Annotated in this window: 55 protein-coding genes and 1 pseudogene (2 of these 56 running past the window's edge); 26 read left to right on the top strand and 30 right to left on the bottom strand. The window is 70.6% G+C overall.

Translation table 11 applies throughout. The annotated features are described in order from the left end of the window. The 3 genes from RLT59_RS05650 to RLT59_RS05660 form a co-directional block, all read right to left on the bottom strand. On the bottom strand, positions 1 to 614 hold the 5' portion of the coding sequence (locus tag RLT59_RS05650) for a YfcC family protein (protein ID WP_311302360.1). 973 nt of this gene lie to the left of the window's left edge; only the first 614 of its 1,587 coding nucleotides appear in the window; its start codon is at positions 612 to 614; its stop codon lies beyond the left edge, outside the window. Further along, on the bottom strand, positions 611 to 865 hold the full coding sequence (locus RLT59_RS05655; RefSeq protein ID WP_311302361.1) for a hypothetical protein: 255 nt from the start codon (positions 863 to 865) through the stop codon (positions 611 to 613). Before RLT59_RS05655 ends, RLT59_RS05650 begins: the two co-directional genes overlap by 4 nt. 89 nt (positions 866 to 954) lie before the next feature. Beyond that, entirely contained in the window at positions 955 to 1,950 is a 996-nt protein-coding gene (locus tag RLT59_RS05660; protein ID WP_311302362.1) for a fibronectin type III domain-containing protein, read from the bottom strand. Between the two features lie 172 nt (positions 1,951 to 2,122). On the opposite strand from RLT59_RS05660, the gene RLT59_RS05665 reads away from it, so the two are divergent. The 3 genes from RLT59_RS05665 (at position 2,123) to RLT59_RS05675 (ending at position 4,673) form a co-directional block, all read left to right on the top strand. Beyond that, a complete protein-coding gene (locus RLT59_RS05665) occupies positions 2,123 to 2,728 on the top strand; it encodes a TIGR03086 family metal-binding protein (protein WP_311302363.1) in 606 nt (201 codons plus the stop codon). Positions 2,729 to 2,817: 89 nt separating this feature from the next. After that, a complete protein-coding gene (locus tag RLT59_RS05670) occupies positions 2,818 to 3,660 on the top strand; it encodes a chitosanase (RefSeq protein ID WP_311302364.1) in 843 nt (280 codons plus the stop codon). A 152-nt stretch (positions 3,661 to 3,812) separates the two neighbouring features. Beyond that, positions 3,813 to 4,673, top strand: coding sequence for a chitosanase (locus tag RLT59_RS05675; protein ID WP_311302365.1), 861 nt, complete (start codon positions 3,813 to 3,815; stop codon positions 4,671 to 4,673). 79 nt (positions 4,674 to 4,752) lie between these two features. Here the strand turns inward: RLT59_RS05675 and RLT59_RS05680 are convergent, their stop codons facing one another. From RLT59_RS05680 to RLT59_RS05725, 10 genes are all read right to left on the bottom strand, one after another. Further along, positions 4,753 to 6,144 carry a nucleobase:cation symporter-2 family protein gene (locus tag RLT59_RS05680; protein WP_311307622.1) on the bottom strand — a complete coding sequence of 464 codons (1,392 nt, stop codon included), beginning with the start codon at positions 6,142 to 6,144 and terminating at the stop codon, positions 4,753 to 4,755. A 281-nt stretch (positions 6,145 to 6,425) separates the two neighbouring features. Beyond that, positions 6,426 to 7,823, bottom strand: coding sequence for an 8-oxoguanine deaminase (locus RLT59_RS05685; protein WP_311302366.1), 1,398 nt, complete (start codon positions 7,821 to 7,823; stop codon positions 6,426 to 6,428). 42 nt (positions 7,824 to 7,865) lie between these two features. Further along, on the bottom strand, positions 7,866 to 9,263 hold the full coding sequence (locus tag RLT59_RS05690) for a nucleobase:cation symporter-2 family protein (protein WP_311302367.1): 1,398 nt from the start codon (positions 9,261 to 9,263) through the stop codon (positions 7,866 to 7,868). A 67-nt stretch (positions 9,264 to 9,330) separates the two neighbouring features. Further along, positions 9,331 to 10,263 carry a factor-independent urate hydroxylase gene (gene pucL / locus RLT59_RS05695; RefSeq protein WP_311302368.1) on the bottom strand — a complete coding sequence of 311 codons (933 nt, stop codon included), beginning with the start codon at positions 10,261 to 10,263 and terminating at the stop codon, positions 9,331 to 9,333. Positions 10,264 to 10,270: 7 nt separating this feature from the next. Beyond that, positions 10,271 to 10,663, bottom strand: coding sequence for a hydroxyisourate hydrolase (uraH, locus tag RLT59_RS05700; protein WP_311302369.1), 393 nt, complete (start codon positions 10,661 to 10,663; stop codon positions 10,271 to 10,273). A 27-nt stretch (positions 10,664 to 10,690) separates the two neighbouring features. After that, a complete protein-coding gene (uraD, locus tag RLT59_RS05705) occupies positions 10,691 to 11,200 on the bottom strand; it encodes a 2-oxo-4-hydroxy-4-carboxy-5-ureidoimidazoline decarboxylase (RefSeq protein ID WP_311302370.1) in 510 nt (169 codons plus the stop codon). 177 nt (positions 11,201 to 11,377) lie between these two features. After that, the gene (locus RLT59_RS05710) at positions 11,378 to 11,755 is read right to left on the bottom strand and encodes a helix-turn-helix domain-containing protein (protein ID WP_311302371.1); all 378 of its coding nucleotides are present in this window, start codon (positions 11,753 to 11,755) and stop codon (positions 11,378 to 11,380) included. Beyond that, positions 11,752 to 12,003, bottom strand: a complete 252-nt coding sequence (locus tag RLT59_RS05715; protein ID WP_078617694.1) for a YkoF family thiamine-binding protein — start codon at positions 12,001 to 12,003, stop codon at positions 11,752 to 11,754. The genes RLT59_RS05710 and RLT59_RS05715 overlap by 4 nt, the downstream gene beginning before the upstream one ends. An 85-nt stretch (positions 12,004 to 12,088) precedes the next feature. Further along, entirely contained in the window at positions 12,089 to 13,258 is a 1,170-nt protein-coding gene (locus tag RLT59_RS05720) for a lactonase family protein (RefSeq protein WP_311302372.1), read from the bottom strand. A gap of 173 nt (positions 13,259 to 13,431) precedes the next feature. Continuing rightward, positions 13,432 to 14,271 carry a GntR family transcriptional regulator gene (locus RLT59_RS05725; protein ID WP_311302373.1) on the bottom strand — a complete coding sequence of 280 codons (840 nt, stop codon included), beginning with the start codon at positions 14,269 to 14,271 and terminating at the stop codon, positions 13,432 to 13,434. 258 nt (positions 14,272 to 14,529) lie between these two features. On the opposite strand from RLT59_RS05725, the gene RLT59_RS05730 reads away from it, so the two are divergent. The 8 genes from RLT59_RS05730 (at position 14,530) to RLT59_RS05765 (ending at position 24,407) form a co-directional block, all read left to right on the top strand. Beyond that, a complete protein-coding gene (locus RLT59_RS05730; RefSeq protein ID WP_311302374.1) occupies positions 14,530 to 15,798 on the top strand; it encodes an extracellular solute-binding protein in 1,269 nt (422 codons plus the stop codon). Between the two features lie 49 nt (positions 15,799 to 15,847). Continuing rightward, positions 15,848 to 16,837 (top strand): carbohydrate ABC transporter permease, encoded by a 990-nt coding sequence (locus tag RLT59_RS05735; RefSeq protein ID WP_311302375.1) that lies wholly within the window; start codon positions 15,848 to 15,850, stop codon positions 16,835 to 16,837. Beyond that, on the top strand, positions 16,834 to 17,673 hold the full coding sequence (locus RLT59_RS05740) for a carbohydrate ABC transporter permease (RefSeq protein WP_311302376.1): 840 nt from the start codon (positions 16,834 to 16,836) through the stop codon (positions 17,671 to 17,673). Before RLT59_RS05735 ends, RLT59_RS05740 begins: the two co-directional genes overlap by 4 nt. Before the next feature lie 30 nt (positions 17,674 to 17,703). Further along, positions 17,704 to 19,293, top strand: a complete 1,590-nt coding sequence (locus tag RLT59_RS05745; RefSeq protein WP_311302377.1) for a beta-N-acetylhexosaminidase — start codon at positions 17,704 to 17,706, stop codon at positions 19,291 to 19,293. A gap of 39 nt (positions 19,294 to 19,332) precedes the next feature. Next, on the top strand, positions 19,333 to 20,784 hold the full coding sequence (locus tag RLT59_RS05750; RefSeq protein ID WP_311302378.1) for a cellulose binding domain-containing protein: 1,452 nt from the start codon (positions 19,333 to 19,335) through the stop codon (positions 20,782 to 20,784). A 177-nt stretch (positions 20,785 to 20,961) separates the two neighbouring features. Next, complete coding sequence (locus RLT59_RS05755; protein ID WP_311302379.1) at positions 20,962 to 21,804, top strand: TIM barrel protein; 843 nt, start codon at positions 20,962 to 20,964, stop codon at positions 21,802 to 21,804. Positions 21,805 to 21,848: 44 nt separating this feature from the next. Then, on the top strand, positions 21,849 to 22,748 hold the full coding sequence (locus RLT59_RS05760) for a 2-hydroxy-3-oxopropionate reductase (RefSeq protein ID WP_311302380.1): 900 nt from the start codon (positions 21,849 to 21,851) through the stop codon (positions 22,746 to 22,748). Positions 22,749 to 22,949: 201 nt separating this feature from the next. Further along, positions 22,950 to 24,407, top strand: coding sequence for a catalase (locus RLT59_RS05765; RefSeq protein ID WP_311302381.1), 1,458 nt, complete (start codon positions 22,950 to 22,952; stop codon positions 24,405 to 24,407). Between the two features lie 257 nt (positions 24,408 to 24,664). Here RLT59_RS05765 and RLT59_RS05770 read toward each other — a convergent pair whose 3' ends face one another. The 4 genes from RLT59_RS05770 to RLT59_RS05785 all read right to left on the bottom strand — a co-directional run bounded on the left by RLT59_RS05770 (position 24,665) and on the right by RLT59_RS05785 (position 27,229). Further along, positions 24,665 to 25,057 (bottom strand): hypothetical protein, encoded by a 393-nt coding sequence (locus RLT59_RS05770; protein WP_311302382.1) that lies wholly within the window; start codon positions 25,055 to 25,057, stop codon positions 24,665 to 24,667. Between the two features lie 365 nt (positions 25,058 to 25,422). Next, on the bottom strand, positions 25,423 to 25,776 hold the full coding sequence (locus RLT59_RS05775; RefSeq protein WP_311302383.1) for a hypothetical protein: 354 nt from the start codon (positions 25,774 to 25,776) through the stop codon (positions 25,423 to 25,425). Continuing rightward, the gene (locus RLT59_RS05780; protein WP_311302384.1) at positions 25,773 to 26,507 is read right to left on the bottom strand and encodes a hypothetical protein; all 735 of its coding nucleotides are present in this window, start codon (positions 26,505 to 26,507) and stop codon (positions 25,773 to 25,775) included. The genes RLT59_RS05775 and RLT59_RS05780 overlap by 4 nt, the downstream gene beginning before the upstream one ends. A gap of 143 nt (positions 26,508 to 26,650) precedes the next feature. After that, a complete protein-coding gene (locus RLT59_RS05785) occupies positions 26,651 to 27,229 on the bottom strand; it encodes an ATP-binding protein (protein ID WP_311302385.1) in 579 nt (192 codons plus the stop codon). 190 nt (positions 27,230 to 27,419) lie between these two features. Here RLT59_RS05785 and RLT59_RS05790 point away from each other — a divergent pair, with 190 nt between their 5' ends. From RLT59_RS05790 to RLT59_RS05820, 7 genes and pseudogenes are all read left to right on the top strand, one after another. Then, positions 27,420 to 28,706 (top strand): NsdA family TPR-like regulatory protein, encoded by a 1,287-nt coding sequence (locus tag RLT59_RS05790; RefSeq protein ID WP_311302386.1) that lies wholly within the window; start codon positions 27,420 to 27,422, stop codon positions 28,704 to 28,706. 9 nt (positions 28,707 to 28,715) lie between these two features. Continuing rightward, a pseudogene (locus RLT59_RS05795) lies at positions 28,716 to 29,239 on the top strand (GNAT family N-acetyltransferase). Between the two features lie 754 nt (positions 29,240 to 29,993). Continuing rightward, entirely contained in the window at positions 29,994 to 31,232 is a 1,239-nt protein-coding gene (gene fxlM, locus RLT59_RS05800) for a methyltransferase, FxLD system (protein WP_311302388.1), read from the top strand. 63 nt (positions 31,233 to 31,295) lie between these two features. Then, complete coding sequence (locus tag RLT59_RS05805) at positions 31,296 to 31,496, top strand: FxLD family lanthipeptide (protein ID WP_311302389.1); 201 nt, start codon at positions 31,296 to 31,298, stop codon at positions 31,494 to 31,496. Positions 31,497 to 31,586: 90 nt separating this feature from the next. Continuing rightward, entirely contained in the window at positions 31,587 to 34,652 is a 3,066-nt protein-coding gene (locus RLT59_RS05810; protein ID WP_311302390.1) for a lantibiotic dehydratase, read from the top strand. After that, the gene (locus tag RLT59_RS05815) at positions 34,649 to 35,797 is read left to right on the top strand and encodes a lanthionine synthetase C family protein (protein WP_311302391.1); all 1,149 of its coding nucleotides are present in this window, start codon (positions 34,649 to 34,651) and stop codon (positions 35,795 to 35,797) included. Before RLT59_RS05810 ends, RLT59_RS05815 begins: the two co-directional genes overlap by 4 nt. Then, positions 35,794 to 36,753 carry a thiopeptide-type bacteriocin biosynthesis protein gene (locus RLT59_RS05820; RefSeq protein WP_311302392.1) on the top strand — a complete coding sequence of 320 codons (960 nt, stop codon included), beginning with the start codon at positions 35,794 to 35,796 and terminating at the stop codon, positions 36,751 to 36,753. The genes RLT59_RS05815 and RLT59_RS05820 overlap by 4 nt, the downstream gene beginning before the upstream one ends. Positions 36,754 to 37,043: 290 nt before the next feature. Here RLT59_RS05820 and gcl read toward each other — a convergent pair whose 3' ends face one another. Then, positions 37,044 to 38,819, bottom strand: a complete 1,776-nt coding sequence (gene gcl / locus RLT59_RS05825) for a glyoxylate carboligase (RefSeq protein WP_311302393.1) — start codon at positions 38,817 to 38,819, stop codon at positions 37,044 to 37,046. Positions 38,820 to 39,113: 294 nt separating this feature from the next. On the opposite strand from gcl, the gene RLT59_RS05830 reads away from it, so the two are divergent. The 3 genes from RLT59_RS05830 to RLT59_RS05840 all read left to right on the top strand — a co-directional run bounded on the left by RLT59_RS05830 (position 39,114) and on the right by RLT59_RS05840 (position 40,739). Next, positions 39,114 to 39,848, top strand: a complete 735-nt coding sequence (locus RLT59_RS05830) for a hypothetical protein (RefSeq protein ID WP_311307623.1) — start codon at positions 39,114 to 39,116, stop codon at positions 39,846 to 39,848. Between the two features lie 35 nt (positions 39,849 to 39,883). After that, a complete protein-coding gene (locus tag RLT59_RS05835) occupies positions 39,884 to 40,420 on the top strand; it encodes a GNAT family N-acetyltransferase (RefSeq protein ID WP_311302394.1) in 537 nt (178 codons plus the stop codon). A 76-nt stretch (positions 40,421 to 40,496) separates the two neighbouring features. Then, positions 40,497 to 40,739, top strand: a complete 243-nt coding sequence (locus RLT59_RS05840; protein WP_311302395.1) for a hypothetical protein — start codon at positions 40,497 to 40,499, stop codon at positions 40,737 to 40,739. 13 nt (positions 40,740 to 40,752) lie between these two features. On the opposite strand, the gene RLT59_RS05845 is transcribed toward RLT59_RS05840, so the two are convergent. Continuing rightward, on the bottom strand, positions 40,753 to 42,360 hold the full coding sequence (locus RLT59_RS05845; protein ID WP_311302396.1) for an AMP-binding protein: 1,608 nt from the start codon (positions 42,358 to 42,360) through the stop codon (positions 40,753 to 40,755). Then, positions 42,357 to 44,033, bottom strand: a complete 1,677-nt coding sequence (locus tag RLT59_RS05850) for an AMP-binding protein (protein ID WP_311302397.1) — start codon at positions 44,031 to 44,033, stop codon at positions 42,357 to 42,359. Before RLT59_RS05850 ends, RLT59_RS05845 begins: the two co-directional genes overlap by 4 nt. 138 nt (positions 44,034 to 44,171) lie before the next feature. On the opposite strand from RLT59_RS05850, the gene RLT59_RS05855 reads away from it, so the two are divergent. Continuing rightward, positions 44,172 to 45,014: a helix-turn-helix transcriptional regulator gene (locus RLT59_RS05855; RefSeq protein WP_311302398.1), complete on the top strand. Its 843-nt coding sequence runs from the start codon at positions 44,172 to 44,174 to the stop codon at positions 45,012 to 45,014. A 62-nt stretch (positions 45,015 to 45,076) separates the two neighbouring features. Here RLT59_RS05855 and RLT59_RS05860 read toward each other — a convergent pair whose 3' ends face one another. Then, a complete protein-coding gene (locus tag RLT59_RS05860; RefSeq protein ID WP_311307624.1) occupies positions 45,077 to 46,231 on the bottom strand; it encodes a winged helix DNA-binding domain-containing protein in 1,155 nt (384 codons plus the stop codon). A gap of 192 nt (positions 46,232 to 46,423) precedes the next feature. On the opposite strand from RLT59_RS05860, the gene RLT59_RS05865 reads away from it, so the two are divergent. Beyond that, positions 46,424 to 47,305, top strand: coding sequence for a DMT family transporter (locus tag RLT59_RS05865; protein WP_311302399.1), 882 nt, complete (start codon positions 46,424 to 46,426; stop codon positions 47,303 to 47,305). A 63-nt stretch (positions 47,306 to 47,368) separates the two neighbouring features. Here the strand turns inward: RLT59_RS05865 and RLT59_RS05870 are convergent, their stop codons facing one another. Genes RLT59_RS05870 through RLT59_RS05880 form a run of 3 tightly spaced genes read right to left on the bottom strand, consistent with a single transcriptional unit; the run spans position 47,369 to position 48,447 of the window. Continuing rightward, on the bottom strand, positions 47,369 to 47,953 hold the full coding sequence (locus tag RLT59_RS05870; RefSeq protein WP_311302400.1) for a TerD family protein: 585 nt from the start codon (positions 47,951 to 47,953) through the stop codon (positions 47,369 to 47,371). 26 nt (positions 47,954 to 47,979) lie between these two features. Then, positions 47,980 to 48,186, bottom strand: coding sequence for a hypothetical protein (locus RLT59_RS05875; protein ID WP_311302401.1), 207 nt, complete (start codon positions 48,184 to 48,186; stop codon positions 47,980 to 47,982). Positions 48,187 to 48,216: 30 nt separating this feature from the next. Continuing rightward, entirely contained in the window at positions 48,217 to 48,447 is a 231-nt protein-coding gene (locus tag RLT59_RS05880; protein ID WP_073735208.1) for a DUF6296 family protein, read from the bottom strand. A 273-nt stretch (positions 48,448 to 48,720) separates the two neighbouring features. On the opposite strand from RLT59_RS05880, the gene RLT59_RS05885 reads away from it, so the two are divergent. The 3 genes from RLT59_RS05885 (at position 48,721) to RLT59_RS05895 (ending at position 50,628) form a co-directional block, all read left to right on the top strand. Continuing rightward, complete coding sequence (locus tag RLT59_RS05885) at positions 48,721 to 49,173, top strand: DUF5709 domain-containing protein (protein ID WP_311307625.1); 453 nt, start codon at positions 48,721 to 48,723, stop codon at positions 49,171 to 49,173. A 117-nt stretch (positions 49,174 to 49,290) separates the two neighbouring features. After that, entirely contained in the window at positions 49,291 to 50,133 is an 843-nt protein-coding gene (locus RLT59_RS05890) for an alpha/beta fold hydrolase (protein ID WP_311302402.1), read from the top strand. 129 nt (positions 50,134 to 50,262) lie between these two features. After that, positions 50,263 to 50,628: a nuclear transport factor 2 family protein gene (locus tag RLT59_RS05895; RefSeq protein WP_311302404.1), complete on the top strand. Its 366-nt coding sequence runs from the start codon at positions 50,263 to 50,265 to the stop codon at positions 50,626 to 50,628. Between the two features lie 45 nt (positions 50,629 to 50,673). Here RLT59_RS05895 and RLT59_RS05900 read toward each other — a convergent pair whose 3' ends face one another. From RLT59_RS05900 to RLT59_RS05925, 6 genes are all read right to left on the bottom strand, one after another. Further along, a complete protein-coding gene (locus tag RLT59_RS05900; protein WP_311302405.1) occupies positions 50,674 to 52,059 on the bottom strand; it encodes an LLM class flavin-dependent oxidoreductase in 1,386 nt (461 codons plus the stop codon). Further along, positions 52,043 to 52,852 (bottom strand): ABC transporter ATP-binding protein, encoded by an 810-nt coding sequence (locus tag RLT59_RS05905; protein ID WP_399124883.1) that lies wholly within the window; start codon positions 52,850 to 52,852, stop codon positions 52,043 to 52,045. Before RLT59_RS05905 ends, RLT59_RS05900 begins: the two co-directional genes overlap by 17 nt. After that, positions 52,828 to 53,730 (bottom strand): ABC transporter permease, encoded by a 903-nt coding sequence (locus RLT59_RS05910; protein ID WP_311302406.1) that lies wholly within the window; start codon positions 53,728 to 53,730, stop codon positions 52,828 to 52,830. Before RLT59_RS05910 ends, RLT59_RS05905 begins: the two co-directional genes overlap by 25 nt. Then, the gene (locus RLT59_RS05915; RefSeq protein ID WP_311302407.1) at positions 53,727 to 54,794 is read right to left on the bottom strand and encodes an ABC transporter substrate-binding protein; all 1,068 of its coding nucleotides are present in this window, start codon (positions 54,792 to 54,794) and stop codon (positions 53,727 to 53,729) included. Before RLT59_RS05915 ends, RLT59_RS05910 begins: the two co-directional genes overlap by 4 nt. 13 nt (positions 54,795 to 54,807) lie before the next feature. Continuing rightward, positions 54,808 to 55,356, bottom strand: a complete 549-nt coding sequence (locus tag RLT59_RS05920; RefSeq protein WP_311302408.1) for a flavin reductase family protein — start codon at positions 55,354 to 55,356, stop codon at positions 54,808 to 54,810. A gap of 338 nt (positions 55,357 to 55,694) precedes the next feature. Continuing rightward, on the bottom strand, positions 55,695 to 56,789 hold the 3' portion of the coding sequence (locus RLT59_RS05925) for an ROK family protein (protein WP_311302409.1). It continues 264 nt past the right edge of the window; 1,095 of the gene's 1,359 nt are visible here — the last part of the coding sequence; its start codon lies off the right edge, out of view; it ends in the stop codon at positions 55,695 to 55,697.

Raw genomic sequence — 56,789 nt, forward strand, 5'->3', positions numbered from 1 at the left:
GAGCAGAGCACGCCGACGCCCGCGCCGAGGATGATCGTGCCGGTGGCGACCATCCGGTCGTAGCCGAGGGCGAGCATCAGCGGGACGATCAGCCCGTAGAAGCCGAGGGTCTCCTCCGCGAAGCCCTCGACCGTGCCGAGCAGCGAGAAGACCAGCATCACGCCCGCGATGAGCAGTGCGCCGCGCTCGCGCAGCCGGTGGGCGAGGCGGCCGATACCCAGGTCGAGCGCGCCGGTGGCGAAGACGACGGTGATGAAGGCGCCGATCGCGATGACGAAGAGGAACACACCGGCGCTGCCGTACAGTTCGCCGGCCAGGTCCGGGCCGACCTGCCCGGTTCTGGCGTCCTGCACCCCGTACAGGCCGTTGACCGGGGAGAGGAAGAGGTCGTTCAGCCGGTCGACGACGCTCCGGCCGGAGGGGACGCGGTGGTACGTGCCCTGGATCGGCGCACCGTCCTTGGTGCGGTCGTACGCGCCGGACGGGATCAGGAAGGCCAGCGCCCAGACGGCGAGCGTGACGACGACCAGCACGGTCAGGGCGCTGGGGAAGACGAACTTCCGCCCCTCCGGCGGCTTCTCCTCCGTCGGGGTTCCGGTGTCGAGCGTGCTCACGCGGCGCTCCCGTCACGGTGCGGGGTGACGGTGAGCGGGATTCCGGACGGGCGCGGTGCCTCCAAGTGGGTGACGAGCAGCCCCAGCGCCTCCTCGGCGTCCCGCTCCGGGTGGAATCGCGGGTTCGGCTCGGCGCGCCGTACGGGTTCGGCGGAGGAGCCGGGGAACGCGGCGGACGGGATGGCCGTCAGCCGCTCCGGGTCCGCGGTGAGCCCGTCCATCAGCGTGTCGACGCGGGAGCCCAGGTCCATCGCATCCCCTGTTCCTCGCGGAGTCCGTCAATGAGGTTCTGGGGTCAAATGGATCATATGGGGCGGCCACTCGCACGCCTGAGGGCCGGTCAGCCGCCCAGTACCACCGTCCGCGAGGCGGAGAAGTCCCCCCATTTGCCGTCCGGGAGCTTGGCGCGGATCTTCATCGCGTAGCGGGTACCGCGCGGGTCGCTGACGGTCAGCCGGTAGCTCGCCCGACCTGCGGGCGGTTTGCCTCCCCAGACGATCGTGGTGGTCAGCCGGCCGTCCAGGTAGAGCTGGTAGGCGGGGATCTCGCCGCCGGTCCTCGGCTGCTTCCAGTCCAGGTCGACGGCGTACTCCTTGCCCTGGGCGGTGTTGGTGATCCGCAGGTCCGTGGGAGCGGTGGAGGCGGGCGCGCCGGGGGCGGACGCGGTGGTGAGGTCGAAGGAGTCGCTGTCCTTGGACGAGGTGTCGGCGGCGTCCCGGGCGCGGACGGTGAAGGTGTAGACCGTGCCGGGCCGCAGCCCGGTCAGGCGCACGGTGGTCCGGGTGCCGGGCACGGTGTGGATGCGCGAGCCCTCCTGGTAGATGTCGTACGAGGTGACCCCGATGTCGTCCGTGGAGCCGCCCCAGGACAGCGTCGCCGCCCGGCTGCCGTCGGCCTTGCCGCGCAGTCGCACCGGCCGGGTGGGGGCCTCGTGGTCGGCCGGGCTCTGCTCCGGGGTGGTGACGGTAGCGGCGGCGCTCGGCGCGGAGAGGTTTCCGGCGGCGTCGCGGGCGCGGACGGTGAAGCTGTAGGCGGTCGAGGCCGTCAGCCCGTCGATGTCGATCATCACCCTGGCGGCCGGAACGGTCTTGACCTTCTTGACCGCCTCGGCCTTCTCGTCCTTGCGGTAGATCTCGTACGCGGTGACGGCCTCGTCGTCGGTGGCCGCCTCCCACATCACGTGTGCCGAGGTGGCGCTGCCGGCCTGCACCGTCACCCCGTGCGGCGCCGTGGGGCTGCTGGTGTCGGCCTCCGCGTCGGAGCCGCAGGCGGTGAGGGTGGCGAGGAGCAGGGCGGCTGAGCAGGCCAACGCGGCGGTTGCGTGGGGGCGTTGCACGGTCTTGCCTTCCGTCCGGCAGCAATGGTCCAGACCTGTATCGCACGGTGTGGGGGTCCCCGACAAGGGGACGGAGCGGAACCTTCCGCAATGTGCCGGTGTGCACCGCGCTCCCGCCCCTCCGGCGCGTCACCGGGCGATGAGTTCGGGGCGCCCGGGGAGTCTGCACTGTATGGACAACGAGACGAAGACCGCTCCCCCGCAGGACCTGGCACCGGCGGCCCGGCAGATCGCCGGACGGCTCGACGCGGTGGACGACACCCGGCTGTCGGCACCGACCCCCTGCCCAGGCGTCACCGTGAGCGCCCCGCTCGCCCACATCGGCGGGCTCGCCGTGGCCTTCCGCGATGCCGCGCACAAGGAGCTGGGGCCGACGACCGACACGGCGCCCTCGGTGGAGGAGATGGTGCTCGCGGACGACTGGCGCGGCACGCTGCCCCGGGCACTGGACGAGATGGTCACCGCCTGGCGCTCCCCGGACGCCTGGCAGGGCATGACCCGGGCGGGCAGCGTGGACCTGCCGGGCGGGACCGCGGGCATGGTCGCGCACAACGAGCTGGTGTTGCACGGCTGGGATCTGGCGAGGTCGACCGGGCAGCCGTTCCGGGCGGAGAAGGCGCATCCGGACTCCACGCTGGCGCTGCTGGCAGAGCTGGGCGACAGCCCGCCGGCCGGTTCGCCCTTCGGCCCGCCGGTCCCGGTGCCGCAGGACGCACCACTGCTGGACCGGGCCGTCGCCCGCAGCGGCCGGCACCCCGACTGGCAGCCGGGCGGCTGACACCGCGGCCCCGGGGACACGGTCACCTGACCAGCTGATGAACGCCGCGAACGGGACGTATCGCTCCCCCGACCTGGCAGTCTGGAGCGGTGAAGCTCAGCACACGTTCCCTGATCGCACCGGCCGCCGTCCTCGCCCTGGCCGCGGCCGTGCTCTCCGGCTGCTCCGGGGCCGGTCCGGGCGCCGCGTACGGCAAGGGGTCCTCGGCGGCCGGACTGGACGATCCGGCGAAGAAGGACATCGCCATGCGACTGGTCTCCAGCGCGGAGAACTCCACCCTGGACTGGAAGTCCCGGTACAAGTACATCGAGGACATCGGCGACGGCCGGGGCTACACCGCGGGCATCATCGGCTTCTGTTCCGCCACCGGCGACATGCGCCGGGTCGTCGAGCGGTACGCGAAGGCCCGGCCCGGGAATCCGCTGGAGCGGTTCGGGCCGGCGCTGCGGAAGGTCGAGGGCAGCGACTCGCACGCCGGGCTCGGCCGCCGGTTCACCGAGGCCTGGGCGGACGCGGCCGGTGACGCCGCCTTCCGCTCTGCGCAGGACGCCGAACGGGACGCGTCGTACTTCGGCCCCTCGGTCGCGCAGGCCAAGGCGGACGGGCTCGGCACGCTGGGCCAGTTCATCTACTACGACGCCTACGTGATGCACGGTTCCGGCGACGCGGAGGGCACGGTGGGCTTCCGCACCATGCGCCGCCGCGCGCTCACCGAGGCGCGTCCGCCCGCGCGGGGCGGCGACGAGAGGACGTATCTCGACGCGTTCCTGGACGTCCGGGTCGCGGCGATGCGCGAGGAGGAGCCCTCGCACACCGACACCAGCCGGGTCGAGACGGCCCAGCGGGTGTTCCTGAGGAAGGGCAATCTGAGCCTGGATCCGCCGCTCGACTGGAAGGTGTACGGCGACAGCTACCGGATCGACGGCCCGTAGCCGGCCGGATCCCCGGGCCCGAGCGGCCCACGGACCGATTTCCGGGACGCGCCCAACTCGTATGCGTCACAGGGGTGTACGACACTCGTTCGACTCTGATAGGAAAGCTTCCTAACAAAAGAGTCGGAACGACGAACTCCCTTGGAGGACTGGTGAACGCTCCCCACAAGCGCACCGCACGTCTCAACACCCGTACGCTGCGCGTCGCGCTCGTCGCGCTCGGGCTGACACTCACGACTGTTCCCGCCACCGCATTCGCCGGCACCCCCGCACCGCCGGCCGTTCACCACCAGGAGGCCGCCGCGACCGGGCTGGACGATCCGGCGAAGAAGGACATCGCCATGCAGCTGGTCTCCAGCGCGGAGAACTCCTCGCTGGACTGGAAGTCCCAGTACCGCTACATCGAGGACATCGACGACGGCCGCGGCTACACCGCGGGCATCATCGGCTTCTGCTCCGGCACCGGCGACATGCTGGACCTGGTGGAGCTGTACACCCAGCGCGAGCCGGGCAACCCGCTCGCGGAGTACCTCCCGGCCCTGCGCGAGGTGGACGGCACCGACTCGCACGACGGGCTCGACCCGGGCTTCACCCTGGCCTGGGAGACGGCGGCGGAGGATCCCGCGTTCCAGCAGGCGCAGAACGACGAGCGCGACCGGGTGTACTTCGATCCGGCGGTCAGCCGGAGCAAGAGCGACGGACTGGGCACGCTCGGCCAGTTCGCCTACTACGACGCCATCGTCATGCACGGCGACGGCGGCGACAGCACGAGCTTCAGCAGCATCCGCAAGCGCGCCCTCGCGAAGGCGAAGCCGCCGGCCCAGGGCGGCGACGAGGTCGGCTACCTCAACGCCTTCCTGGACGCGCGCGTCTGGGCCATGCAGCAGGAGGAGGCCCACTCGGACACCAGCCGGGTGGACACCGCCCAGCGGGTCTTCCTGAAGAACGGCAATCTGAACCTGGACCCGCCGCTCGACTGGAAGGTGTACGGCGACAGCTTCCACATCGGCTGACGGTTCCGGGCACGGCTGTGGCGCGTACGGCTCCCCCTCGCGGGCGGGGCCGTACGCGCCACAGCGCTGTGACGGTACGTCAGTGCACGTTCACCGGAGCCGCGTTGGCCAGCTCCTCGGTCACCGTCTCGGCATCCTCCGCCTCGTCCGGCTTGCGGCCGAGGTGGTTGAAGGCCAGGTTGAGGACGATCGCCACGACGCATCCGGTGGATATCCCGGAGTCCAGCACGACGAGCAGGTCCTTGGGGAACGCGTGGTAGAAGTCCGGCGCGGCGATCGGGATCAGGCCTATGCCGACGGCCGCGGCCACGATCAGCGCGTTCTCGCCCTTTTCCAGAGCGGCGGTCGCCAGGGTCTGGATGCCGCTCGCGGCGACAGAGCCGAAGAGCACGATGCCGGCTCCGCCGAGCACCGGCAGCGGTACGAGCGCGATGACGGACGCGGCCACCGGGACCAGTCCGAGCACGATCAGGATGCCACCGCCCACGGCCACCACGAAGCGGCTGCGGACCTTGGTCATCGCGACGAGCCCGATGTTCTGGGCGAAGGCGCTGCACATGAAGCCGTTGAACAGCGGGCTGACGGCACTGCCCAGGGTATCGGCGCGCAGACCGCCCTCGATGGTCCGCTCATCGGCCGGGCGGTCGACGATCTTGCCGAGGGCCAGCATGTCCGCGGTCGACTCGGTCATGCAGACCAGCATGACGATGCACATCGAGACGATCGCGGCGATCTCGAACTGCGGCGCCCCGAAGTGGAACGGGGTGGGGAAGCCGACGACGTCGGCGTCCTTGATGGCACCGAAGTCGGTGATGCCGACCGGGATCGCGATGAGGGTGCCGGCGATGAGTCCGAGCAGGATCGCGATCTGCTGGAGGAAGCCGCGGAGCAGCTTCCTCAGCGCGAGGACGATCACCAGGGTGACCGCCGCCATGACGATGTTGGTGGTGGAGCCGTAGTCGTCGGCCGTGGCGTTGCCGCCCTGGGACCAGTTGAAGGCGACGGGCAGTAGGGAGACACCGATCAGGGTGATGACCGTGCCGGTGACGACGGGCGGGAAGAAGCGGACCAGTTTGCAGAAGTAGGGCGCGAGGACGAAGCCGAGGAGGCTGGCGACGATGATCGCGCCGAAGATGACGGCGATCCCTTCGTGCCCCCGGTCCTTGCCGATCGCCACCATGGGTGTGACCCCGGCGAACGAGACGCCGTTGACGAACGGCAGCCGCGCGCCGATGCGCCAGAAGCCGAGGGTCTGCAGGAGGGTGGCGATGCCCGCGGTGAACAGGCTCGCCGCCACCAGGAAGGCGGTCTCCTTCGGGGTGAGCCCCACGGCGGGGCCCACCACCATGGGCGGGGCCACCACACCCGCGTACATCGCGGCCACGTGCTGGAGGCCGCTGGTGAACATCTTCAGTGGGGGAAGGGTCTCGTCGACCGGATGAGTGCTGCCGGACTGGGCCGGCTCCGATATGCCGGCGTCGGATGCTGCGTCTGCGTCATTGCGAAACCTGGGCGTAGCTGCCACGGCGGTTCCTCCGGTCGGGTACACGTCTGCGGCGACGTGGGTATCAGGGAGGTGGAGCGTTGGTGCAGGTCGTGCAGCTGGTGCGGGCAGCTTGGGTTCAGCGGTACGGGGGCGCGTACGTATGTGGGTACGCGCCTCCCGTACCGGTTGCCGTGGGCCCCGCTCGGGTCCACGGCGGCCGGTCGAGGGCCGTCCCCCTCGGCCGGCCGGTCGGAGGGGGCCGGGCGTCAGGCTCCGGCGGCGATCTGGGCGAGGCGGCGGGCCTCGTCGCGGGTGGCGCGGGCGATGGTGTCCTCGTCCACGGTGGTCAGGTGGTTGCCCTCGACGACCGGCTTGCCGTCGACGAGCGAGAGCGTGACGGGGGCCGCGGCGCCGAACACCAGGGCGGTCACCGGGTCGGCGATGGAGGCGTGGGCGATGGTGTCCAGCTTCCACAGGACCAGGTCCGCGAGCTTGCCGGGCTCCAGGGAGCCGATCTGGTCGGCACGGCCGAGGACCTGGGCGCCGCCGTACGTACCCAGGCGCAGCGCCTGACGGGCGTTCAGGGCGCGTTCGCGGTGCGGGCCGAGGCGGTTGATGAGGAGGGCGTTGCGCAGTTCGGTGTGGAGTTCGCCGGACTCGTTGGACGCGGTGCCGTCGACGCCGAGGCCGACCGGGACGCCGGCGGCGAGCATATCCGGGACTCGGGCGATGCCCGCGGCGAGCCGGGCGTTGGAGGACGGGCAGTGCGCGACGCCGGTGCCGGTGCGGGCGAAGGCGGCGATGTCGGAGTCGTTCATGTGGACGCAGTGCGCCATCCACACGTCTTCACCGAGCCAGCCGGTCGACTCGAAGTAGTCGGTCGGGCCCATGCCGAACAGCTCGTGGCAGAACTTCTCCTCCTCCACGGTCTCCGAGCCGTGGGTGTGCAGCCGCACTCCGCGACGGCGGGCCAACTCGGCGCCCTGCCGCATCAGTTCGGTGGAGACGGAGAACGGGGAGCAGGGTGCGACGGCGATCCGGGTCATCGCGTCGAAGGAGGCGTCGTGGTGCGCGTCGATGGTGGCCTCGGTGGCGGCGAGCGCGCCTTCGAGGGTCTCCACGGCGAAGTCCGGCGGCAGCCCGCCGTCCTTCTCGCTGCGGTCCATGGAGCCGCGCGCGAGGGTGAACCGCAGGCCCGTCTCGCGGGCGGCGCCGATGATCGCGCCGGACAGGTCGCCGGAACCCTCCGGGTACACGTAGTGGTGGTCCATCGCGGTGGTGACACCGCCGCGGGCCAGCATGGCGAGCGAGCCCTGCGCCGCGGCGCGGGCCATCGGCTCGTCGATGCGCGCCCAGGTCGGGTACAACGCGACCAGCCACTCGAAGAGGTTGTGGTCGGTCGCCAGGCCGCGGGTGATCCACTGGTAGAAGTGGTGGTGCGTGTTGATCAGGCCGGGTGTGACGAGATGGCCGGTGCCGTCGATCCGGCGTACGACGTTCTCCAGGCCCTCCGGTGCCCGGCCGGCGCCGACCGACTCGATGCGGTTGCCGGCGACGACGACATGGCCCGAGGCGTACTCGGTGTCGTCGGCGTCGACGGTGGCGATCGAACAGTTCTCGATGACGATGCGTTCCACGCGCTCGGTCGCTGCCTGTGCTGCCATGGTGCTTCCTTCTCTCATCAGCGATGTGGGCACGGCAGGACCCTAGGAGGATTTGAGTGCCACGGCCGAGCGGCTGTGGGTGCCGAGATGGTGGAAGAAGAGATTGAGCAGGACCGCGACGAGTGCCCCGGCGCTGATGCCGGAGCCCAGGACGGTCTGCGCCCAGGACGGGAATCCCGCGTAGAAGCCGGGCGCGGCGAGCGGGATGATGCCCGCGCCGAGCGCCACGGCGACCAGGATGATGTTGGAGCTGTCGTCGAGCCCGGCCTCGGAGAGCGTACGGATGCCGCTCACCGCGATCGAGCCGAACAGGACGATGCCGGCGCCGCCGAGCACGGGCATCGGGACGAGCGAGACGACCGCGCCGAGCACCGGGAAGACGCCGAGGATCAGCAGGGCGCCGCCGGCGGTCGCGACGACGTACCGGCTCCGTACCTTCGTGAGGGAGACCACGCCGACGTTCTGGGCGAATGCGCTCGTCGGGAAGCCGCCGAAGACCGGTCCGACGAGGGTGGCGATGCCGTCGGTGCGCAGTCCTCGGGTGATGGTCCGGCCGTCGGCGGGCCGGTCGCAGATCTCGCCGAGGGCCAGCATTCCGGCGGACGACTCGGTCATCAGGACGAGCATCACGATGCAGAGGGAGAGGATCGCGGCGGGCTGGAACTCCGGTGCGCCGAAGGCGAAGGGGGTGGGCAGCGCGGCGAGCGGAGCGGAACGCAGGGCGGAGAAATCCGCCAGGCCGAACGGGATGGCGGCCAAGGTACCGATCAACAGCCCCATCAGCAAGGCCACTTGCTTGAGGAAGCCACGGCCGAACCGCTGGACGGCCAAGATGACCGCCAGCGTGAAGGCGGCCAGCGCGAGGTACTTCATCGCGCCGAAGTCGGCGGCGGTCTTGTCGCCGCCCTGCGCCCAGGAGACCGGTACCGGCATCAGGGTGACGCCGATGAGCGTGATGACGACGCCGGTGACGAGCGGCGGGAAGAACCGGAGCAGTCTTCCGAAGAACGGACCGACGAGCAGGCAGAACACACCTGCGACGAGCACCGCGCCGTAGATCGCCGGGAGTTGGCGGCCCGGCGCGCTGGTCTCCGCGATGGCGAGCATCGGCGCGATCCCGGCGGAGGAGGCCGCGTTGACGAACGGCAGCCGGTTGCCGGCGAAGCCTCCGATGCCGAGGGTCTGCAGGATGGTGGCGCAGCCGGCGATGAGGAGGCTGGCCGCGATCAGCCGGGTCAGTCCCGCCGTGTCGAGGCCGACGGCCTGTCCGATGATGAGCGGAGGGGTGACGACACCCGCGTACATGGCGGCGATATGCTGGAGCGCGGCGGGCAGGAGCCGCGACGGGGCAAGCTTTTCGTCCACCGGATGGATTGGGCCGTCCGGCTGGGTGGAACACGGGCCTATCGCTGCTTCGGGCCCAAGTGCAGGCTGTACCATGGGAGTTCCCTCCGGCCCGGCCGTTCCCCGTCCGCTGTGGACGGACGGGGACCGGCGCGGCGCCGCGTCAGAGGTTGGTCATGTCGACCGGGATCTGCGGCTCGACGCCGTCCCGCAGCACGGTGGCTTCGATGAGCCCGTACGGACGGTCGGCCGCGAAGTAGACTGCTCCGTCGGCGGTATCGTTCTTCAGTCCGAACGGCTCCAGATCCACCAGGAAGTGGTGGTTGTTCGGCAGCGAGAACCGGATCTCGTCGATCTCGCTGCGGCTGTTGATGATGCGCGAGCCCATCTGGTACAGGGTCTGCTGGAGGGAGAGCGAGTACGTCTCCGCGAAGGCTTCGAGCATGTGCTTGCGCGCCTGCTCGTACGACTTCTCCCAGTTCGGCATGCGCGCTTCGTCGCTGGTCCAGTTGTACCGCCACCTGGCGGACACGTCGGTGGCCAGGACCCGGTCGTACGCCTCCTTGAGCGTCGTGTACTTGTCCTTGACGTAGCCCCAGAACTCGGAGTTGGTCGAGTTCATGACCGTGAGTTCCTTGAGGCCGGAGATGACCTCCCACTTCTCACCGTCGTAGGTGATCTGGGAGGTGCGGGTCTCCTGGCCCTTGCGCACGAAGGAGTGCTTGACCTCGTCGGCGCCGATGAACCGGGAGTTCCCCCCGGAGGTCTCGATGCGCTCCCAGGAGTACTCCTCGATCCGGATCCGGGCGGTGTGGATCGGCTCCTGCGACGACACGAAGTGCCGGGCGAGGTGGATGCCGAACTGCTCGGCGGATTCGATGCCGTGCTCCTTGGCGAACGCGTACACCGTGTTCTTGGTGGTGTCGGTCGGCAGGACGTTCGCGTTGGAGCCGGAGTAGTGGACGTCGTCCATGTCGCCGGAGAGGGCGACCGAGACGTTCAGGTCCTTGATGTGGTGGGTGTCGCCGTCCCGCGTGATCTTGACGACGCGGTTCTCCGCTTTGCCGTACTGGTTCTGGCCGAGAATCGTGGGCATGTGTCTGCTAGCTCCCTCGGTATACGGAGTAGCCGAACGGGTTGAGCAGCAGCGGTACGTGATAGTGCTCGCCCGGAGTGACGGCGAAAGTGATCGCCACCTCGGGGAAGAACGCACCGCTGTCCCTTACGCGGGGGGCGTCCTGCTGCGCCTCGGCTTGCTTCTTGCTGGCGAAGTACGGCTCGGTCTCGAAGTCGAGCCGTACGTGGGTGGTGCCCTCCGGCAGGGCCGGCAGGTCCTTGCAGCGCCCGTCCGCATCGGTCGCGGAGCCGCCGAGTGCCACCCACCGCGCGTCGCTGCCGGTGCGGGCCGCGAGCGAGATGGCGACGTCCGCGGCGGGGCGGCCGATGCTGGTGTCCAGGATGTGGGTGGACACCGATGCGGTGGCGAAGGTGCTCAAGACCTTCACTCTCCTTCGTTGCGAGTCTTACGCGTCTTCCGTGACGAGACGGGTCAGCCTGATGCGGTTGATCTTGCCCAGTTCGGTGCGCACATGTCCGCGCTCCTCCTCGGGCGAGTTTCCGGACCGGGTCTTCAGCGCGTCGCGCATCTGCTCACCGGTGGCCCCGGTGGCGCAGATCAGGAAGACGTGTCCGAACCGCTCCTGGTAGGCCAGGTTGAGTTCGAGCATTTCGGTCTTGAGCTCCTCGGTGGCGCCGGCCATCCCCCGCTGTTCGCGGGAGGAGGTCGGGTCCCCGGGCTTCGGGCGGCCGATCGGCGGGTGGCCGGCCATGGCCTCTGCCAGGTCCTGCGCGTCGAGGGCCGCCGTGGCGGTGTCGCTCGCGCGGAACAGGGCTTCGGCCGTGGTGTAGGGGCGCCCGGAGAGGATCGCTCTCCCCCAGGCCGCACTGGCACAGACCTCGTGCAGTACTGCGGCCGCCTCGCGGTCCGCCAGGGTGTTGAACCGGGCCAGGCCCGGTGTGGAGCTCGAAGTCACGGGAGCCTCCGTGGCTGTTTTTCGCTGTGCGTCGGTCGGGCTGCGGATAGCTAACGCCCTCCACAACACCACGTCAACACTTTGTTGAAATTACGTTCATGTAAAAGGCCGTCGCCCGATGATCCGGACGACGGCCTTCCGTGACACTGTGCGGACCCAAACCGGCCGCGGACCCAACTACTCGCTCTTTGGGCCGATATCCCTGTTCAGGTAGTTGTAGACGGTGAACCTGGAGACCCCCAGCGCCCCCGCCACCGTCTCCACACCGTGCCGCACGGAGAAGGCACCGCGTGCCTCCAGAGTCCGGACGGCCTCCTGCTTGGCCCTGCGGTCCAGCTCCGCGAGCGGCATCCCGTGGCGGCGCTCCATGGCGGCGAGAATGTGATCCAGCGAGTCCGAGAGCTGCGGCAGCCGGACCGCGATGACGTCCAGGCCTTCCCAGGCCAGCACGACGTCGTCGGAGAGCGCCTCCTCCGGACCGAGCAGCTCGGCGCCCATGGCGTCGACGAGCGGTTTGACCGCGGCGACGAGGGGGTGGTCCGCGGGCTCGGTCACTTGGAGTCCTCTCCGATCACGTTGACCTGAAGGGAGACCCGGGTGGCACCCGATGCCAGGGCCTTGCGCAGGAGGGAGTCCACCGCGGTGAGCACCTCGTCGGCGCCGCCCTCGGCCGTATTGCCGAAGGGGCCGACGTCCACGGCGTCCAGATCGGCCGACTGGACGATCTCGCGGGCGACGACGGCGTGCGCCGGCGCCTCGTCGAGATCGAAGGGCTCGGTGGTGAACTCCACTCTCAAGCGCACGGTGCCTCCATGGTGCGGGTCGCCGCGGCGGGGAACCCCCGCAGCTCGGGCACGACCCTAACGGACGGGCACCGACGCACCGGTCTCAGAGCGGCAGCACGCAGACCGCCGCCGGGGCGGCGAAGGGCGTCCCCACGGACTCCAGTGCGCCGCTCTCCGCGTCGACCCGGAACACCGTGACCGTGCCGGACTTCTGGTTGGCGGCCAGGAGCAGCGCCCCGTCCGGGGAGAAGGCGATGTGCCGGGGGAAGTCGCCGCCCACCGGCACGGTGTCCAGCAGCCGCAGCGTGGCCCCGTCGTCCTCGACGGCGTACCTGGTGAGGCTGTTGTGCCCCCGGTTGGCCAGATACGCGAAGCGGCCGTCCCCGGTGACCAGTAGCTGGGACGGGTAGCTGGTGCCGCTGCCCGTCCCGGTGGACTGCGGGGCGCCCGGGGTCAGCACGCCGGTGGCCGGGTCGTAGCCGCAGACCACGACCGTGTTGTCGAGCTCGCAGGCCAGGTAGGCGTACCGGCCGCCGGGGTGGAAGGTGAGGGCGCGCGGTCCGGCGCCGGGGCGCAGCGCGGCGTACGAGAGCTGCTCCAGGGTGCCCCGGCCCTCGTCGAGCCGGTAGGTGTACACCGTGTCGTTGCCCAGGTCGACGGCGAGGATGTGGCCGCCGTCCGGCGCGGTGATGATCTGGTGGGCGTGCGGCCCGTCCTGGCCCGGTCCCGGCGCGGGCGCGGTGTGGGCGACCACGTCGGTGCGCTCCCCGGGGCTGCCGTCGGCGGCGAGGGGGTGCACGGCGACGCTGCCGGAGGTGTAGTTGGCGCTGAGCAGCCACTTGCCGCCGGGGTGCACGGAGAGGTGGGCGGGTCCGGCGCCGCCGGTGTCGCGCGTCCCCAGCACCCGGAAGGTCCCGTCGGCGGCGAGCGCCACCGCTGTGACGCCGCCCTGCTGCTGCTCGTCGACGGCGTAGAGCGTGGAGCCGGTGGGGTGCAGCGCGAGGTACGAGGGGTTCTCGACGCCGGTCACGACGGTGCGGTCGGTGATGGTGCCGGCCGCCGGGTCGTACGAGGCCACGCCGATCCCGGTGCCTCCCGGCGTCGTCGAGGTGTAGGTGCCGAGGAAGAGCGTCGCGGTCCGGCGCGCCCCCTCCCCTGTGGTGCGCGGCGCCCGCCCCGGACGGGCGGAGCGGGGCAGCGAGGGGGCGGCGGCGAGCGCGCCGCCCGCCAGGAGTGCTCCGAGAAGGGTGCGGCGGCTGGTGGGGGTGGTCATGCGAGGCACCTCGTGGGGTCGGCTGCGTCGGATGTGTCAGCCACAGTGGCCTGCCCCGGTGACCGGCGCAAGACTCGCACCGGTCATTGCGCGGGGCGCAACGCGTGCGCGCACCGCACGGCAGCGGGGCGCAACGCGCGTATGGGCCGCGACGCGCACGGGGCCGCACGGCGTCAGCCGCCGGACTGGATGTCGCCGCGGGTGGACGAGGTGATCAGGTCCCCTTGGGCGAAGTCGCCCGGTGGGATCCCCGGGTGGTGTCCGCCCTCCACGGGCCGTACGGCCGCGGCGGGGCCGAGGGCCAGCCGGGAGACGATCCGGTAGCGGTCGCCCCGGTAGAGCGAGTGCACGTACTCCACGGGGCAGCCGGTGGTGTCCGAGGTCAGCCGCTCGAAGAGCAGGGCGGGGGACAGCTCTGGCACGTCGAGCAGCCTGGCCTCCGCGCGGGTCACCACGGTCGGCTCGATCGCCTGGACCGCTTCGTGGACGTGCACGTCATGGCGCTCGCGCAGGTGCTCGTAGAGGTCGCCGTCCTCCAGCTCCTGGGCGGACAGCCCCGGCACCAGCTCGGCCCTGATGTGCAGGTGCTCGATCGCCATCGGGGCGCCGTCGACCAGCCGCAGCCGGGCGACGTACACGATCTCGGCGGCCGGCGACATACGCAGCTTACGGCCGACCCGGGCACCGGCCTGGAGGGTGGTGAACTCCAGCAGCCGGCTCGACCAGGCACCCGCCGCCTGCGGAACGGACAGGGCCAGGTCGGCGGAGATCAGCTCCTGGGTGATCTTCGCGGGGGCGACGAACATGCCCCGGCCGTGCTCGCGCACGAGCAGCCCGGCGGCCACCAGCTCGTCGACCGCGGCACGCAGGGTGGGCCTGGAGACGCCGAGCGTGGCGCAGAGGGACCGCTCCGAGGGGATGGCGTCACCCGGCCGACGCGACTCGATCAGCTCCAGTACGGCGTCGCGGGCCCGTTCCCGTTTGAGCACCGTCCCCGGTGCGTCGGCGTCCATGCGATGCCCCTCCTGACACATTTCTCATTGACCAGTTGAACGACCAGTCGGACCAATCTCCCTACTGGTCAAGCGGATTGTAACCGCTGTCACGTGAATCCCGAGGAGCCGATTTCCCGGCAGATCGCCAGAACCCTTTGCTAGCAAGGGACTTGACGGCTCTATTGGCCTATGCCACCTTCATCCACCATCAAGAGGTGAGCTGTCCAGTGGACTTCACTGGTCAGGTGGTCAGGTCCTGTTCTCCAGAGGTGAACCGTGAAGTACCGCTTGCTTGCCGGTGGGTCCGCGCTTGTGATGGCCGCCGTTCTGAGTGCGTGCAGCTCCTCGTCCGACCCCGCCGGGAAGTCCGGAGACGGGCCGACGGACATCGACGTGTGGCTGATGCGCGACAGCGTCTCCGCCGAGTTCCAGCAGGAGTTCGTGAAGGGCTTCGAGGCCGCACACCCCACGATCAAGGTCCGGGTGCAGATCCAGGAGTGGGACGGCATCGGCGAGAAGATCACCGCCGCGCTGGCCAGCAACGACGCACCGGACGTCATCGAGAGCGGCAACACCCAGGTCGCGCAGTTCGCCCGGAGCGGCGGGCTGCTCGACCTCAGCGACAGGACCGACGAGCTGAACGGCAAGGACTGGCTCAAGGGGCTCGCAGAGCCGGGGGCGTACGAGGGCAAGCAGTACGGCATCCCGTACTACGCGGCCAACCGCGTCGTCATCTACCGCACCGACCTGTTCGAGAAGGCCGGGGTCGACGCCTCCGCGATCAAGACGCGCGAGCAGTGGCTCGCCGCCACCGCGAAGCTCAACAAGGGCGGCACACAGGGCATCTACCTGCCCGGACAGATGTGGTACGCGCTGGCCGGATTCATCTGGGACGAGGGCGGCGACCTCGCCACCGAGTCCGGCGGGAAGTGGCAGGGCGCCCTGGACACCCCGCAGGCGCTGCGCGGCATGAAGTTCTACGGGCAGCTCCAGGCCCTGGGCAAGGGCCCGAGGGATTCCGACGAGGACGATCCGCCCCAGGCCGACGTCATGGCCAAGGGACAGGTGGCCCAGGTGATCTCCACCCCGGGCGGCGCGAGCGTGGTCGTGGAGAAGAACGCGGCCCTCGTGGGGAAGCTCGGCTTCTTCCCGGTCCCGGGCAAGAGCGCGGACACCCCGGGGGCCGTCTTCACCGGCGGCTCCGACCTGGTGATCCCCACAGCCTCCGGTCATCAGGAAGCGGCGCTCACCTTCGTCAAGGAGCTCACCGGGGACGCCTGGCAGAAGAAGCTGGCCGTGGCCATGAGCTACGTCCCGAACCGGACGACCCTGGCCTCCGCGGTGGCGGACGACCCGGGTGCGGCGGCGATGGCGGCCGGCGCGGCGAACGGCCACGCGACGCCCAACACACCGGGCTGGGCGGCCGTCGAGGCGGAGAACCCGATCAAGGACTACTTGGCCGCCGTCCTCACGGGCGGTGACCCGGCGAAGGAGGCCGCCAAGGCCTCCGGCGACATCACCCGGGCCATGAACACCGCCTCCTGACGCTGCCGCTCCCCGCCCCGACCGTCCCACCACCGAGAGGAGGCGCGCCGTGCCCATCATCCGGGAACGGACCGCACCCCCCAGGCCCCGGCCCCGGCCGGCACCGCCCGCCTCCGCACCCGCCCGTCGGCGGCGTCGGCGGTCCGGGGAGCCGCGCGGCCCCTGGCCGTACGTGCTGATCGCACCCGCCGTCGGCGGCATGCTCTACCTGCTCCTCTACCCGCTGCTGCGGGCCGTGCTCATCTCGCTCCAGGACTTCAGGCTGCGCCAGCTGATCATGGGCGACGCGGAGTTCGTCGGACTGCGCAACTACCGCACGCTGCTGTCCGATCCACGGTTCTGGGAGGTGGTCCGGCGCACCTTCCTGTTCATGGCGGTCAACGTCGTCCTGATCATGGTGATCGCCACTCTGGTCGCCCTGATGACCGAACGGCTCGGCCGCTTCGGACGGGGAGTGGTCCTCAGCTCTCTGGTGCTGGCCTGGGCCATGCCGGTGATCGCGGCCACCACGGTCTTCCAGTGGCTGTTCCACTCCGAGTTCGGCATCGTCAACCGGCTGCTGACCGAGGCGGGCTTCACCTCGTTCGACCGCTACCCGTGGTTCGCGCACGGCACCGCGGCCTTCTCGATCCTGGTCCTGCTGATCGTCTGGCAGTCGGTGCCGTTCGCGGCGGTCACCATCTACTCGGCCCTCACCACCGTCCCCGCGGAGCTGTACGAATCGGCCCGGCTGGACGGGGCGAGCGCCACCCGGATCTTCCGCTCTGTCACCTTCCCGGTCCTGCGGCCGATCTTCCTGCTGGTCTTCTCCCTCGAAGTGATCTGGACGTTCAAGGCGTTCGTCCAGATCTGGGTGATGACGCGCGGCGGTCCCGGTGACGCCACCACGATCCTGCCCGTGTACGCGGTACAGACCGCACTCGCCGGACAGCGGTACGACCTGGGCTCCGCCGCCTCGATGGTCACCGTCGTCCTGATGTCCGGGGTGCTCGTCCTCTACTTCCGCCAGATGCTCCGCCAGGAGGACGAATCCCGATGAGTCTGCTGCGTCCGAGACCTCGGCGGATCCCGCTGAACGCCGCCGCCGTACTGACCGTCCTGGTCTGTCTGTTCCCCGTCTACTGGATGATCGCGACCGCGTTCAAACCGTCCCGCGACATCCAGTCCACCGATCCGGACCTCTTTCCGCACACCTGGACGCTCGACCACTTCCGCACGGCCGTACAGGCCGACGGCTTCGGGATGTTCTGGCGCAACAGCCTTCTGGTGACGGTCAGTTCGATCCTGCTGGCCCTGCTGGTCGCCATCGCCTCCGCCTACGCGGTGGCCCGGATGCGCTGGAAGGGGCGGCGGCAGTTCATGCTCATGGTCTTCATCGCCCAGATGGCGCCCTGGGAGTCGCTGATCATCCCGATCTACATCATCTCCCGCGACACGGACATGCTGGACCGGCTGCCGACGCTCACGCTCGTGTACTTCATGGTCACGCTGCCGTTCTCCATCGTGGTGCTGCGCGGCTTCATCGCCACCATCCCGCCGGAGCTGGAGGAGGCCGCGCAGGTCGACGGATGCACCAGGACCGGGGCCTTCCGGCGGGTGGCGCTGCCGCTGCTCGCGCCGGGCCTGATGGCGACCTCACTGTTCGGCTTCATCACCGCGTGGAACGAGTTCGCGTACGCCAACTTCCTGATCATCAAGCACCAGGACAGCCGCACCCTGCCGGTCTGGCTGTCGTCGTTCCAGAACACCTTCGGCACCGACTGGGGCGCCACGATGGCCGCCTCGACCCTGTTCGCCCTGCCCGCGCTGGTGGTCTTCCTGCTGCTCCAGCGCCATGTCACCTCCGGCTTCGCGGCCGGCGCCGTCAAGGGCTGACAGCCCGAGATCCGAACCCGGAGGCATCCCGTGCCCGCACCACGCCCCGAACACACACTCGTCCCCCGGCCCAGCAAGGTGTCGCCCCGCCCCGGCCGGTTCACCCTCGACCGGGAGACCACGGTCCGGGCCTTCCCCGGGGCGGAGAGCGCCGCCGAGCTGCTGCGCACGCTGCTCGCCCCCGCCACCGGGCTGCCGCTGGCGCCCTCCGCCGCCGGCCGGGTCGTGCTGGCGCTCGATCCTCAGCTGGGCGGCCTCGGCGAGGAGGGCTACGGGCTCACCATCGGCCCGGACGCGCTGCTGCTGCGGGCGGCGCACCTTCCCGGCCTGCTCCGGGGCGTCCAGACGATCCGTCAACTGCTGCCCGCCGAGGCGCTGTCGGGGGTGGCGCAGCGGACGGAGCGGTGGCTGCTGCCCTGCGTCGAGATCAGCGACGTGCCCGCGCACCCGTGGCGCGGCACGATGCTCGATGTCGCCCGGCACTTCCAGCCCGTCTCGTACCTGCGCCGGTACGTGGACCTGATGGCGCTGCACAAGCTCAACACCCTCCATCTCCACCTCACCGACGACCAGGGCTGGCGCATGCCCGTCGCCGCCTACCCCCGGCTGACCGGGATCGGCGGCCACCGTACGCAGTCGGCTTCCGGACCGCCGGGCGAACTGCCCGAGGCGTACGACGGCATCCCGCACTCGGGGGCGTACACCCGGCGGGAACTGCGGGAGCTGGTGCGCTACGCGGCGGGTCTCGGGGTGCGTGTGGTCCCGGAGATCGAGATGCCCGGCCATGTGCGCGCGGCCCTCGCCGCCTACCCCGAGCTGGGCAACGATCCCTCGCGGCGGCTGGGTGTGTGGACCCGATGGGGCGTCTGCGACACCGTGTTCGGCGTCCACGAGGAGGTCTTCGACTTCTGCCGGACGGTGCTCCAGGAGGTCATGGACGTCTTCCCGTCCCCGTACATCCACGTCGGCGGCGAGGAGTGCCCGACCACCGAGTGGGAGAACAGCCCCGCGGCCCGGGAGCGGGCCGCCGCCGAGGGGCTGCCCGACGCGCGTGCCCTGCACGGCTGGTTCATGGGCCGGATCGGGGCGTTCGTGGCCGAGCAGGGCAGGCAGCCCGTCGGCTGGGCGGAGACCGGGGCCGAACTCCCGCTGGAGTTCACGGTGATGACCTGGCGCTCCCCGGCCCACGCGCGCGCCGCCGCCCGCCGCGGTCACCACGTGGTCGCCGCACACCACCGGGCCACCTACCTCGACTACGCCCAGTCCCCCGACCCCGGCGAACCGGCGACGCAGCCGGGCCCGCCGGTCGACCTCCGGACGGTGCACGGCCACCGGCCGCTGACGGACGACTGGGACGCGGCCGAGACCAGCAGACTCCTGGGCACCCAGGCCCAGCTGTGGACCGAGTACGCGAGCACGCCGGACCGGATCGAGTACCAGACCTACCCGCGGCTGTGCGCCCTCGCGGACCGGGCCTGGTCCGGCGGTGGCGGCGACTGGCCCGGCTTCCTGTCGCGTCTCGGCGGACACACGGCACGGCTCGACGCGCTCGGCGTCCGCTACCGCCCGCTCAGGGGCCCTCTCCCGGCCCCCTCCCCAGGAACAGTGCCGACCCCGTAGGAACCACTCCCCCACGACCGTTCCGGAAAGGAACAGCTCATGAAGTCACTCGCGAAGAGCCGGATCCGTGCGGTGGCCGCAGCCGCCGCCACCGTGGCCCTGGGCTGTACGGCGCTCGCCGCCGTCCCGTCCACGGCGAGCGCCGCCGACGGATCGCTCGCCGTGCAGTACCGCACCGGCGCCGCCGGGGCGACGGCCGACCAGAGCGAGCCCTGGCTGAAGGTGCGCAACACCGGCAGCGGGGCCGTACAGCTCAGCGACGTCAAGATCCGTTACTACTTCAAGGGCGAGGCGGCGGGCGACGCCTACCGGTTCGCCTGCTCCTGGGCGGTGAAGGGCTGCGGGAACATCACCGGGACGTTCGGCACGCTCGCCTCCCCGACCGCCACCGCCGACCGCTACCTGGAGATCGGCTTCACCTCAGGCGCGGGCTCGCTGGCACCGGGTGCCGATACGGGCGACATGCAGCTGCGCTTCTACCGGTCGAACTGGCAGCCGCTGGTGCAGAGCGACGACTACTCCTTCGGCGCGGGCGCGACCGCGTACGGCGACTGGACGAAGGTGACGGCGCGGCTGGGCGGCGCCCAGGTCTGGGGCGAGGCCCCGGAGGGCAACGGTCCGACCGACCCCACTGACCCGACGGACCCGACGGACCCGACCGACCCCACCGATCCGCCGGAGGACGGGCCGACGCTCTTCGACGACTTCAACTACAGCGGCCACACCGACGCGCAGATCGCCGCCCACGGCTGGAGCGTCCGCTCGAACTCCGGCGGCCCCGGCGTGCCGGGGGCCACCTGGGCACCGGAGAACGTCACGTTCGCCAACCAGGGCGGCAACTCCATCATGAACCTGGAGACGTCGACGGCGGGCAGCGGTGAGTCGACGAAGCAGACCGAGATCCTGACCCAGTCGATGAAGTTCCGCAACGGCACCTACGCGGCGCGGGTGAAGTTCAACGACGCGCCGGTCTCCGGGCCCGACGGTGACCACCTCGTCCAGACGTTCTTCACCATCAACGACCTCAAGGCCCCGATGGCGGACGACTACGCGGAGTACGACTTCGAGTACCTGCCCAACGGCGGCTGGGGCGAGAGCGGCAACATCCTCTACACGACCTCGTGGGAGACCTACCGGCCCGACCCCTGGGAGGCGGTCAACGCGCACACCGAGTCCCGGCAGAGCTACGCCGGCTGGCACGACCTGGTCGTGACCATCGACGACAGCGCGATCACGTACTACATCGACGGTCAGCTGTTCGGCACGCACGGGGCGGCCTATCTGCCCGAGCGCGGGATGTCGATCAACTTCAACCAGTGGCTGATCGACCTGGCCGGGCAGACGAGCACGACGCCCCGCTCGTACGACCAGCAGGTGGACTACGTCCTGCACGTGAAGGACCAGGTCCTCACCCCGGCACAGGTGAATGCCCGGGTGAGCGCGTTCCGCACGGCGGGGACGACGTTCCAGGACACGGTCCCGGCCACCTGAGCCGGTAGCGCGCGCAGTGGGCGGGGCGGACGGGCCGACGGGCCTCCGCCCCGCCTTCCGTATGCCCGCGACCGGCCCGAATTCCGGGCACCCCCTTGACAGCCCGCCCACCCTCCGGGCAATCTTCCGTTAAGCAGAAACTAACTTCCGCAATACGGAAGGAGCGCCGAAACCCTCATGGGCTACCCGGACCAGCGCTTCGATGTAAACCTTTCGATCCTCTTCACGGAACTCCCGCTCCTGGAGCGCCCCGCGGCAGCCGCCGCGGCGGGCTTCACGGCGGTCGAGCTGTGGTGGCCCTGGATCGAGACCCCCACTCCTCCGCAGGCCGAACTCGACGCCCTCAAGAAGGCGCTCGACGACGCGGGCACCGAGCTGGTGGGGCTGAACTTCTACGCCGGGCAGCTGCCCGGCCCCGACCGGGGCGCGCTCTCCGTGCCCGGCACGGAGTCGGACCGCTTCCGCGCCAACATCGAGGTGGCGGCCGACTTCGCCGCCTCGGTCGGCTGCAAGGCGCTCAACGCGCTCTACGGCAACCGGATCGACGGCGTGGACCCCGGCGTCCAGGACGAACTCGCCCTGGAGAACCTGATCCTGGCCGCCCGCGCCGCGGACCGGATCGGGGCGATCCTGCTGATCGAGACCCTGAACGCGCCGGAGTCGCCGCGCTACCCGCTGGTCAGCGCACCGGCCGGGATCGAGGTCGTCGACCGCGTCAACGCGGCGACGGGCCTCGGCAACGCGAAGTTCCTGATGGACCTGTACCACCTGTCGATGAACGGCGAGGACCTCAGCGAGGTCATCACCGCGTACGCGGGCAAGACCGGTCACGTCCAGATCGCGGACAACCCGGGACGCGGCGCGCCCGGCACCGGCGCGCTCCCCCTGGAACAGCTCCTGGACGAGCTGACGAAGGCCGGTTACGACGGCTGGGTCGGCCTGGAGTACAAGCCGGGCGACCGGCCGAGCGCCGAGTCCGTCGAGTGGCTCCCGGCCACCGCGAGGCCCGCCCGCCGATAGCGGCGGACCGTCACTCGTACACACGTTTATCGGAAGGCACCCTCATGAGCAACAACCTCCCCAAGGTTGCGTGGATCGGGCTCGGCATCATGGGTTCGCCCATGTCCGAGAACCTGATCAAGGCCGGTTACGACGTCACCGGTTACACCCTGGAACAGGACAAGGTCGACCGGCTGGCCGCGGCCGGCGGCACCGGCGCCTCCTCGATCGCCGAAGCGGTCGAGGACGCGGACGTGGTCATCACGATGGTGCCCGCCTCCCCGCAGGTCGAGGCCATCGCGTACGGCCCCGAGGGCATCCTGGAGAACGCGAAGCGCGGCGCGCTGCTGATCGACATGTCCTCGATCACCCCGCAGACCTCCGTGGACCTCGCGAAGAACGCCGCCGAGAAGGGCATCCGAGTCCTGGACGCCCCCGTCTCCGGCGGCGAGGCGGGCGCGATCGAGGCCGTGCTGTCCATCATGGTCGGCGGCGAGCAGGCGGACTTCGACGCCGCCAAGCCGGTGCTGGACGCGCTGGGCAAGACCATCGTGCTGTGCGGTCCGCACGGCTCCGGCCAGACGGTGAAGGCCGCGAACCAGCTGATCGTCGCGGTCAACATCCAGGCCTGCGCCGAGGCCGTCGTCTTCCTGGAGAAGTCCGGGGTGGACCTGACCGCCGCGCTGGACGTCCTGAACGGCGGACTGGCCGGCTCGACGGTCCTGACCCGCAAGAAGGCCAACTTCCTGAACCGGGACTTCGCACCCGGCTTCCGGATCGACCTGCACCACAAGGACATGGGCATCGTCACGGACGCCGCCCGCAATGTGGGTGCCGCACTGCCGGTCGGCGGAGTCGTCGCCCAGCTCGTCGCCTCGCTGCGCGCGCAGGGCGACGGCGGCCTGGACCACTCGGCGCTGCTGCGCTCGGTGGAGCGGCTCTCCGGTCGGCCCGTCCAGGGCTGACCCCACAGACTTCCGGGCGGCGCAGGCGCTGACACCTGTCCTGTCGCGCCCAGGCGCCGGCGCCGCCCGGAACACCTCCCGCCACCCTCTCCTCCAATAATTTCAACAAACTGTTGACGTCGGGTTCGGGGCGTACTTACGCTCCTGGAGCCCCAGGACGTGCAGTTCAGCAGCTCCCGTACGGAAGGTCGCCCCGACACCATGACGCAGCGTGTGCTTACGACCGAGTCAGGCGCCCCGGTCGCCGACAACCAGAACTCCGCCACCGCCGGCGTCGGTGGCCCGATCCTTCTCCAGGACGGCCACCTCCTGGAGAAGCTCGCCCGCTTCAACCGGGAGCGCATCCCGGAGCGCGTGGTGCACGCCCGGGGCTCCGGCGCGTACGGCTACTTCGAGGTGACCGACGACGTCACGGGCTTCACCCGCGCCGACTTCCTCTCCGAGGTGGGCAAGCGCACCGAGACGTTCATCCGCTTCTCCACGGTCGCCGACTCGCTCGGCGGCGCGGACGCGGTACGCGACCCGCGCGGCTTCGCCCTGAAGTTCTACACGGACGAGGGCAACTACGACCTGGTCGGCAACAACACCCCGGTGTTCTTCATCAAGGACCCGATCAAGTTCCCCGACTTCATCCACTCGCAGAAGCGCGACCCGTTCACGGGCCGCCAGGAGCCGGACAACGTCTGGGACTTCTGGGCGCACGCCCCCGAGGCGACGCACCAGGTGACCTGGCTGATGGGCGACCGGGGCATCCCGGCCTCCTACCGCCACATGAACGGCTACGGCTCGCACACCTACCAGTGGACGAACGCCGCGGGCGAGGCCTTCTTCGTCAAGTACCACTTCAAGACCAACCAGGGTGTGCGTTCGCTCTCCGCGGACCAGGCCGCCGAGCTCGTCGGCAAGGACGCCTCCTCGCACCAGACGGACCTGCTCCAGGCCATCGAGCGCGGCATGAACCCGTCCTGGACCCTGCACGTGCAGGTGATGCCGGCCGCCGACGCCGCGGACTACCGGTTCAACCCGTTCGACCTGACCAAGGTGTGGCCGCACAGCGACTACCCGCTCCAGCGGGTGGGCCGGCTGGTACTGGACCGCAACCCGGACAACGTGTTCGCGGAGGTCGAGCAGGCCGCGTTCTCCCCGAACAACTTCGTGCCCGGTATCGGCCCGTCCCCGGACAAGATGCTCCAGGGCCGCCTGTTCGCCTACGCGGACGCGCACCGCTACCGCCTCGGCGTCAACCACACCCAGCTGCCGGTGAACGCCCCGCGCACGGCCGTCGTCGACAACTACGGCCGCGACGGGCTGCACGCCACGCGCAACGGCGCGCGGCACGACAAGAACTACGAGCCCAACTCGTACGCGGGCCCCGCCCAGACGGACGCGGCGTTCTCCGCCCCGCTGCCCGTCCAGGGCTGGACCGGCACCCACGAGGCGCCCGCCCACACCAAGGACGACGACTTCTTCCAGGCGGGCGAGCTGTACCGGCTGATGTCGGCCGACGAGAAGGACCGGCTGATCGCCAACATCGCGGGCGGCCTGTCCCAGGTCACGCGCGACGACGTGATCGAGAAGAACCTCGCCCACTTCCACGCGGCGGACCCGGAGTACGGCAAGCGCGTGGAGGAGGCAGTCCGCGCCCTGCGCGAGGTCTGATCTCTCGTTGGGCACCCAAGCCCTGCCCGCGCCGTCGCGCCCACCCGGATGAGGGGTTGCGCGCGACGCGGGCAGGACGAGGCCGCGGCGGTGGTGCGATGCCAGTGCGGTGGTACGCGGGTGGTGGCCCGGGCTCCTGACCTGAAGGCCCCGGACCCGCTTCCCTTCGCTCCCGCCGCGGCCCCTGTTTTTCCCGAACCGGGCGTGGAGTACGGATTACGGTCCCGTACTCCACGCCCTTCGTGCGCCCTGCTTGCTCAGAGGACGGACCTCGCCGCCTCCAGCAGCACGGCGGTGCTCGCCTCGGGATCGTGGTTCATGGTGAGCGCCTGCTGGGGTAGCCGGGCCAGGCGACCGATGAGGTCCTGGTCGGACGCCTCGGGTGGCAGGAGTCCGAAGACGTTCGAGTACCGGTCCTCTGTGGCGGAGCTGAAGAAGTCGGCGTCGGTCACGCCTCGGGCCGTTGAGGTCAGTACGGGTTCGGCCTCCGGAGCGATGTCAGGGAAGAGGATTCCGACCGCGTGCCCTTCGGTGGCCGGCGTCAGCCCGAGCCAGGTTTCCAACTGATCGGGGAAGAACTGCGGCTTCATCTCCGCTCCCGACTTCTTCCGCAGCGGGGTGCGGTCGCCGGCGAGGAGCGCGCCGGTCACCCTCTGCGCCTGGGTGGGATGCATCCGTTCGCCGGCCCGTACGCGCGCGTACGGGCTCGTACCAGCCGAGGGCGTCCAGCAGGCCGAAGCCGATGGCCGCTGCACTGGGCCAGGGCAGGACGCGGATGACATCGCCGTCGAACCGAGCGAAAACTCGTTCATTGGCCAGGAGTTGGAGGCCGGTACGTGCGAGCAGGAATCCGGTGGTCGTCTTACCGGCCCCTTGTTGCCCAGCGCGAGGAGCGTGGCACCGCCGGTGGGGCGGGTGACGGCCGACGCGGGAGGATCTGCCAGCCGTCGGTGAGGAGCTGCCCGCGGACGACCTCCCTGGCGACGCGGGCCGTAGCGGTGGCGACGGCCGTCTCCTAGGCACCGACGATGCGCATGCGGCCGACGGCCGGGTCCCATGCGTAGGACAACCCGTCCTCCGGCTGCGTCGCCGTGACAAGGCCGGCCCTGTCACGGCTGACCAGCATCGGGGCGGTGGCACAGGTGACCTCCTCCGGTCGCCCGGCCAGCACGCGGGCTCCGGTCTCGCCATGCTGTTCCTCATCGACGTCAGCACGGATCACCGGGCCGGTGGCGGTGCCCGGGCCGACATCAGCAGCCGTCCGCCACAGACCCAGGTACCGGCCTGCCCAGTCGGTGATGGCGGAGTTCTGACTGACGACGGTGACCGATTGGTTGTCGGCCGTCGTGATGCGGGTCGCGAAGGTCATGAAGGGGACATCTCCTCGAGTGCGTGCAGCGCGTCCGCGAGGAGCAGAGCGTCGTCGGCATCCAGGTAGTCGAGACGGATACGGTTGCCGCCGTGCCGGCCCCGGCACTGCCCGCAGGTGGGCACCGACTCGACGAGCGGCACCCGCCCGGTCGCGGAGATCGCCCGCTCCAGTTCCCGGGCGAACCGCTCGTGGCCGTGCCAGTCCCCGAGGTCGAGGGCACAGAGAACCGCCTCGTCACCGCCGAGACTGCGGTACAGCAGCGTGGCCGCGTCCGGGTCGAACATGCCGATGTCGATGAGGGTCCGGCCCCCCATGGTCTGGATGTCCAGGCGCCGCTCGACGCCGATGTGCGCCAGCGCGCGATGCAGCTGCAGCGCCGCGTTCTGCACCTCGGTGAGACGGGTCTCGAACAGCCGCCCGAGGGAGCGGACTTCCTCGTCCGAAGGCAGAAGGAGAAGCAGTTCGTGGCCGGGACAGGGCAAGGGCTGTTCAAACCGCGCCACCTCTGCGGCAATGCCTTCGGCGAGCAGGTGGGCCCGCACGTTTCCGCGCGTCCAGGGGTGGGCGGCCGAAGGAGCCAACCGCAGGCGGCAGCCACCCGGCGTGCCGCCCTCCTCCAGCTCGAAGCCGAGACCGGCGTACTGCAGGACAAGCTTCAGGGCGCGAACGGCGCCCATCGCGGTCGGCGCGGCGGCATCCTCGACCGCAGTCGTCAGCGAGTTCGTCATGGGGTTGTCCTCGTTGGGTAGATCGAGCACCTGCTTGTGGTTTCACTCGCCCGGTTCGCATCCCGCAGGACCTCGGCTCGTCGACTTCCGTACGGAGCCACGGGGAACGATCTGCGCGGGCGGAAGACATTCGGCCGGCGCGCTCAGAGTTCTTTGATGCCGACGAGTACGCGACCGATCAAGTTCGGGTCGGCCCGTGCGTCCCCTGACCCCCGGAGGTCATCCGTCGCGGGCCGGCCCGGGGACGACACCGAAGCGTCGCGCCCCTCACCCCGCCCCGTGGAAGCGAGTGCGATCTCCGCCCACACCACTTTGCCCGGCATGCCACGGGCCGGGTAGTAACCCCAGGCCCTGCTCATGACCGCCACGATGAAGATCCCGCGCCCACCCGTCGCGTCGACGCCGACCTCCTTCAGAACGGGCGGCCTCACATCCCGGTCCCACACCGAAAGCCTGACGGCGCCGGGCACGGCCTCCACCAGCAGCTCGAAGGTCTGCACGGTGCTCTGCGACGAGAGCGGAAGCGCAGGCGCCGCGCCTTCTTCCGTGTGCCGCACGGCGTTGGTCGCCAGCTCGGACACCAGGAGCTTGGCCGTATCGACGATGCCGGAGGACACGCCCCAGCCCAAGAGAACATCGGCAGTGTGCAGCCGCGCCAGAGCCACGGCATTGGGCGTATCCGCCAACGCGAGCCGGCTCCTCCGGGGCTGTTCGTGGGGCATGGCGAGCCTCCTGCTTCAGAGAGGGAACAAATGGTCACCAGTCACTCGCAAGGAGTGACCGGCATCCAGATAACTCCGCTTCTCCGAGGGCTGGTTAGGGCGTTCGAGCGCTCGCCTAACAGGCTCGCCTAGGGCGTTTTGACCTGCTCTTTACATGGTGGGTCGAGAGCATGACGGCTACCTTGCCCGCATGGACGCGATCCGCAACACCGTCCTTGAGACGTGGATGACCGAGCATGGGTATAGCTCCAACGGCCTTGCCGATGCCGTGAACAGCGCTGTCGAGGAGCTGACTGGACGGGCAGGCGGGCTCGACGGTTCATCGGTTCGGGCGTGGAAAGCGGGCCGAGTCATGTGGCCGAAGTCAGCCACCCGTACCGCGCTTGAGAACGTCACCGGATTACCCGCCGTCGCCTTAGGGTTCGTGCCGCGGAGCCGGTCCTCGCCCACCCCAGCGTCATCGCAGCAGGAGGAGCCCGAAATGAAGCGCCGTACCCTCATCGGCGGTATCGCTGCGGCAGCGGCCGCAGCAGCAACAGCCCCAACGACCGCGTCACCGCGCCGCATCGGCATGAGCGACGTCAACCGGCTGAACAAGCGCTTCGCCGAGATCATCGCCAGAGATCACCGCCACGGGGGACAACCCCGTATCGAGGCGCAGGCCGCTGCGCTCGCCAACGAGGCGCTGAACCTCCAGAACGCGGGCAGTGCCACTCAGCGAGTACGCAGCAGTCTCTACGCCTCCGGAGCCGCATTCCGCTCTTCTGCGATGTGGGCGGCCATCGATGGCCGGCGCTACGATGCCGCGAAGGCGCATATGCGCGAAGCCCAGGTCCTCTCGGAGATGTCGGGGGACCAGGCGATCAAGTTCCGCATCTGGAGTCACGCGGGCACCATGTACCGGCACATGGGCCGCCCCGCCGACGCGATTGCCGCCAATGATGTCGCCCGCAACCTTCACCTGACCCGCCGTGATCCGCTGTTCGCATGCCTGGGGCACGCCCGCCACGCCGCCACCCTCGGCGTCACGGGTGATGCAACTGCCGTGAAGCACGCTCTCGGCTGCGCCCAGGACGCATTCGAACGGGCTGATCCCGATCTCGCTCGTCCAGCGTGGATGGCCGGTGTGCGCAACGGCGCAGAACTCGAGACCCTCGCACTGTCGGCGTACCTCCGCCTCGGATGCTTCGAGCAGGCCGAGTCACACGCCCACCGGAGCCTGACCCTCCTTCCTTCTCAGATCCAGCGTGACCGCGCCATCAATACCGCCCGGCTCGCGCAGGCCCAACTTGGTCAGGGTGCACCCGACGCCGCTACGGCCACCGCGATGAGGGTCCCGGCCGAGGTGGCTACCCAACACGCCCGGGTCACCTGCATGCTGCGGGAGTTCGGGAATTCGTTGCGCACCTCCGCGCCGCGCAGCTCTGCCGTGGATACATGGAACGAGCACACCGCCTCCTGGAAGACGACCACATGAGCATGCGGCTTGCTGCCAGCCGCACTACCCACTGCTCTCGGCACCGCCCGCGACGATCGTCTGCCGTGTACGCCGAGGTACGCGCCCCGCTGCTCCACCTGCCGAACTACGCGGTCACCGCGTTCGGCGAACGCATCGACCGGCATTCCACCGAACCGGGGTTCACTGCCGTCCTCGCGTACGCGGACAACCAACCGGTCGGCTACGCGTACAGCAACACCATCGAGCACGGCGACCGCTACTGGCAGCGCACCAGCCCGACTCCGGCAGAGCAGTACACCAAGCGCCCGGCCACGGCTCTCAAAGAGATCGGCGTCAGCCCGGCCTGGCGCAAGACCGGCACCGCCCGCCGCATCCACGACGCCCTCCTCGCCACCCGCGACGAGCCGTACGTGACGCTCATGGTCAACGGGGCCGCAGGCGACGGAAGGGTCCACGCGCTCTACAAGTCATGGGGCTACGAGGACATAGGCCAGAGCCAGCCGTCACCGGCCTCGCCGGTCCTCACCGTAGTGATCCGCCCCGTCCGATGACTGGTCTCGCGGCAGCCGCCGAGGAGTAAGGACCGCACTGGCGAGGGGCCCTCGCGGTCGTGACCGGGGCAGCGACCGGGACAGAGGCCGATCGGCGCGCGGTTGGGCTCACGCGGCGAGCACCGCCGTGACACCGAGAAGCACCTCCAACCCGGTCGCGGCCCCATCCTCGTCCGTAGCGTGGACCGTGATGATGCCGAGATCCGCGCCCGCCGGCGACGCCAGTCCTGTTCAGCATCCCGTGATCACCCCATCCCTGATGGGCTCTCCCAGCAACGCTGCCGTCCGCTGACCGCGATGCCGGGTGAAACCTCATTCACCGAGGGTGCACGCCTCAACCGACCTATTGCGCGCGATGCTCGCAGACGCGCCGTAGCGCTTTGCGCACGCCGAAAGGTAAAGGGGGTAGCAAAACCCCCTAGGAAGCTCATCCTGGTTCCGCACCAAAACCCCTAACCAGTTCCAGCGCAGCCGGAGTTACCTGGTGTACACGGTTTCGCACCGTCGCGCAGTACCCGTCGCTTGCTGCATGACGGTGCCGGCCGCGAGCAGCAGGGCGATCCGGACGCGATGCGACTTCCGGGACCGGAAGGGCGGCCTCGTGGCCGCCGCCCGGAAGGCCGCTCAGCGGCCCGGATGTGACGGGCCGGGCGGTCGAGGCGGTTACCTCCCCGGCGCGGGGCCGACTCTCCGGACCCCGAGCCGACCCCGCGACCACCCGACCGAGCTCGGCGCAGCCGAGAAGGAGAACAGCGTGGACAACACGAGCACCACGGACAGCGTGGAGAAGCCGCCCGAGCAGGAGTTGCGCGATGAGCTCGCCGAGAGCCTCATTGAGCTGGGAGCCGCCCGCAGCGCCCGCGTGATCGCCGCGTTCCGGAACGTCCGTCGCCACCTGGCCACCCCTGACGCGGACCTGGTCTCGACGTACGGCGCCGAAGTCGCGACGATCACCAAGACCGACGAGCGCGGGGTGCAGATCAGCTCGGTGTCCGCGCCGCGTGTCCAGGCCATGCAGATGGAGCAGGCAGACCTCGCGCCGGGGATGTCCGTGCTTGAGATCGGCTCCGGAGGCCCCAACGCCGCCCTTCTCGCGGAAGTGGTCGGCGACACCGGTCACGTGGTGACCGTGGACATCGATTCGGAGGTGACGGACCGCGCCTCGGCCTTCCTGAAGGAAACCGGGTATCGCAACGTCGCCGTGGTCACCGCGGACGCGGAGGGCGGGGTACCCGACCATGCGCCGTTCGACCGGATCGTGGTGACGGTGCAGGCCGCCGACATCCCGCCTGCCTGGCTCGACCAGCTCAAGGAGGGCGGGCGTCTCGTCGTCCCGCTACGGATGCGAGGAATGACCCGCACCGTGGCCTTCGTCCGCGACGGTGACCGGCTCGTCAGCGACGGGTTCGAGCTGTGCGGCTTCGTGCCGATGCAGGGTATCGGGGAGAACCGGGTCCGTCTCGCTGTGCTCCACGACGTGGAGGGCGAGCAGGTCGCTCTGCGCTTGGACGGTCACCCCGAGCCGGACACCGAAGCCCTGGCCAAGGCCCTCTCGATGCCGAGGAGCACGCGGTGGTCCGGTGTGACGCTCGGGGGCAGCGAGTCCAACGAACATCTCGACCTGTGGCTGACCACCGCGCTGGACAACCTGCCCCTGCTGGCAGCGATGCCGGGCGCACGTTCCCGCGGGCTTGTCGCCTCGATCTCCCCGCTCGGCATCCCCACGCTCATGGACGGCGGCAGCTTCGCCTACCGCACGGTGCGGGCCACGGACCAGGAGGACCGCTACGAGCTGGGCGCCATCGGTCACGGCCCGCGCGGTCAGCAGCTCGCCGAGCGCCTGGTCGAGGAGATCCAGGCATGGGACCGCGAGCACCGAGGTGACCGCGCGCGCATCGAGGTCTATCCGGCGGGCACGCCGGACGACCGTCTTCCCGCTGATGGCCGGCGTATCGAACGGCGGCACTCGCGGGTCTCGATCACCTGGCCGTAGCCGCCACCGGCCACCACCAGGTTGCACAGCACATCCTCTACCACCTCCCTGAAGGAGAGCGAGATGGCACAGCAGATGAGCACCAAGTCCGGCACCGTACTGAAGGCGGCGACGAACTTCAGCGCCGTCGCCGGAGACTTCGACCTGAACATCGAGACGGTTTCCTCGGCGCCCGTCATCGGCGCGCTACTGAACGACACCGGCGACAACTGCACGTCCACCTGCCAGTCGGCCTGCTCCAACAGCACCTGCATCGGCAGCTGACCCGGCGGCACCACACTCCCCGCAGCTGACGGGGCCTGGGGGCGGGCAGACCGCCCGCTCCCCAGGGCGCCGCGATCCGAAGGAGTACGGATGTACCGCCACGCTGACGCGAGCATGATCAGGACATCGGTGGTCCCGCTCGACGCCCCCGCCCTCGATTGGCCGGGTGAAGAGGCTGACGTCGAGGAGACCCGCACCTGGATCGAAGACGTCTGGGCGGACGACTCCCGCGCAGCGGCCATCAGCCACGCCTCTCCCTTACTGGCTCATGCCGTCCGGGACCTGGTGGCGGGCAAGCCGGTCAAACCCAGCCGCCTTCGCCGGCTCAGCCGGTCCCTGGCCCGCTACCTGCTCAGGATGCGTTACCGGGCGACCCCCTTCGGGCTGTTCGCCGGGCCGACCGTCGCGCGTATCGGGAAGGAGGCACACGTCCACTGGGGTCCACTGACCCGCGCGACCGCGCGCGCCGACGCCGCGTGGCTGCACGCCATCACCACCGCGTTGGAGAGCGACCTGTCCGTCCTGCGCTGCCTGGCGGTCGTTGCCGACCCCACCCACGTCGTACGGGGCTCCCGGATCACCGTGATGAACCAGCCCGGCGAGGACGGGCCGACTGACACCAGCCTGCGACGTGCCCGTGCCGCCGAAGTGGCCCTGCGGCTCGCTAGCACCCCCGTCCCGGTCCGCGACCTGGCGGCCGAACTCGGCATCGAGTACCCCGAGGTCGCCGAGGCAGCCATTGAGGACATGATCCGGACACTGGTCACGCACCGGGTACTGCTGACCGAACTCCAGGCGCCGATGACCGCACCTGACGCTCTTGGCCACTTGATCGCCCGGCTCGATGAGAGCGGCGCCGACACACGGACGTCCGACCGGCTTCGCGATGTCCACCGTGTTCTCGACCGTCACAACCGTGCTCTTCCCGCCGAGCAGCCGGGCCTGCGCGCGCAGGCCACTGGCGCGATGGCCGCGCTCAGCGGCGTCACCGGGCAGAGCCTCGTTGTGAACGTGCGCCCGGACGGTGACGTGATCCTGCCCGAAGCCGTGGCCCGCGAGGCGGAGCAGGCTCTGGGCCTGATGGCCCGGATCACGCCCTATCCGCGCGGCTCGGCGGCCTGGCAGGACTACCGGGCACGGTTCCTGGACCGCTACAGCTTGGGCACCGTAGTCCCGGTCCGTGAACTGACCAGCCCTGACACCGGCCTGGGCTTCCCCGTCGGGTATCGCGGCACGGTTCTGCCCCGCCCCGTCCTCGCCACGACGCCGCGCGACGAACATCTGCTTGCCCTCGCACAGAACGCCGCGCTGACCGACCGGCGCGAGATCGTCCTCACCCAGGAAGATGTCGAAGCGCTGTCCGTCGGGGATCCGGTGGCACTCCCGGCCCACGTCGAACTGTGCTTCACCGTCTTCGCGCAGTCCACCCGCGCGCTGACGGAGGGACGGTTCGCCCTCTCCACCGTCGGCCTGTCCCTCGCTGCCGGTACCCTCACCGGCCGCTTCCTGCCGATGCTGGACGCGGCCGACCAAGCTCGGATGAAGGACGCGTACAGGGCCCTGCCGACCCTGACCGAAGGCGCGGCTCGTGCTCAGGTCTCCTCGCCTCCACTGCGCCGGCACACCTCCAATGTCGGGCGTGCTCCCCTGGTCGCCCCCGAGGTACTGGCCATCGGCGAGCACAACCCGGACGCCACCGTCGACCTGGACGACTTGGGGGTCGTCGGTGACGCCGAACGCCTCTGCCTCGTCTCCCTCTCCACGGGGCAGTGCCTGGAACCCTCGGTGATGAGCGCGGTGGAGTTGAGTTCCGCCACACACCCCCTGGTCCGCTTCCTGACCGAGGTCCACCGCTTCCACACCGCCATCCCCCTGCCCTTCGCCTGGGGCGTCGCAGCCCGGCTGCCGTTCCTTCCAGAAGTGCGCTACGGCCGCACCATCCTGTCGGCAGCCTGCTGGCAACTGCGCGCCCGCGACCTTCCTGAAGCCGACCGGTGGACGGAGGACTTCATCAACTGGCGCACCCGCTACGGCGTGCCGCGCACGGTGTTCGTCGGTTCCACCGATCAGCAGCTCCGCCTGGACCTCGACCAGGCCGGTCACCGAGACCTCCTGCGAGCGGAGTTGGAACGTCACCGCACCCTGTCCTTGCACGAAGCGCCGGAGGAGAGCGCCTACGGCTGGATCGGCCGCGCCCATGAGGTGACCATGTCCTTCGCCGCCGACCAGCCCACCGCCCCCGCACCGAGCCGGCACACTGTCGCCCGCCGGGAGGACGGCCAGACCCCCGGCACTGCCGACACCGGATACCTGAAGCTGTACGGGAGCGCCGACCGCGCCGACGAAGTACTCAGCGCTCACCTCCCGCGTCTGCTCACGGACGTGGCCACGGTGCTCCGGGAGCCCTTCCCGAACGAGGACTCTGCCGAGCTGGTCGATGATCTGTCGGACCCGGCGGCGTGGTTCGTCCGGTACGCCGACCCCGACCCCCATCTCCGCATCCGCTTCAGCCTTCCCCGGCCCGGCGACTTCGCCGATACAGCCTGGGAAGTGGCCCGGTGGGCCGACGCGCTGCGTGAGGAGGGCCTGATCCAGCGCGTGCAGTGGGACACCTACGTGCCCGAAGCCGGCCGCTACGGGACCGGCCCCGCCCTGGCCGCTGCCGAGGCCTACTTCGCCGCCGACTCGGCTGCCGCGCTGGCGCAGATGCGCCTCGGCCTCCCCGCAGAACTGCGCCCGGCCATCACGGCCGCCTCGTACATGGACATCGCCTCCGGCTTCCTCGGCTCCCCCGGCGCCGCACACGCCTGGCTGACCGAACACCTGCTGCGCGCCGACGGCGCGACGGCACCCCGGCACACGCAGGCACTCGTCCTGCGGCTCACCGAGAACGACAACCAGGGCACGTCCCTGAGCGATTTCCCCGGCGGCGACGCCGTGCGCGACGCCTGGCAGAGGCGCCGCAGCGCGCTTTCCCGCTACCACAGCAAGCTCCTGCGCCCGGGCCCCGCGCCGGAGAGCGTGCTGCCGTCCCTCCTGCACATGCACCACAACCGCGTCGCCGGAATCGACCCCGACGCCGAGGCCCTGTGCCGACGCATGGTCCGCGCCGCCGCACTGTCCTGGACCGTCCGCACCGAAGGAGCCGCGCGGTGACCATTGCCCCACCCACCCCCGACACCTCCCTGCCCGCGCGGCAGTCCCTCGCGCACGGCCCCCTGAGCACAGCGCTGCTGCACATCGAGCGCGCACTGCGCGGTACGGGCGGCTGGACGGAGGCCCGCCGCATACTCGCCGCCACCGGACCGCTCGTCGAGGGCCGCGAAGCCGGCCTCTTCCTCGGCGCCCCCGCAATGGCCTTTGCCCTGCACCTGGCCGCCGACGGAACCGACCGCTACGCCGGAGCCCTGCACACCCTCGATCAGGTCTTGGCCGCGCACACCCACCCACGGCTCGCTGCCGCCCACGACCGGATCGACGCGGGCCTGCGCCCCACGTTCGCCGAGTACGACCTGTTGCGCGGCCTGACGGGGATCGGCGCCCTGCTCCTCCGCCGCAACCCCCACGGCCCCGAGCTGCGCGGCATCCTTGACTACCTGGTCCGCCTCACCGAACCGCTCACTGATCGCGCCGGGCAGCCCCTTCCCGGCTGGTGGGTGGCGCACGCCCCCGCCTCCGATCAGAAAGCCACTCCCGGCGGGCACGCAAACGCCGGGCTCGCACACGGCATCGCCGGTCCACTCGCACTGCTCTCCCTGACCATGCGCGCAGACGTTCACACCGAGCGCCAGGAACAGGCGATCCGACGCATCTGCCGGTGGCTGGACCAGATCCGGCAGAACGACGCCTACGGACTGCGCTGGCCGCGCTGGATCAGTCACCGCGGCGCCTCACCCGCCCGGCCCGCCGCACCGAGCTGGTGCTACGGCACACCGGGACTCGTACGCGCACAGCAGCTCGCCGCCATCGTTCTGGAAGACAACGACCGCAAACGTATGGCCGAACGAGCCCTCACCTACTGCCTGGCCGACACCCGCCAGCTCGACATGCTGGCCGACCGCGGGCTCTGCCACGGAGTCGGCGGCGTCCTCCGTACGGTGCAGCGTGTCGCAGCCGACGCGGACACTCCCGGCGAGTACGCCCACCGCTTCGAACCGCTCGTGCGGCGGTACCTGCTGGCCGCGGTCCCCGAGGAAGACGGCTTCCTCGTCGGCCGCGCGGGCGCCGCACTCGCCCACCAGGACGCCGAGGCCGCCACCACACCCCAAGGACAGTGGGACATCTGTCTCCTCCTGACATGACCGGCTACGATCCTGCCCGCGTCGAGCACGCGGTCCACAGCGTCTTCAGCGGCGGGCGCGTGGAAGACGCCGCACGGGCGGCCGACGTCCCGGCCGCACAGCTCGCCGAGGCCGTAGAGCGCTACCAGGCCGCCGGCCGGGCCGCGCTGGAAGGGACCACGCGCGGCTGGCATCAGGTCAACATCTTCTTCGTGGACTACGAACGTGCCGAACGCGCCTTTCGCGCCTACTTCTTGCCCAGGCTCCGCACCGGCGGACCGGTAGGACAATGGTGGTTCGTACGGAAGGCACCGCACTGGCGTCTGCGCTGCCACCCCGCTCCCGGAGCGACCGCGCGGGACGTAGCCGACCACATCGCAGCAATCCTCGACAGCTCCAAGTCGTGCGGTGCGACCGCCGGCTGGCACTCTGCCCTGTACGAGCCGGAAATGATCGCCTTCGGCGGGCCCGCCGGGCTGCCCCTCGCACATGCTCTGTTCCACACAGACAGCGAAGGCGTCCTCGACTACGCCGGTATCTACGAGGAAGGGCCCTCCGGCATCCTGGGGGCGAAGGAAACATCGCTTCTGACCATGTCGCTCCTCATGCGGGCGGCCCGGCTCGAAGCAGGCGAGCAGGGCGACGTATGGGGCCGCGTCGAAGAGCGACGGCCCCTCCCCGACGATGTATCGCCGCAGCAGGTCAGTGCCATGACGGCACCCATGAGACGTCTCCTGCTGACCGATTCCCGCCCCCTCCTCACGACCGGTCCCCTCACGCCCGTCCGTCCGTGGATCGAGGCCTTGCGACACCACGGCCGCCACCTCGCGGAGGCCGCCGAGGCAAGCACACTCAGCATCGGCAAACGCGCCATTCTCGCGCGGCACATCCTGTTCCACTGGAACCGGATGGGCTTCTCCGTCCGTCAGCAATCCATCTGGTCTCGGGCAGCACGAGAGGCCCTGCTCGGAGGCTGAGCAAGACGTCCTGCGCGTCGCTCGACAGCCAGGCCGTGTGCCGAGAGTGGATCTTGAACATGAGACGGTCCTGGACCGTGACACGCGGAGATCCGACAGACGCGCAATGGCCGGTGCCGGAGCCGCTGTTACCGAAGGGCAAGAATCCCGGCCGCCCGCCGATATGGAGCCGGCGGCAGTTGATCGATGTCAGGTCAGGCTGCGGCGGGCAATGGCGGGAAACGCACAGCCGAAGAGCACCTACGGCCTCGCAGGTGCTCTTCGGGGGACAGCCCGCAGGCCCTCCGGACTCAGGCCTTCGCGTACGGCCTGATCGCCGTCGGGGCGTGGCCCGGTTCCGTCGCCACGTCCTCGAACTCGTTGACCGACGCGATGTCCGTACCGCTCATCGCGATGTTCGTGACGCGCTCCAGGATCGCCTCGACCACCACCGGGACCCGGTGCTCGGCCGCCAGCTTCTTCGCCTCCTCGAAGGCCGGCAGCAGCTGGTCCGGCTCGGTGACGCGGATCGCCTTGCAGCCCAGGCCCTCGACGACCTTGACGTGGTCCACGCCGTAGACGCCCAGTTCCGGGGAGTTGAGGTTCTCGAACTCCAGGTTGACCTGGAAGTCGATGTCGAAGTTGCGCTGGGCCTGGCGGATCAGGCCGAGGTAGGAGTTGTTGACCAGGACGTGCACGTACGGGATGTTGTGCTGCGCGCCGACCGCGAGCTCCTCCAGCATGAACTGGAAGTCGTAGTCGCCGGAGAGGGCGACCACGGAGCCCTCGGGGTCGGCCGTCGCGACGCCCAGGGCGGCCGGGATCGTCCAGCCGAGGGGGCCCGCCTGGCCGCAGTTGATCCAGTGGCGCGGGCGGTACACGTGGAGCATCTGGGCGCCCGCGATCTGGGAGAGGCCGATCGTCGTGACGTACCGGGTCTCCGGGCCGAACGCGCGGTTCATCTCCTCGTACACGCGCTGCGGCTTCAGCGGGACGTTGTCGAAGTGCGTGCGGCGCTGGAGGGTCGCACGGCGCTCCTGCGTGGACGCCGCCCACGCCGAGCGGTCCTTCAAACGCCCCGCCGCCTTCAGCGCGCGGGCCACCTCGACGAAGAGTTCCAGCGCCGCTTTGGCGTCGGAGGCGATTCCGAGGTCGGGGGCGAAGATCTTGCCCAGCTGGGTGGGCTCGATGTCGACGTGGACGAAGGTGCGGCCCTCGGTGTAGACGTCCAGCTTGCCGGTGTGGCGGTTGGCCCAGCGGTTGCCGATGCCGAGGACGAAGTCGGACTCCAGGAACGTCGCGTTGCCGTAGCGGTGCGAGGTCTGGAGGCCGACCATGCCGGCGTTCAGCTCGTGGTCGTCGGGGAGGATGCCCCAGCCCATCAGGGTCGGGACGACCGGGACGCCGGTCAGTTCGGCGAACTCCACCAGGAGTTCGGACGCGTCGGCGTTGATGATGCCGCCGCCCGCGACGAGCAGCGGGCGCTCGGAGTCGTTCAGCATCTCCAGCGCGCGCTCGATCTGCTTGCGGCTCGCGGCGGGCTTGTGCACCGGCAGCGGCTCGTAGAGGTCGGGGTCGAACTCGATCTCGGTGAGCTGAACGTCGATCGGCAGGTCGATGAGGACCGGGCCGGGCCGGCCGGTGCGCATCAGGTGGAAGGCCTGCTGGAAGACGCCGGGGACCTGCGCGGCCTCCAGGACGGTGGTGGCGGCCTTGGTCACCGGCTTGGCGATCGAGGCGATGTCGACGGCCTGGAAGTCCTCCTTGTGGAGGACGGCGGTCGGGGCCTGGCCGGTGATGCACAGGATCGGGATCGAGTCGGCGATGGCGGAGTAGAGGCCGGTGATCATGTCGGTGCCGGCGGGTCCCGACGTACCGATGCAGACGCCGATGTTCCCCGCGTGGGCCCGGGTGTAGCCCTCCGCCATGTGGGAGGCGCCCTCGACGTGGCGGGCGAGCGTGTGATGAACCCCGCCGGAGGCCTTGAGGGCCGCGTAGAAGGGGTTGATCGCCGCGCCCGGCACACCGAACGCGTTGCTGACGCCTTCGCGCTTGAGGATCTCAACTGCCGCTCGGGCAGCGGTCATTCGAGGCATTGAGTGCTCCTGCTCGGACCTGGGTGGAGTCGGGCTCTGTCGCGCCACCTGAGAGCACCAATTCCATATTGCGGAAGTTTGATTCTGCTATACGGAAGTAAATCTAAAGCGCGTCCGGACAGCCGTCAAGAGAGACGGCCCCGCGCGGGCCGGCGGCGGAGGCGTTTTGGCGAAGTGGCTCAACTCCCTCACCCGGACCTCGCTCTTGGTGGAGCATGGGGGTACGGAGCGGAGACGGCCCGGAATCCGGGCCGTCCGTTGGTCCGTACGGGGAGGGAGGCCATGGTGGAGTCTGTGCCGGTACGGTGCCCGGCCTGCCGCCGCGACCACGTGTACGTCACGGCCGCCTACCCCTGCCCGTGTGGCGCCCCGACCGCCCCGCCGCTGCTGCGCGGCGCCTCCGTCACGGCGATCACCCACCGCACCTGGAACGACGACTGGGTGACGGTGCGCTGCCGTGCCTGCGGGCGGCACGACCAGTGGCCGCAGCCCGAGCTGTGCTGCCCGTGCGGTGCGGTGCTGCGGATCCCGGTCCGCCCGGTGGCGTCTCTGGGCCGCGCGCCGGACGGCGGCCCCCATCGGGCGGACCCGCCGGTTCGGCCGTCCCACATCCCGTTACCGCGTACGGCATCGGCGCCCAGACCGGCGTTCCGGCCGCTGACGATCCGTACCGCGCGCGACGCGGTCGGTGCCGCCGCGCTGTACCTGAAGTGGCTCGGCTACCGCGAGGTCGTCCAGCCCGCGGAGCGCCCCTCGTCCCGGATCGACCTGCGGGCGGCGGGGCTGATCGCCCAGGTCGACTCCACCACCAGGACGACCGCGCTGCGCGATGTCGAATGCCTGTGGCTCAACGCGCTGAGCACCTCGGTCTCCGCGGTGTTCTTCTCGCTCGCCGGCTACGCGCCGGACGCCAGGGAGCGCGCGGACGGGCTGACCATCCCGCTCTTCGTCATGGACCTCACCGGGACCCCGCAGCCGGTGAACAGCCCGGCGGACGAACTCGTCAGCACGGGCGCCTGAGCGCCGTCCGGGGCGGGGAGGAGTCACACTGGGGGATGCGCATCCGCCCTGCCCGACGCCCCGATCTCCCGCTGCTCCAGGACATCGAGCGTGCCGCCGGAGAGTCCTTCCGCGCCGTCGGCATGTCCGGCGTGGCCGACGACGAGCCGCCGCCCCTGGACGTTCTGGACGAGTACCGGCGGGCCGGCCGCGCCTGGGTGACGGTCGGCGCCGACGACCGGCCGCTGGGCTATCTTTTCGCGGATCCGGTCGACGGCGCCGCCCATATCGAGCAGGTCTCGGTCCACCCGGCGGCCGCCCGGCGCGGACTGGGCAGCGCCCTCATCGACCGTACGGACCGCTGGGCCTCGGCCGAGGGCCTGGCCGCGCTCACCCTCACCACGTTCTCCCACGTCCCGTGGAACGCGCCGTACTACGCCCGGCTCGGCTTCCGCGTGCTGACGGGGGCCGAACTCACCGACGGACTGCGCAAGATCCGGGCGGAGGAGGCGGAGCACGGACTGGACCGGTGGCCGCGGGTCTGCATGCGCCGCGAAGTGCCGCACCTCACAGAAATCAACCGGCCACAGTGAGTGCTATCGGTCACGTTCGAGCCAGGGGCCACAGATGTTCGGCCGGTTGTCGGTGGCGGGCCTTACAGTGGGGCGCATGGTCTTAACTCCACGGCTTTCTCCACCCAATGCGCCGGCGCACGCCCCGCAGCCCGCGTACCTCGCCCAGCCGTCCCACCCCGCCGCCGTCGAGGCGAACGAGGCGATCCGCGCGCTCGTCGACGCCCGTGCCGGGCAGGACTGGTCCTCCGTGGAGTCGGCCGCGTACGAGGTGCTCCTGATCGAGTGGGCCGCCGCCACACAGTCCGCCGCCACGGGCGACATCATCGAAGCCGCCTGACGGCGCCCCGGCCCTACCGGCCGTAGTTTTCGCGCAGTTCGACCTTCCTGACCTTCCCGCTGACCGTCATCGGGAAGGTTTCGAGGATCTCCAGCAGTCGCGGCACCTTGTAGTGCGCCAGCTGTCCGCGGCAGAACGCCGCCACCTCCTCCAGGGCCGGCGGGTCCGCCGGGTCCACGGGAATGACGCAGGCCAGGATCTCCTCGCCGTACCGCTCGTCCGGCACCCCCACGACCTGCACGTCCGCGATCTTCGGGTGCCCGTAGAGGAATTCCTCGATCTCGCGCGGATAGACGTTCTCACCACCTCGGATGATCATGTCCTTGATCCGGCCGACGATCTGTACGTAACCGTCCTCACGCATCACCGCGAGGTCCCCGGTGTGCATCCAGCGCCCCGCGTCGATCACTTCGGCGGTCCGCTCGGGCTGCTCCCAGTAGCCGAGCATCACGCTGTAGCCCCGGGTGCAGAGTTCACCCGAGACACCGCGCTCCAGCGTCACGCCCGTCGCCGGGTCGATGACCTTGACCTCGATGTGCGGCATCACGCGGCCGACGGTGCCGGTGCGGCGCTCCAGGTCGTCGTCGCGGCGGGTCTGCAGGGAGACCGGTGAGGTCTCCGTCATCCCGTAACAGATGGACACCTCGTCCATGTGCATCTCCGCGACGACCCGCTTCATCACCTCGACCGGGCAGGGGGATCCGGCCATGATGCCGGTGCGCAGCGAGGAGAGGTCGTACGAGGCGAAGCCGGGGAGGTTGAGCTCCGCGATGAACATCGTGGGGACGCCGTAGAGCGAGGTGCAGCGCTCCTGCTGGACCGCGGCGAGCACGGCGGCGGGCTCGAAGGCGGGGGCCGGGATCACGATGCAGGCGCCGTGCGAGGTGGCGCCGAGGTTGCCCATGACCATGCCGAAGCAGTGGTAGAAGGGCACCGGCAGACAGACCCGGTCCTGTTCGGTGTAGGCGACCAATTCCCCTACGAAGTAGCCGTTGTTGAGGATGTTGTGATGGGAGAGGGTGGCCCCCTTGGGGAAGCCCGTGGTGCCGGAGGTGTACTGGATGTTGATCGGGTCGTCGCAGGACAACTCGGCCTCGCGTACGGCGAGTTCTTCCGGCGTGACTGATCCGGCGGCCGCCGTCAGCTCGTCCCAGCTGGGGTCGCCGATGTAGTGCACGGCGCGCAGCGCGGGGCAGTTCGCCCGGACCTCCTCGACCAGTGCGCGGTAGTCGCTGGTGCGGTGCGAGAGCGTGGCGGCCAGGAGCGAGATGCCGGACTGTTTCAGCACGTACTCCAGCTCGTGCGCCCGGTACGCGGGGTTGATGTTGACCATGACGGCGCCGATGCGGGCGGTGGCGTACTGGACGAGCACCCACTCGGGGCAGTTGAGCGCCCAGATGCCGACCCGGTCGCCCTTGGCCACCCCCGACGCCATCAGCGCGCGGGCCAGCTCCTCGACGTCCCTGCCGAATTCGGCGTACGTCCAGCGCCGCCCGGAGGCCACGTCGACCAGCGCCTCGCGCTCGCCGTACGCCTCGATCGCCCGGTCGAGGCTGCGTCCGATGGTGTCGCCCAGCAGGGCGGTGGTGCCGGTGCCGTGGGCGTAGGACGGCTCGGTCATGTCAGGTCCCCCTCCGCGTACTCGGCGCCGGTGCCCCGGGCCGTGGCCTCACGCAGTTCGATCCGGCGGATCTTGCCGGAGACGGTCTTGGGCAGCTCGGCGAACTCCAGTCGGCGGATCCGCTTGTACGGGGCGAGGACCGCGCGCGAGTGGGCGAAGAGCACCTTGGCCGTGTCGGGCCCCGGCTCCCAGCCCTCGGCCAGCACGACGTACGCCTTCGGGACGGCGAGCCGGAGCGGGTCGGGGGCCGGTACGACCGCCGCCTCCGCGACGGCCTCGTGCTCCAGCAGGGCGCTCTCCAGCTCGAACGGCGAGATCTTGTAGTCGGAGGCCTTGAAGACGTCGTCCGCGCGGCCGACGTAGGTGATGTAGCCGTCCTCGTCGCGGGAGCCGATGTCCCCGGTGCGGTAGTAGCCGCCCGCCATGGCCTCCGCGGTGCGGTCCGGGTCGCCGTGGTAGCCGGTCATCAGGCCGACCGGGTGGGCCGACAGATCGAGGGAGATCTCGCCCTCGACGGCGCCGGGCTCCCCGCTGACCGGGTCCAGCAGCACCACCTCGAAGCCGGGGCTCGGGCGCCCCATCGAGCCGGCCTTCAGCTTCTGGCCGGGGGTGTTGGCGACCTGGACGGCCGTCTCCGTCTGACCGAATCCGTCCCGGATGGTGACGCCCCACGCGCGCCGGACCGACTCGATGACCTCCGGGTTGAGCGGTTCGCCGGCCGCGACGACCTCGCGGGGCGGGGTCTTCAGCTGGGAGAGGTCGGCCTGGATGAGCATCCGCCAGACGGTGGGAGGCGCGCAGAAGCTGGTGATCTGCGAGCGGTCCATCTCGGCCATCAGCCGGGCCGCGTCGAAGCGGGTGTAGTTGAAGATGAAGACGGTCGCCTCCGCGGTCCACGGCGCGAAGAGGTTGGACCAGGCGTGCTTGGCCCAGCCCGGCGAGGAGATGTTGAGGTGGACGTCGCCGGGCTTCAGCCCGATCCAGTACATCGTCGAGAGATGACCCACGGGGTAGGACACATGGGTGTGCTCGACGAGCTTGGGGCTGGCGGTCGTGCCCGAGGTGAAGTAGAGCATCAGCGGTTCGTCGGCGTCGGTCTCCCGGTCCGCCGTGAAGGTCTCCGGCTGCTGGTCGGCCCCGGTGTAGGAGAGCCAGCCCTCGGTGTCCGCGCCGACGACGATCCGGCTGTAGCGGCCGGGCACCTCGTCGAACTTGGCGGTGTCGGCGTCCCGGACCAGCACATGGCGGACCCGGCCGCGCTCGACCCGGTCGCGCAGGTCGGCCGGGCCCAGCAGCGGGGTCGCGGGGATGACGACGGCACGCAGCTTCATCGCGGCGAGCGCGGTCTCCCACAGCTCCACCTGGTTGCCGAGCATCACGAGGATACGGTCGCCCTCCCGGACGCCCTGGGCGCGCAGCCAGTTCGCGGCCTGGTTGGAGCGGGCGGACATCCTGGCGAACGACATCTCGGTGCGCCCGCCGTCCTCCTCCACGATGTGCAGGGCGGTGCGGTCGTTGTCCCGGGCGATGACGTCGAACCAGTCCAGCGCCCAGTTGAAGTGGTCGCTGCGGGGCCAGCGGAAACCCTCGTAGGCCGCGGTGTAGTCCTCGCGGTGTCGCAGCAGAAAGTCCCGGGCGGCCCGGAACGTCTCCGTCGCACTGGTGGCCGACATATGCCCTCCTCATTGCGGACCGGACCGGTCACTTAACATCATGTAAACAGTGACTCAGGTCTCACCACCCCCGAACGGGGGTACGGGGGTGCGGAGGGCGATGCCGCGTCCCCCGGAGCCGGGCAGAGAGGCGGCAACGTGCCGGAATCCGTCGATGCGGTGGAGATGCAGGCCGCGCTGTTGCGACTGCGCCGGACGAGCGGGCTGCCCGTGGCGTTCGGCGGGCTGCTCTCCGACACCCACCACGCCAGGATCGCCGAGCTGAACGGGGCGCACACCGCGGCGCTGCGCGGGCTGGTGATCTCGGCCGGCAGCGGTCTGGGCGGCAAGGCGATCGCCCTGTCCCGGCCGTGCGCGGTGACCGACTACCACTCCTCGCGCCACATCAGCCACGAGTACGACATGGCCGTGGCTGCGGAGGGCCTGCGCTCGGTCGTCGCGGTACCCGTCGTCGTACGGCGCAAGGTGCGCGGCCTGCTGTACGGGGCCCTGCGCGAGCCCCTCACCCTCGGGGACCGCACGTTCGACGCGGCGGTGGCGGCGGCCCGCGACGTGGAACAGGCGCTGGCCGTCCGGGACGAGGTGCAGCAGCTGCTCGCCGTGACCCGCGAGCAGGTGACCGATCCGCGGGCCGCCCCGGAGGCCTGGGAGGACGTCAGGTCGGCCCACCGGGAACTGCGCGCCCTGGTCCCGAAGGTGCTCGACCCCGCGCTGCGCGACGAGCTGCTCGCGGTGTGCGGGCGGCTCGCCTCCGCGGCCGGTGCGCGGGCGCCGAAGGCCCCGGAGGTGCAGCTCGCGCCACGTGAGCTGGATGTCCTCGCGTGTGTCGCGGCGGGTGCGACGAACGCGGTGGCGGCGGGCCGGCTCGGGCTGCGCCCGGAGACGGTGAAGGGGTATCTGCGCTCCGCGATGCGCAAGCTCGGTGCGCACACCCGGCTGGAGGCGGTCGTCGCGGCCCGGCGCGCGGGGCTGCTGCCGTAACCCGTAAGCCTTGAGCCGTAACCCCTGCCTGCGGCGCCCGCACACCTCACGCGAGCCTCACCTCACTCGCCGAAGTCGATGAACGAGGCGAACCTGATGTCGTAGCCGCCGCCGTCCGTGGCCGCCTCCGTCATCACGGAGAGCAGCGCGGCCGCCTCCTCCGTGACGGCGTCGCGCCCCGCCGCGCCGAGCGGGCGCAGCTCCTGCACGGTGACGGTGGCCGGTGCGCCGCCCCGGCCGGTGTCGAGCCGCCACAGGGCGGCGAGGAAGCCGTCGAACAGTACGCTCCCGTAGCTCTGGTTCCCCACCCCGTTGCGCCCCTTGAACCGGGGCGGGACGATCCGGGTGCGGTCCGCGTGGCCGAGCAGCACGTTGTCGAACTCGGGCAGGAAGCGTGGCGGGGCGGGGGTGTCCGCCGCGGGGCGCGGGGCGTCGGGCAGGTCGAACAGCTCGACGCCGTTCTCGTCCCGGAAGGTGACCAGTCGCGGACGGAGCCGGTCGAAGACCTCCGCCAGCCGGGTCAGCCCGGCCCAGGACTGCATGTCCCGCACCGACGCCGGGCCGAACGCGCCGAGGTAGCGGAGCACGGTGGCGTCGGGCGCGGGGACCGGCTCCGAAGGGCGGGCGAGCCAGTGCTCGACGGTGGTCAGCGCCACCCGGCCGCTTCTGCCCCACACCCCGCGCGGGGTCACCTGGACCAGCGGCAGCACGCAGCGGGCCGCCGTGCTCAGGGCCTGCGGATCCGCGTCCGGCCATTCGGTGAGCAGTCGCTCGCGGATCTCCTTCGGAGTGCGGGGCGCCTCCTCGACGAACTCCCTGCTGATGTCTCCGAGCCGGTCCAGGTCCACGCCCACGAGCCGCTTCCGGAAGATCCTCAGCTCCCGGTCGCGGGCCTCCTGGACGAGGGGGCGGAGGGTGAGGGCGTCATCCGCGGTGTGGGTGTGGATGGTGGAGCGCAGGGTGACGATGCGGACGACTTCGCGCGACTCCATCAGCGCGGCGAGTTCGGCCGGGTCGAAGCCCTTCAGCCGGGCCAGCAGCTGGAAGTAGGGCGGCCCGGGGTTCTGCGCCTGGAGGCCGACGAGGTGCCGGATCGCCTCCTTGGCCGTCATATCGGCGCGGCGGAGCAGCAGTTGGCGTTCCAGCGTCGCGCGCCCCAGCGCCCGCGGCGAGAGCACCGCGGGGGCCGGGGCGGTGGTCTTCTTCTTCTCGGCCATGGCGGCACGGTACGCGGCCATCAGGACGGGTTCCGTCCTGATGGCCGCGCCCGCGTGGCCCTTCGCGCGTCCGCCGGGCCGTCGCGTGGCCCTTCGCGCGTCCGCCGGGCCGTCGCGTGGCCCTTCGCGCCTGCGCCGGGCCGTCGGGCGCGGGTCCCCGGCGCCGGCGGCGTCCGCCCGCATCATGGACCGGTGATCAGCGTCCTCTTCGCCATCCTGACCGCGCTCAGCAACGGGTCCGCCTCCGTCCTCCAGCGCCGCGCCGCCCTCGACGTCCCCGACCGGGAGGCGATGCGGTTGTCGCTGATCGGTCATCTGCTGCGCCAGAAGGTGTGGCTCGCGGGGATCGCGCTGGTGATCGTCGCGGCCGTCTGCCAGGCCGTCGCCCTGGCGACCGGGCCGATCGCGGTGGTCCAGCCGATCTTCGTGATCGAGCTGCCGGCGACCCTGCTGCTCGCGGGGTTCGTGATGCGGGTGCGGGTACCCCGGCCCGTCTGGCTGGGGGCGGCCGCCGTGACGGCGGGGCTGGCCCTCGGCATGGCGTCGGCCGCCCCGGGGGGAGGGAGCGAGACGGTGCACGGGGCGGCGTGGGTTCCGGCGCTGATCCTCACCGGCCTCTTCGAGGTGGCGCTGATCGCCGGGGCACGGGCCACTCGGGGCAACTCCCGGGCCGCGCTGCTCGGCCTGGCCGCCGCCTGCGGGTACGCGCTCACCGCCGCCCTGATGAAGGACGCCATGGCGCGGCTCAGTGACGGCGACGGGGTGGTGGTGCTCTTCGAGTCCTGGCAGCTCTACGCCACGGCCGCGGCGGGCGTCGGCGCCCTGTTCCTTCTCCAGAACGCGCTCCAGGCGGGCACGCTGGTCGCGGTGCAGCCGTGCCTGACGCTGGGCGACGCCCTGATCAGCGTCCTGTACGGGGTGACCCTGTTCGGCGAGGAGCTGCACACCGGCTGGTGGCTGCTCCCGGAGCTGCTGGCCCTGGTCCTGATCACCGCGGGCTGCGTCGAACTGGCTCGGTCACCGCTGGCGGCCGGAAACCCGGCGTCCCCGTCCCGCGCGCGCCGGGTGGACTGAACACCACCGCGCATGCGGGACGGGGACGCTGTCCTCCAGGAACACGCCCCGGCGGCCCGCCGGTTACTTGCTCACGGCGAAACGCATCAGGGCCTGCTCGGTGCCCTGCTTGATCTTCCCCGTCTCGTTGATCACCTCAAGCTTCCAGCCCCCGCCGACGCGCATCGCCTTGGCCACGGCGCAGCCGTTGTCGTTGCTGAGCAGGCTCGGCCAGATGTCGGCGACCTGCTGGCTGCTGCCACCCGTCGCGTCGTACACCTTGAAGCTGATGTTGCGCGCGTTCTGGAAGGAGCTGCCCTTCTTGTACGCGGCGGCGATGAAGACGATGGACGTGATGTTCGTCGGCACCCGGGCGAAGTCGACGGTCACCGTCTCGTCGTCGCCGTCGCCCTTTCCGGTCTGGTTGTCACCGCTGTGCACCAGCGAGCCGTTGCCCAGCGGGTCCAGGGAGTCCAGACCGGCCAGCCGGACCGGGTCCGCGCCCTGCATCGCGATGGCGATGAGGTCGAGGTCGGTGCCCTTCTTCTGGCGAAGCTTCCCCATCAGCCCGCCACTGCTGCCGACAGTGGGGTCCCAGGACACCCCGATGGACAGGTGGGTCACCCCGTCCAGATCCGCCGGGCCGTCTTCCTTGTTCAACGTGATCATGCGTGATCCTCTTCGTGGCGAGATTCCTACAGGTCGAGTGTGCCTGGTGTCTCCCCCGCGCATCCCACCAGGGGCAAAATTTCGACCAAGTGTTTGACGCCTGAAGACGGATTGTCCTGCGTCGGCAGGATGTCACCGGACATGAGCACGTGATAGGGGTCCGCGAACTCTGTTCCTTTTCCGGCCGTCACGACTTCTTTTCCGACCGTCACGATTCCTTTTCTGGCCGCCACGACGGCCGACCTGCCCAGCCGTCGCCTGTCCTACGGGGCCGGTTCGCGGACCACCAGCGGCGTCCCGAGGACCTGGTGCCCGCCACTGGCGAGCATGCGCACCTCGCCTCGCTCGCTGATCTCGGCCCGGACGATCCCGGTCTCGTCCTCGTAGACCGGGTATCCACCGGCCCCGGACTGCGCGGTGCGCCGGACGATCACCGCGTCGTCCTCCACCGCGGACGACTGAAACACCAGTTGGTAGCTCTCGGGGTAATCCATGACGGCCTTTCCGTCGGCTGCGTCTGCGGACGGCCTCTCCACGCGGCTCTCGGTGCCGTTCCCGCCCTTCGGGGCGCTGTGCGCCCACACCTTCCCATCGTCTCTCACCCGTGCCGTCGCCGCCCGTCCGAAGCCGCGCGCTGCGGGTCCGGCACGGTCCCTCTATCCTGGGGAGGTACGGGACATTCGAAGGCGGGCGGGCTGCGGTTCCCCCTTCTCCCGCGTCGTACGGTGGGCATGACCGGGATCCCCGACATCGGGAAGGGACTCATCATGAAGGATGCCGACCTGGGCGACGAGGTCTACCAGCCCCAGCAGGCGGAGGCCTCCGACCCCGCCGATCTGCTCGACGTGGAAGACACCCTGGACGACCGCGACCTCACCGACGTGCTCGACAAGGGGTACTCCCCGCCCGAGCGGCCGTGGGCCGTGGAGGACCGGGGCACCACCGCCTCCGAGCAGCACAGCGGCGAGGCGCTGGAGGGCCGGCTGGCCCGCGAGCTGCCCGAGGTCGCCGACGGGCCCGGTGACGGGGTGGGCGACATGCCGGACGGGGACGGCGAACCATGGGACGACGAGGTCGGCGACGCCCGTGCCGGGCGCCTCACCCGGGAGCTGGACCGCGACGACCCGGACACCATGGCGGGCGAGGACGTCGGGATCGACGGCGCGGCGGCCTCCGCGGAGGAAGCGGCCATGCACGTCGTCCCGGACGGCCAGGCGTAGCACCGGCGCACCAAGTCCCAAGCACCAAGCACCAAGCACCAAGCACCAGGTACCAGGTACCGACGCGTACCGAGTACCGACGCGCAAGAAGTACCGACGTTCCGAGGGAGAGCCACCATGCCGTACATCACGGTCGGCCAGGAGAACTCCGCCGGCATCGAGCTGTACTACGAGGACCATGGCGCGGGCAGGCCGGTCGTCCTCATCCACGGGTTCCCGTTGAGCGGTGCCTCCTGGGAGAAACAGCTGCCGGTCCTGCTCGGCGCCGGGTACCGGGTCATCACCTACGACCGGCGCGGCTTCGGCCGCTCCGGCAGGCCCGTCACCGGGTACGACTACGACACGTTCGCCGCGGACCTGAACACCGTGATGGAGAAGCTGGACCTGGAGGACGCGGTGCTGACCGGGTTCTCCATGGGAACCGGCGAGGTCACCCGCTACCTGGGCAACTACGGATCGCGCCGGGTGGGCCTGGCGGTCCTGGTGGCCCCCGTGCCGCCCTATCTGCTGCTGGCGGACGACAACCCCGCCGGCGTGGACCGGAGCGTCTTCGACGGCATCATGAGCGCCATCGTCGCGGACCGGCCCGCCTATCTCACCGAGTTCCTTGATGGGTTCAACAACACCGACGAGCTCGCCGGCACCCGGATCAGCGAGCAGGCCCTGCGGATGCAGTGGAACGTGGCGGCGGACGCCTCGGCCCACGCCACATTGGCGTGCGTGCCGACCTGGCTGACGGACTTCCGCGACGACCTGCCGAAGAACGACGTGCCGACGCTGATCGTGCAGGGTGACGAGGACCGCATCCTGCCCATCGACTCCACCGGGCGGCGGCTGCCGGACCTCATCAGTGACAGCCGCCTCGTGGAGATCGCGGGCGGCCCGCACAACATCGGCTGGACCCATGCGGAGGAGCTCAACACCGTGCTGATGGGCTTCCTGGACGAACACCGGCGCTGACCCGGCCCCGCGTCCGTCCCGGCCCCTTACCCCGGAGGTAATCGACCCGTTCCCCTCGGTCGGACATCGTGTTCCTCACCAGCGCAACGCACGCGGCCCACCCGCCGGGACCGACGAGAGGACCCCACGATGACCGCCTACGACAACGCCGTCGAGCGCTACTTCGCCGCCTGGAACGCCGCCACACCCGAGGAGTTGGTGAAGGCCGTCGCGGCGGCGTTCACCGAGGACGCGGGCTATACCGACCCGCTGGCCGACGTGCGGGGGCACGACGAGCTGGCGGCCGCCATCAGCGGCGCCCAGCAGCAGTTCCCGGGCTTCGCCTTCCGGCAGACCGGGGCCGCGGACGGGCACCACTCCCTCGTCCGCTTCAGCTGGGAGCTGGTCGCGGCGGACGGCTCGGCCCCGGTCGCCGGTTCGGACGTGGCCGTTCTCGCGGCCGACGGGCGGATCAGCGCGGTGGGCGGATTCCTGGACCGGGTACCGGCCGTCTGACTCCGGCCGCAGGTCGGAACCCGCCGCCCCGGCCCGGCCGGTCCGTCACCGGGTCTGCGCCAGCGCGATGCCGAAGTGCCCCTCGGCGCTGTCGACGGTCTCGAAGAGCCGGTTGGCGGGCCGGGGCAGCCCGTAGTGTCCGCGCAGGGTGCTCGCGGTGTACTCGGTACGGAACAGGCCCCGCTCCTGGAGGAGCGGCACCACCCGGTCGACGAAGACCTCAAGGCCGGAGGGGAGGACGGCGGGCATGATGTTGAAGCCGTCGGCGGCCCCGCTGTCGTACCAGTGCTCGATGGTGTCCGCGACCTGTTCGGCCGTGCCGGAGAAGGTGCGGTGGCCGCGTCCGCCGTCGAGCCGGCCGATCAGCTGACGTACGGTCAGGTGCTCGCGCCTGGCCAGCTCCACGATGAGCGTGTAGCGGCTCTTGGCACCCTCGATCTCGTCCTCGGTGGGAATGTCCTCGGGGAGTTCCGCGTCCAGGTCCAGTTCGTCGGGGGCGATCCTCAGCCGCTGGGCGAGCTGCCGCTTGGCGTAGTCCGGGACGATGAGCTCCTCCAGTTCGGCGTCCAGCGCCAGGGCCTCGGCCTCGGTGTCACCGATGACCGGCACGATGCCGGAAAGGATCTTGATGCCGTCCGGGTTGCGTCCGGCGGTCTCGGCGCGCCGCTTCACGTCCTTGTAGAACGCGATGCCTTCCTCCAGCGTCCGCTGGGCGGTGAACACCGCCTCCGCGTACCGGGCGGCGAAGTCCTTGCCGTCCTCGCTGGACCCGGCCTGCACGAGCAAGGGATAGCCCTGCGGCGGGCGTTGTACGTTCAGCGGGCCGTCGACCCGGAAGAACTCACCGCTGTGCCCGATCTTCCGCACCCGTTCCGCCAGGGCGTGGACACCGCGCTCCTTGTCCGCGATGACGGCGTCGTCGGACCAGCTGTCCCACAGTTTGGTGGATACCTCGACGAACTCGCCGGCGCGCCGGTAGCGGTCGTGGTGCAGCGGGGTGTCGTCGAGGCCGAAGTTGCGGGCCGCGTCGGCGCCCGCCGTCGTGACGATGTTCCAGCCCGCCCGGCCGCCCGAGACATGGTCGAGCGAGGCGAACCGGCGGGCCAGGTTGTACGGCTCGTTGTAGCTGGTCGACGCGGTGGCGATGAGGCCGATGTGCCGGGTCGCGCCGGCCAGCGCGGTCAGCAGGACGGTGGGCTCCAGTTTGGCGGACGGCCGCCGTCCGGGATCGCCCATCAGGACGGGGCTGTCGGCGAGGAACAGCGAGTCCAGTCTGCCGCGTTCGGCGATCCGGGCCAGGTTCTTGTAGTGCTCGACGTCGGCGTTGGCCTCGGCCGGACTCTCCGGCAGCCGCCAGGACGCCTCGTGGTGGCCGGTGGACATGAGGAAGGCGTTGAGGTGCAGCTGCTTGCGGTCAGGCGTGCGGGGCATGGGATTCCTTCCGCTCGGAAGAGTTCTGGGGCTGGGGCTGCGTCACGCCCAGGGCGGTGAGCAGGGTGTCGCGGTACTCCTGGAACCGGGCGTCGCGCCGGGAGCGCGGGGTGGGCAGGTCGACGGTGAGGTCCACGGCGATCCGGCCGTCCTCCAGGACGAGTACCCGGTCGGCCAGTTCGACGGCCTCGTCCACGTCATGGGTGACCAGGAGCACCGCGGGCCGGTGGCGCTCGTACAGCTCACGCAGCAGGCCGTGCATCCTGATCCGGGTGAGGGCGTCCAGGGCGCCGAACGGCTCGTCCGCGAGGAGCAGTTCGGGCTCGCGGACCAGGGCGCGTGCCAGCGCGGCACGCTGCTGTTCGCCGCCGAAGAGCTCGTGCGGCCAGGACCGGCCGCGGCCCTCCAGACCGACCTCCGCCAGCGCGGTGAGGCCGCGTTCACGGGCGCCGGGGCCTCGCAGTCCGAGGACGACGTTGTCGATCACCCGGAGCCAGGGCAGCAGCCGGGAGTCCTGGAAGGAGAGCGACACCCTTTCGGGGACGGTGAGTTCACCGGAGCCCTCGACGGTGTGGTCGAGCCGGGCGACGGCCCGCAGCAGGGTGGACTTGCCCGAGCCGCTGCGGCCGAGCAGCGCGGTGAACTCCCCCGCCGCGACGGTGAGATCGAGCTCCTTGAGGACGTCCCGGTCACCGAACCTGCGGACCAGGCCGCGGGTGCGTATCGCGGGAGCCGCGACGGCCGTACCGGCCGCGGTGCGAGCGGCGGTCAGCCCGCCAGGGTGCGTCGCCACGACAGGACCCTCCTCTCGACGGCGCGTACCGCCGCGTCCGACGCGAAGCCGAAGATCCCGTAGGCCACCAGGCCCACGATGATCACGTCGGACTGGGCGTACTGCTGGGCCTGGAACATCATGTAGCCGATGCCGCTGGTGGCGTTGATCTGCTCGACGACGATCAGCCCGAGCCAGGACGCGGTGACGCCGAGGCGCAGTCCGACGAAGAATCCGGGCAGCGAGCCGGGCACGACGACCTTGCGGACGAACTGCGCGCGGCTCAGGTCGAGCCCCTCCGCCAGCTCGACGTACCGGCTGTCGATGCCGGTCAGTGAGGCGTACGTGTTGATGTACATGCTCACCGCGACGCCGAGAGCGATCACGGTGACCTTCATCTGTTCGCCGATGCCGAGCCAGAGGATCAGCAGCGGGAGCATCGCGAGGGACGGGATGGCGCGCTTGATCTGGAGCGGACCGTCCAGCAGGTATTCGCCGGTGCGGCTCACTCCGGCCGCGACGGCGAGCACGACCCCCGCGACCACCCCGAAGAGGAGCCCGAGCCCGGCGCGTTGCAGCGAGATGAGGACGTTGTCCTGGAGCCGGCCGCTGGAGATGAGATCAGACGCGGTGGAGAGGACCGTGCCGGGCCCGGACAGGATCCGGGGGTCGAGGTAGCCGGTGGCGGAGGCTGACCACCACAGTGCGACGACCAGCACCGGCCCGATCAGCCGCCCGAAGGGCACGGCCCGGCCGGGCCCCAGCCGTCTGCGGGTGGCGCGGGGGGCCGTGGGCCGGGGCGCGGACGGACCGGCCGCCACCGGCTTCCCGGTCTTTCCGGGCGCGGCGGCCGTGTTCACCCGGCCTGCCGTGCGGGCGTTCGTCAGCAGTTCGGTCATGACGTCTCCCGGTAGCGGGCCGGCACGGCTCTGGCCGCCAGCCCCTCGAAGCGGCGGTCGAACAGGCCGGCGACGTCCTGCTCCGGCACGAACCCGCCCTCGGCCATCAGGTCGGCGGTCTCCTGCTCCCACGCGATGGCCTTGTCCCAGCTCACCGGGAACCGGGGCTGGTGCAGGGAGGCGACGATGCGCTTGCCGTCCTCCCGGGTGACGCCCTGGTCCTTGACGTAGTACGTGTCGATCCAGGTGTCGGTGTTCTCCCAGGCCCACGTCACTCCGCGGGCCCACAGCGGGACGAAGGAGCGGACGGCGGCGGCCTTGGCCTTGTCCCTCAGCACCTCGTCGGGCGCCCAGAGGACCGTGAGCAGGTCCACCACGTCGGTCTTGATCCCGCGCGCCCCGTCCTTGCCGTACCGGGTCAGGTACTTGGTGAGGGTCGGCTCGCCCAGCGGCGCCACGTCGACCTGGCCGGACTGGAGGGCGGTGAGGAACTGGGTGCTGGACAGGGCGACCAGCTCGACGTCCTTGTTGGCGAGGCCGGCCCGCTTCAGCGCGCGCAGTACGACGACGCCCTGTGCCTGGCCCTGCGAGAAACCGATCTTCCGGCCCCGGAAGTCGGCCGCGCTCCTGATGTCCGAGCCGGGCGCGGTCGCGAAGACGTAATTGGGGCTGTTGCGTACCTGCACCGCGACGATCTTCGCGCCGACGCCGATGGCCTGGGCCTGGATCGACGGAATTCCGGCATTGACCGCGAGGTCGATGGAATGGGCGCGGAATCCCTGGATGATGTCGGGGCCGGCGTTCAGGTTGGGCCAGTCGGAAACCGTGAACGGCAGCTCTTCCTTCAGTCCGGCCGGGCCCAGCTGGAGCTGGGTGGTGCGGACGGCTATGGAGAGTTTCGTGCCGGGTGGCGGCGCTCCCGAGGGGAGTCTTCCGGTGGGCTCGGCGCTCGCCACCGTTTCGGCCTGCGGGGAGCAGGCGGCGAGAGCGCCGATGGCCGTCGCACCCGTGAGTGCGAGAAATGATCTGCGGCCGACGGTCCGGTATGTGTCGTCGAGAGACACGGCGAATCCCTGATCAGTGGCCGGTGAGGGTGAGGTAGGTGCCGTCGTGGAAGAGGAGCGGGCTGCGCCCCTCGTCGAGCCGGGCGTCCACCACCCGGGCGATGACGACGCGGTGGTCACCGGCCGGGACGAGCTGTTCGATCTCCAACCGCAGCCACCCGGCCACATCGTCGAGCACCGGCTCCCCCTCCGGCAGCCGCTGCCAGCGGGTGGGGGCCGCGAAGCGGTCGATGCCGCTGGTGGCGAACGTGGTGGCCAGTCCCTGCTGTTCGGCGCCGAGGAAGTTCACGACCGCCGTGCGGGCCCGCTCGATATGCGGCCAGGAGGAGGAGGTGGTGCCGATGCCGAACGACACCAGCGGCGGGTCCAGCGAGAGCGAGCTCAGCGAGGTCGCGGTGAAACCTATGGGGCCGTGGCCCGCGTCGGCGGTGATGACGACGACTCCGGCGGGATAACGGCGGAATGCCTGCCGGAACCGGCGCGGGTCGATTCCGGGGGCGGCCGGTGCGGTCGCCTCAGCCGTTGCGGCCGGCGCGGCATATGAGGACACGGTGACGGTCAACGTCTCTCCCGATGGGGTGGGTGGGTCGGCAGGGTGCGAAAGAAAGGGATCGCGGGCATACGTGAGTTCGCGAACAGCGGGAATGCGATTTCGGGTACGGCAGCCGTGACGGGGATTTGAACCAGCGGTTACCGGCAGCGGGGAAAAGCGGCAGCGGCCGTACAGCGTAGGCAGTACCGCGAAGGCGGTACGGCGGACGCGGCAGGATTTACCGGAGGCCCGGACAGGGGCGACAACAAAGGGACCGGACGGCGGCGAATGCCGTCACGGGCAGGCGGAAGACGCACGTCACGAAGGACGCGTTCCCTGAATTCTGCTGCCGACTGGTCATGAATCCATCATCCCGTCCGCATTCGCGCCCGGTCAACAATGCAACTGCCTGAACTAAGTCTGCGGAGGAAACGGCTCCCGGAATTGGCGGGCCGCCAGGAGACCGCGGGCAGCGCCGGCCAGGGGCCGAGCGGATCCGTGTACAGCGCGCCGAGCGCCACCGCGCCGCCGGCCGTGGCCAGCACCGTGCCGGTGAAGCTGGTCGGCACCACGGCCCGCTCCGGGTCCTCGCAGACCCAGGAGCGCTTCGCCACCTCGGCCCGCAGACCGGCCAGACACTCGGGCATCCGGCCCACCCCCGGCTCGACCACGACGAGCACCTCGGGGTCGAACATGTCCAGCAGGAGCGCCGCGGCCCGGCCGACCAGGCGCGCCCGGCGGCGGAAGAGCGCCACGGCCCGCGGCTCACCGGCCAGCGCCAGGTCCAGCAGCTCCGGGAACGAGTTGACGGCCAGCCCCTGACCGGCCGCGCGTCGCACCATCGCGCGCTCGGACACCTCCGACTGGAGGCAGTCGGTCCGCCCGCACGAACAGCGGCCGCCGCCCGCCCCGTCGGCGTCGCCGCCCGACTCCGCGGTGCCGAGCGGCAGATGCGCCACGCTGCCCGCCCCCGAGCGCGGGCCCCGGTGCATGGCACCCTCCGTCGCGAAGGCGGCGTCCACGACCGCGCCGACGAAGAGCAGGACCGTACTGGTCCGGGTCGACTCCTCGCCGAACAACTGCTCCGCCCGCGCCAGTGCGCGGGAGTGGCTGTCCACATGGACCGGGAGCCCGGTAGCGGCGGCGAGGATGTCGCGTGCCGGGACGTCGCGCCAGCCGAGCTGCGGATGTTCCACGATCACCCCGGCGACGGGATCGACCCGGTGCCCGGTGGCGAGACCCAGGGCGAGCACGGTGCGGCCGCCCGCGTGCACGGCCGCCGGCCGGGTCAGCCGGGCCGCGAGTCCGCCGAGCATCCGGCGCGGGTCCGTGGTGCGGTGGGGCTGCCGGTCCTCGGCCACGATCCGGCCGCGCAGGTCCATCAGGGAGACGGTGGAGTGGGCGACGGCGATGTGCGCCCCGGCCACCAGGTAGCGGCCGGTGTCGATCTCGACGGGGATGTG

The sequence above is a fragment of the Streptomyces sp. ITFR-6 genome, from assembly GCF_031844725.1.
Lineage (GTDB): Bacteria > Actinomycetota > Actinomycetes > Streptomycetales > Streptomycetaceae > Streptomyces.

Coding starts and splice junctions, on each gene's coding strand:
- RLT59_RS05655 (WP_311302361.1), bottom strand. CDS start 865: ATGGACCTGGGCTCCCGCGTCGACACGCTGATGGACGGGCTCACCGCG.
- RLT59_RS05665 (WP_311302363.1), top strand. CDS start 2,123: ATGGACAACGAGACGAAGACCGCTCCCCCGCAGGACCTGGCACCGGCG.
- RLT59_RS05685 (WP_311302366.1), bottom strand. CDS start 7,823: ATGGCAGCACAGGCAGCGACCGAGCGCGTGGAACGCATCGTCATCGAG.
- RLT59_RS05690 (WP_311302367.1), bottom strand. CDS start 9,263: ATGGTACAGCCTGCACTTGGGCCCGAAGCAGCGATAGGCCCGTGTTCC.
- pucL (WP_311302368.1), bottom strand. CDS start 10,263: ATGCCCACGATTCTCGGCCAGAACCAGTACGGCAAAGCGGAGAACCGC.
- RLT59_RS05720 (WP_311302372.1), bottom strand. CDS start 13,258: ATGACCACCCCCACCAGCCGCCGCACCCTTCTCGGAGCACTCCTGGCG.
- RLT59_RS05725 (WP_311302373.1), bottom strand. CDS start 14,271: ATGGACGCCGACGCACCGGGGACGGTGCTCAAACGGGAACGGGCCCGC.
- RLT59_RS05740 (WP_311302376.1), top strand. CDS start 16,834: ATGAGTCTGCTGCGTCCGAGACCTCGGCGGATCCCGCTGAACGCCGCC.
- RLT59_RS05750 (WP_311302378.1), top strand. CDS start 19,333: ATGAAGTCACTCGCGAAGAGCCGGATCCGTGCGGTGGCCGCAGCCGCC.
- RLT59_RS05755 (WP_311302379.1), top strand. CDS start 20,962: ATGGGCTACCCGGACCAGCGCTTCGATGTAAACCTTTCGATCCTCTTC.
- RLT59_RS05760 (WP_311302380.1), top strand. CDS start 21,849: ATGAGCAACAACCTCCCCAAGGTTGCGTGGATCGGGCTCGGCATCATG.
- RLT59_RS05765 (WP_311302381.1), top strand. CDS start 22,950: ATGACGCAGCGTGTGCTTACGACCGAGTCAGGCGCCCCGGTCGCCGAC.
- RLT59_RS05775 (WP_311302383.1), bottom strand. CDS start 25,776: ATGACCTTCGCGACCCGCATCACGACGGCCGACAACCAATCGGTCACC.
- RLT59_RS05780 (WP_311302384.1), bottom strand. CDS start 26,507: ATGACGAACTCGCTGACGACTGCGGTCGAGGATGCCGCCGCGCCGACC.
- RLT59_RS05785 (WP_311302385.1), bottom strand. CDS start 27,229: ATGCCCCACGAACAGCCCCGGAGGAGCCGGCTCGCGTTGGCGGATACG.
- RLT59_RS05790 (WP_311302386.1), top strand. CDS start 27,420: ATGGACGCGATCCGCAACACCGTCCTTGAGACGTGGATGACCGAGCAT.
- RLT59_RS05805 (WP_311302389.1), top strand. CDS start 31,296: ATGGCACAGCAGATGAGCACCAAGTCCGGCACCGTACTGAAGGCGGCG.
- RLT59_RS05810 (WP_311302390.1), top strand. CDS start 31,587: ATGTACCGCCACGCTGACGCGAGCATGATCAGGACATCGGTGGTCCCG.
- RLT59_RS05820 (WP_311302392.1), top strand. CDS start 35,794: ATGACCGGCTACGATCCTGCCCGCGTCGAGCACGCGGTCCACAGCGTC.
- gcl (WP_311302393.1), bottom strand. CDS start 38,819: ATGACCGCTGCCCGAGCGGCAGTTGAGATCCTCAAGCGCGAAGGCGTC.
- RLT59_RS05835 (WP_311302394.1), top strand. CDS start 39,884: ATGCGCATCCGCCCTGCCCGACGCCCCGATCTCCCGCTGCTCCAGGAC.
- RLT59_RS05840 (WP_311302395.1), top strand. CDS start 40,497: ATGGTCTTAACTCCACGGCTTTCTCCACCCAATGCGCCGGCGCACGCC.
- RLT59_RS05845 (WP_311302396.1), bottom strand. CDS start 42,360: ATGACCGAGCCGTCCTACGCCCACGGCACCGGCACCACCGCCCTGCTG.
- RLT59_RS05850 (WP_311302397.1), bottom strand. CDS start 44,033: ATGTCGGCCACCAGTGCGACGGAGACGTTCCGGGCCGCCCGGGACTTT.
- RLT59_RS05860 (WP_311307624.1), bottom strand. CDS start 46,231: ATGGCCGAGAAGAAGAAGACCACCGCCCCGGCCCCCGCGGTGCTCTCG.
- RLT59_RS05870 (WP_311302400.1), bottom strand. CDS start 47,953: ATGATCACGTTGAACAAGGAAGACGGCCCGGCGGATCTGGACGGGGTG.
- RLT59_RS05880 (WP_073735208.1), bottom strand. CDS start 48,447: ATGGATTACCCCGAGAGCTACCAACTGGTGTTTCAGTCGTCCGCGGTG.
- RLT59_RS05885 (WP_311307625.1), top strand. CDS start 48,721: ATGAAGGATGCCGACCTGGGCGACGAGGTCTACCAGCCCCAGCAGGCG.
- RLT59_RS05890 (WP_311302402.1), top strand. CDS start 49,291: ATGCCGTACATCACGGTCGGCCAGGAGAACTCCGCCGGCATCGAGCTG.
- RLT59_RS05895 (WP_311302404.1), top strand. CDS start 50,263: ATGACCGCCTACGACAACGCCGTCGAGCGCTACTTCGCCGCCTGGAAC.
- RLT59_RS05900 (WP_311302405.1), bottom strand. CDS start 52,059: ATGCCCCGCACGCCTGACCGCAAGCAGCTGCACCTCAACGCCTTCCTC.
- RLT59_RS05910 (WP_311302406.1), bottom strand. CDS start 53,730: ATGACCGAACTGCTGACGAACGCCCGCACGGCAGGCCGGGTGAACACG.